The organism is Roseateles sp. (assembly GCF_019237615.1).
Taxonomy (GTDB): Bacteria; Pseudomonadota; Gammaproteobacteria; order Burkholderiales; family Burkholderiaceae_C; genus Pelomonas.
Window position 1 is genome coordinate 1 of sequence record NZ_JAFAGT010000067.1, and the last position, 55204, is coordinate 55204.

Sequence of the window (55204 nt, forward strand, 5' to 3'; positions counted from 1 at the left end):
GTCGCCGGCCTGGCCCTGGTCGAGCAGCTTTCTGAACATCTCCACGCCGGTGCAGGTGGTCTTCTGGGTCGGCGTGATCCCGACGATCTCGATTTCCTCGCCGACCTTGATGACGCCGCGCTCGACCCGGCCCGTCACCACCGTGCCGCGCCCCGAGATCGAGAAGACGTCTTCGACCGGCATCAGGAACGTGCCGTCGATCGCCCGCTCGGGCGTCGGGATGTAGCTGTCGAGCGCATCGGCCAGCTTCAGGATTGAGCCTTCGCCGAGCTCGCCCTTGTCGCCCTCGAGCGCCTGCTTGGCCGAGCCGTGCACGATCGGCGTCTTGTCGCCCGGGAACTCGTACTTGTCCAACAGCTCGCGCACTTCCATCTCGACGAGCTCCAGCAGCTCGGCGTCGTCCACCATGTCGCACTTGTTCAGGTAGACGATGATGTAGGGAACCCCCACCTGGCGCGCCAGCAGGATGTGCTCACGCGTCTGGGGCATCGGGCTGTCAGCGGCCGAGCACACCAGAATCGCGCCGTCCATCTGCGCAGCACCCGTGATCATGTTCTTCACGTAGTCGGCGTGGCCGGGGCAGTCCACGTGGGCGTAGTGACGGTTGGCCGTCTCGTACTCGACGTGGGCGGTGTTGATCGTGATGCCGCGGGCCTTCTCTTCCGGCGCTGCGTCGATCTGGTCGTAGGCCTTGGCCTCGCCACCGAACTTCTTCGACAGCACGGTTGCGATCGCAGCCGTCAGCGTCGTCTTGCCATGGTCCACGTGACCGATGGTGCCCACGTTCACGTGCGGCTTGGTACGTTCAAACTTGCCTTTTGCCATCTTGCGCTCCTGGTGGGCGTCGCGAGCCCGAAGAAAGAGGGAGAAAAGAAAAAAGAGGTGGTGCCCATGACGCGGATCGAACGCGTGACCTCTCCCTTACCAAGGGAGTGCTCTACCACTGAGCCACATGGGCATCGGCACGGGTTTGACGCCAGAAACTGGCCGGCAAACCGGTGTCGACGTCTGCCGACCAAGCCGCTCGATGGAGCGGGAAACGGGAATCGAACCCGTGTCATTAGCTTGGAAGGCTAAGGTTCTACCATTGAACTACTCCCGCCCTGGGAGCCAAAACGCCTTGCACTCGACTAGCAAGTCTTGGTGGAGGAGGCTGGATTCGAACCAGCGTACGCTATGCGGGCAGATTTACAGTCTGCTGCCTTTAACCACTCGGCCACCCCTCCTGAGGCAAGCCCGCAACTATAGCACAGAGCAAAGAGGGCGCAACAGAGGTCTCGACAAGAAGAACAAAAGAGATTGGTCGACGCGCCGCCGAGGCGTCCGCGCGGAGCACCCAAAGGCCGATTGCCACGTCCGACGCCAGGCGCCAGAACACCGGCCTGAGCACCCCAACAAAGCGACCGACTTCGGATCGCACCCGAGCCGCACCGGCCACCAAGCAGGCCCAGCCACAGCCCGGCGCAAGCCGCGCGTCGCCGACGCGCAACAACCCATCTCTCTCAATCAATACCAAAACAATACCAATAAAAGACCTGCGACAGCATCGCTCCCAGAGGAAAGCCCCAGAGAGACCCGGGAAACGCGGCCAACACTCGGGAAACTCCCCATCAGAAATTGGTAGCAAAGTGGCTTTATCAATCGCTACATTGGCATGGCACTGGTTGCCAACCATCTCGAGACAAGGCGGCAACCGGACCGGAGGTGGTATGCAGACGATGTGAAGCAGCCGCCGCCGCCCCGATTCATTGGCCACAACGAGGAACAGTAGATGAAGGTCAAGCAGACCCCTATCGCGACCGCCGTGTCGCTGACATTGCTGGGCATGTCGCTCGCCGCCCAGGCACAACAGGTCGAGGCGCCTGCCGCAGCGGCTCCGGCCCAGCAGTTGGACCAGGTTGTCGTCACGGGCATCCGCGCCTCGCTGCAGACCGCCGCGGTGATCAAGAAGAACGCCAGCGCCGTCGTCGACGCCGTCTCGGCCGAGGATGTGGGCAAGCTGCCCGACTCCGACGTCGGTCAGGCGCTGGGCCGCATTCCGGGCGTATCCGTCGGCCGCGCATTCGGCCAGGGCTCGACCGTGTCCATCCGCGGCTCCGACCCGCAGATGACCTACACCACGCTGAACGGGCAGACCGTCGCGTCCACCGGCTGGTATGACCAGATGGACATCGACCGCTCGTTCAACTACTCGCTGCTGCCCGCCGAGATGATCGGCGGCATGGAGGTTTACAAGTCCTCGCAGGCCAACCTGACCGAAGGCGGCATTGGCGGCACCGTGATCGTCAAGACCCGCAAGCCGCTGGACCTGGATCCCAACACCGTCTTCCTGAGCACGCATTACAGCCACAGCACCTTCAGCGATCCCGAAAAGGAAGTGGCCGGCCTCTACAGCTGGCGTACCGCCGATCGCCGCTTCGGCGCGCTGGTGGCCGCCGGCCTGTCCAAGGGCAACTACATCCGCAACGGCGTCGAGGCCGACAGCCGCTGGAACAGCGATGTGGCGCCCACCGCCTTCGTGCAGGAGCGCAAGCGCACCTCCGTCAACGTCGCACTGCAGGCACGTCCGGTCGAAGGGCTGGAACTCGGCCTGAACGTGTTGAAGATGAAGCTGGACGCCAACAGCTCCAACTCCAGCGACTACCTGATGCACGACCCGAACTGCGACAAGCGCAACACCGCCGTCGTGTCGATCTTCAACCCCAACGGCATGTGCCTGCACAGCACGACGACGGCGGCCAATCCGCTGGAGAACCGGTTCTTCCAGGTCTGGGCCCGTGGCGCCAGCATGGACTCGAACAGCGTCGTGGCAGACGCCCACTACAAGCTCGACAACGCCAAGTTCGACTTCGTGCTCGGCAGCACCAAGGCCAAGGGCGGCACGTCGATCACGACCAACTACCAGACCAACTCCTGGGCCGGCGTCTTCAACCGCCCGAACTGGCAAGGCACCATCGATGCCACCGGCCACGAAATCCAGATCAACCCGACGTCCAACCAGTCCTGGGGCCTGAGCGCGCTGCCGACGCAGATGGCGGCTCAATCCTGGGCCACTTCGGCCGGCCCCAACAAGGACAAGGAGAAGTTCGGCCAGTTCGACGCGACCTTCAACCTGGACTGGGGTGTCATCAGCGCCTTCAAGACCGGCGTCCGCCTGGCCGACCACACCTTCGAGAAGCGCCAGTTCCGCCCGATCTGGAGCGTCGGCTTCGACGACGGCGGCCCCATCCACGCCCTGACCAACACCAACACGCTGTTCAGCGGCACGGTGAACGTGGCCAGTTGGTCGATTCCGCGCCCCGACATCAACGCCATGCTGAACAACACCTCCAAGAGCATCGGCTCCTGGGTGGAAGACCGCTCGGGCTACGGCGAGCTGAACGAAAAGAACCGCTCGGCCTACGGCATGTTCGAGTTCGACACCGAAGGCGTGCGCGGCAACTTCGGCCTGCGCTACATCTCGACCAAGGTCACCAGCACCGGCTACAAGTTCGACGGCACGACGCCGGCTGACGCCTGGAGCGGCAACCAGAATTGGGCCAAGACGACGGCGTCCACCGACGCGAGCTACAACGACGTGCTGCCCAGCATCAACATCGCCTTCGACGTGCGCAAGGATCTGGTGCTGCGCGCCACGGCGTCCCAGGCCATCACCCGCCCGAACTTCGCCAACATGTTCGGCGTGACGGTATCCGGCTACAACGACGACCGGCCGAACAACGAGACCTGGACCGTCGGCAACGTCGGCCTCAAGCCCATGAAGTCCAGCCAAGCCGATCTCGGCCTGGAGTACTACTACGGCAAGGGCAATCTGTTGTCCGCCACCTACTTTGTGAAGGACATCTCCAACTTCGTCGTCGCCAACGTCCTGCAGAACCAGAAGGTCGGCCTGGTCGATCCGCTGACCAAGGTGGACAACTGGACGGTGCAGACCTTCCAGAACGCCGGTGGCGGCACCATTCGCGGCGTCGAGCTGCAGATCAACCACGCTTTCGACAACGGCTTCGGCGTCAGTGGCAACTACACCTTCACCGAAGGCAAGGCCCCCGGCAACAGCTATCTGGACGGGCTGGACCTGTTCACCCAGGCCTCCAAGCACAACGTCAACCTGGTCGGCTACTACGAGAACGCAAGCTACTTCGGCCGGCTGGCCTACAACTGGCGCTCGAAGTACATGATTCGCGAAGGCGCGTTCTGGTACGGCAACCGCATGCACGGCAACTTCGGCACGCTGGATGCGTCCTTCGGCTGGAACATCAACAAGTGGCTGAAGCTGAGCCTGGACGCCGTCAACCTGACCAAGCAGGACGACATCCAGTACGGCGCCGCCGCCGCGAGCAACACGGCCATCAAGGATCCGCTGCGCGCGGGCTTCCCGGCCTGGTCCTTCAAGGGCGAAACGACCTACAAGCTGGGTCTGACCGTCAAGTTCTGATCGACGGACCATCCCGTCCCCGCGAAAGCCCGGCAGCCGCCGGGCTTTCTTCTTTCTGAGCGGGCGCCAAGCAGTACGCCCGGCCCGCGTAGTCCCGCGCCATCACACCGGGGGGCCGGTCGTATCAGAAGTCGTAGAAGGTGTTGACCGTCAGCCGGCCCCGGCCCGGGTCGCTGCTCAGGCCCTGCTGCGGGTTGACGATGGCCGAATGCAGCAGGCTGCCGCGATAGGCCACCAGCCTGTTGAAACGCGCCGGCATCATGCCCAGAAACTCGAAATGCTCGTCGGAATCACCAAAGTAGCGCGGTGGCGCCGGGCGGCGCTCGATCTCGTCGTAGACCATGGCGCCATAGCGCTCGCGGTTGTCGGCCGTGATCTGCTGCAACCCGCTGGCCCGGTGGCGGTAGAAGGCCGTGCCGCCGTGCTGCTCGTCGCAAAGGTAGAGCAGCACTGCCATGTAGTGCGGCGTGCTGGCGTCGAAATGCGGCACGCGCTGAAGCGGCCCCAGCGCCCGCGGCGCCACGGTGGTGAGCGAGAAGGCGCAGGGCGTCTTCTTCACTGCCAGGTGTTCCGGCACGCCGAAGTTGAGCTTGATCAGCGGGTCCAGCAGCGCCGTCAGACTCTCGGAATAGGCCGGCGGCGCCGGCGCGCGTATCCCCGGGTAGCCCCTGCGCTCGTCCGCACCGGGGCAGGGTTCGAAACGGGCCTGACGAGCCGCCTCGACCAGGGCCCGGGGATCCTGCAGGAAGTCGTCGATGAAGACGAGCTGGTGTTCGCCGACCCGCACCGAGCGGATGTCAGGCGGCATGCGGATGGCGAACGCGTCGTCACTCATGGCTCATATTTTCCAGTACCACCCGCGTCGGTCCAGCGCCCAAACGATGGCAGCCCAGACCGCGACAAAGGCGAGCGCGAACGCCAGTGACTGGCCCGACGGCCCGACCAGCGGCTGCAACGGCCCGAACACCGTGCGGTAGAGCGGCTGCATCCAGCCGAAGCCCTCCAGGAAGACCGTGCACATCCAGGCTCCGGCATAGGCGCCGATTGCATTGAGGCCAAAGGCGCGACCGATGGAGAAGGGAAAGTGCCGGTGGCCGCGGCGGTCCATCCATTCGTGCGCGGCGGCCAGCGCGAGGGCCGCGAGGCCGCCGGTCCACAGCACGAAGCTGGGCGTCCACAGCTGCTTGTTCCAGGGCAGCCAGATCGACCAGAGCACCCCGGCCAGCGCCGCCGCGCCACCCACCATCAGCAGCCGCGACGCTCGCCCCTGCCGCAACAGGCCGCCGCAGGCCAGGCCGAACACCGTCGTCGCGAGCGCCCCCAGCGTGGAAAGCAGGCCCTCGGGGTCGAATCCGATGCCGCGGGCCGTGTCCCACTCATAAGCCCAGCGGCCCAGCACCGCCGTATCGAGGCGCTGGTTCAGGCTGCCCGCTTTGTCCAGCGTAGGCCCGAGCTGCAGCAGTGCGGCATAGCCCGCCAGCAGTCCGGCCAGCACCCACCATGACCGCTGCGGGCGCGCCCACAGGGCCACCGCACCCACAGCGATGAAGCACAGGCCGATGCGCTGCAACACGCCCAGCAGACGGAACTCGGGCTTGTGCATCAGCCACCAGGCCAGCAGGTTCAGCACCAGGCCCAGGCCGACGATGCGCAGGCCGCGCTTCAGCACCATCGCCTGCAACGGCCCCGGCGCCGCGCCGGCGTCGACGCGCGGCCCCAGCGCAAGCGCAGCGGACACGCCGACGATAAAGAGAAAGAACGGGAAGATCAGGTCCGTCGGCGTGCAGCCATGCCAGGCCGAATGCTCCAGCGGCCCATACACATGGCCCCAGTCGCCGGGGTTGTTGACCAGCAGCATGGCCGCCACGGCCAGGCCGCGCAGGGCGTCCACCGAAGCGATGCGCCGGTCCGGCCTCACCGCGCCTCGTTCATCGCGTCCAGGATCTCGCCGTTGTCCTGACTCAGCTCCCAGGCGAACACCCCGGCCAATCCCTGGCGCCTGGCGAACTTCGCCTTGGCGCGCACAGCGCGCGGGTCGTCATAGCCGACGAACTTGCCGTCACCCACCATGGCCCAGGACTGCGTGCGCTTGTCGAACACCGGCTTCATGCCTTGCGCCTGCAGCGCCGCGATGTCCTTGAAGGCCACCGAGCCGTCTTCGTTGGGCCATGGCCTGGCATAGCCGCCGTCGGCGCGAACGCCGTCGAAGCCGCGGCCGTACATGGCCACACCGGCCACCAGCTTGGACACCGGCACGCCTTCGCGCTTCAGGTTGGCGACCGAGGCGGTCAGACTGTCGTCGTCGGTCGGCTTCGCGCTGCGCAGCGCCGTGTGGTGGGCTGCCTTCGCCGTCCACGGGCCGGCGAAGTCGTAGGTCATCATGAAGACGAGGTCCAGCGACCGCGCGGCGCGGCCCATGGGCATGCGCGCCAACTGCTCCCGGCTCGTCGCGATCGCGGAGGTCAGCGCGTAGCGCCTGCCCGTCTCGCGGCCCAGCGCGTCCAGGCCCGCGCGCAGCTCCTGCAGCAGCGCGACGTAGCGCTCGCCATCGGCTGGGTCGCCCAGCGCAACGCCGTTGACCGCACCATTGGAGCCGGGGTGCTCCCAGTCGATATCCAGGCCATCGAAGCCCGGGTGGGCACGCAGCCAGACCATTGCCTGCTTCACGAAGGCCGCCCGCCCTTCGGCGCTGGCGGCCAGATGGAAGAACGGATCCGAGCCGCCCCAGCCACCCACCGAGGCCAGCACCTGCACCCGGGGGTCGCGCGCCTTCAGGCGCTCAAAGGCGGCGGAGAAGGTCTGCTGGTCCGCATGCGGAGCGATGCCGAAGGCGGGCTGGCCGGCGCAGGCAGCGGCCTCCTGCGGGCGCTGCCCTTCGCCGCAGATCAGCAGGAAGGCATAGAGCAGGTGCGTGACGCGGCCAGGCTGCAGCTGCTCGACGACGTCCACCCCGCGCTCGGCCAGGATGTAGCTGCCGACGACCGGCGGCGTCCTGGCCTGCGCGACGGAGGCCGCCAGCGCCAGAGCGGCGATCAGGATCTTGCTCATAGGTTGCACTCGCTCGTCAGGCCGGAATCGGGCACGGTGTCGCGCCTGGCCACGCCCTGCTTGCGCAGCGCGGCGACGCGGGCCTGCATCGCGGCGGGGCTCAGGGTCTTGCCGGCCTCGTGCAGCACCCAGTCCACCTCGAACTCGTACTCGCGCGGCGCGCCGGCCGTGGCGCCGTCGGACAGCCAGTGGCTGAAGCTGATCGCCATGGCCTGCACCGGCACGTTGCGCGCCGCGGCCTCATTGAACAGCCGGCCGTTAACGTAGTGGCGCACGCGGCCGGCCTCGACCTGGGCCGTCAACAACTGCCAGCCATCGTGCGAGCCCATGGCCTGGCCGGCGCTGTTGAAGGACAGCCAGGGCTCGATGCGCACCGTCTGCCAGGCGACGCCATACAGCCTCGTCTCGGGCGCGCCCCAGCCGCCATGCGGCAGATATTCGAAGTCGACCTCGCTGAACTCGGGGTCGAAGTCGTGCTTGAGCGGGCTGGCCTGGTAGAAGGCCTGCACGATGGGGTCCCGCGAGCCGGCCGTGTCGCGCAGACGCACCCGCGCCGTCGTCGTCCCGAACAGGAACTTGCGCGCGTTGCAGAGCTGGGGCTGCAGCGTGTTGGCAGGCGTGCCGTCGGTCGAAAGCCTGAGCCTGAGCAGGCCGGCTCCCACGGAGATCTGCCCGGCCGCGAAGCGCGCGCCTGGCAGGCCCGGATGGCCCGTGCCCTCACGCAGCACCCAGCCGCCGGCGCGCAGCGCGTCGAGATCGGTCTGCGAGAAGTCGTCGAAGAACTCGCCGGCGGACGGTGCCGCGAGCGCGGGTGCGGCCAGCAGGGCCAACAGAAGCGCCTTCATGCCGGGACCCCTTGCGCAGGCGCGCTGGCGCGCGGCATGGGCACCCACAGCAGCAGCAGCAGCGCCGGCAGGCCGCAGACGATGGTCCAGGCGAAGAAGTCCTGGTAGCCCAGCGCCAGCTGGATCTTGCCGCTGATGAACTTGCTGAGGATGAAACCCAACTGCATGACACCCGAGCCCAGCGCGTAATGCGCCGTCTGGAAGCGGCCCGGGGCCACGGCTTGCATGATGTAGAGGATCATGCCGACGAAGCCGAAGCCGTAGCCCAGCATCTCCAGCCCCACCGCTGCGCCGATATGGAACATGTCCTGCGGCAGCGTGGCGGCGAGGTAGTAGAAGGTCACGTTGGGCACGCACATCGCGAGCAGCAGCAGCGGCATGGCGCGCCTGAGACCGAGCCGGCTGGTGACCCAGCCCCCCAGCACCGACCCCACGAGGAAGGCCCCCGTGCCCACCCAGCCATACACGTCGGCGACCTGGCCGGTACTCAGACCCAGGCCGTCCTTGTCGCGCGCCTCGAGCAGGAACAGCGGGCCTATGGTCTGCACCTGGCCCTCGGCCAGGCGGAACATGACGATGAACAGCACGGCGCGCCAGATGCCCGGCTTGCGGAAGAAGTCGATGACGACGTCCTTCAGCATCGTGGCCACGCCTGACGCCGTCAGCTCGCTGTGCGCGGTGCTCAGCGTGCCGGGCAGGAAGCGCGCGTTGTAGGTGGCCAGCACGGCCACCAGGCCCGCCAGCATCAGGAAGACCGCGGACCATGCATTGGATGCACCCATCTCCCCTTCCAGGTAGCCCGCCAGCTTCAGCACCACGCCGGTGATGAAGAAGCGCGCCCCGTTGAAGAAGGCGCCCTGCCAGCCCGCGTAGGCAGCCTGGCGCTTCTGGTCCAGCGACGACATGTAGAGGCCGTCGCAGGCGATGTCGTGGGTGGCCGACGCGTAGGCGATCAGGAACAGCACGATGATGGCGGCGCCGAACCAGTGCGGCAGCTGCAGGGCCAGCGCCATCAGGCCCAGGCCCGCCGCGCCCACGTACTGCGCCGCGACGACGATGAGCTTCTTGCTGCGCGCCAGCTCCAGGAAGGGGCTCCACAGCGGCTTGATGGCCCAGGCCAGGCCCAGCACCGCCGTCCATTCCGCGATCGTGTCGTTGGCCACGCCCAGGTTCTTGAACATCAGGCCCGCGATGAGCATGACGACGAAGAACTGCATGCCCTGCACGAAGTACAGGGTGGGCACCCACCGCATCGGCGTCTTGACCTGGTCCATCACTGCAGTCCCTGCGGCGCGCGGCCGCTGGCCTGGGCGCGGCCTTCCAGCCAGGCCTTGACGCCCGCCAACGCGCCGGGCGCAAAACCCCAGCTCAGCAGCGTCGGGCCGGCCACGTCCAGCGCCTGGTAGGGGTTCCACAGCGACAGGTGCAGGTCGGGCCGCCACTCGGCAGCGGCCAGGCCGTAGCGGGCGCGGCGCGTTGACACCAGCACATTGACGCGCCCGTCGCGCGGGACCGTCGCCCAGTCCAGTTTGGCGATGTCGTCCACCACCTGCACCTGCGCGTCGGTGAAGGCGTCGAACAGCGCCACGGCCTGGCGACCGGTGGGGCCGGCTTCGGAGACCATGTCGGTCGGCACGTCGCCCTGCACGATGACACGGATGGGCGCGTCCAGCGCCGGCGGCGCGGCGCCGCGCAGCGCGGTCAGGCCGGCGGCCCAGGCCTGGGCCATCAGCGCATGGTCGGCGGCGCGGGCGGCCGCGTCGTCCACCGCGCGAGCCGGATAGGCAGCGGCCAGCCGGTCCAGGCGGGCATTGGCCGTCTCACCCTGCTGGCGGGTCAGGCGGCCGTCCGCGAAGGCCTCGCGCAGCGCGTTGATGGCCACGAGCTGCTCTTCCTGTGATCCCTGGGCCAGCACCATGTCGGCGCCGGCAGCGATGGCCATGACTGCCGACTTCGCGTAGCCGAAGCGCTCCGCCACCGCCTTCATCATCAGCGCATCGGTGATGACGACGCCGTCGTAGCCCAGATCCCGGCGCAGGATGCCGTCCAGCAGCGCGGGGCTCAGCGTGGCTGGACGCTCGCCGTCCAGCTGCGGATAGACGATGTGGGCCGTCATCATGGCGGGGGCCTCGCCCGCCAGCGCCTTGAAGGGGCGCAGCTCCAGCGCATCCAGCTCGGCGCGCGACTTGTCGACGGTGGGCAGCGCGTGGTGCGAGTCCACATGCGTGTCGCCATGGCCGGGGAAATGCTTCACGCAGCAGGCCACGCCCTCGCGCAGCGAGCCCTGCATCCAGGCCCGCGCCAGGCGCGTGACTTCGTCAGCGTCGCTGGAGAAGCTGCGCTCGCCGATGACGGGGTTGGCAGGGTTGTTGTTGACGTCCAGCACCGGCGCGAAATTCCAGTTGATGCCCAGCGACCTCAGCCCGCGCGCCACCGCCGCGCCCACGGCCTCGGCGCGCGCCGCGTCGCCGCCCGCGCCCAGTGCCATCGCCGACGGCGGCTGCGGCAGGAAGGTGGCCCGCACGACGGCGCCGCCCTCCTGGTCGATGCCGATCAGCGCCTCGGGGCCCAGCACCTGGATGAGGTCGCGCATCAGCGCCCCGACCTCGTCCTCGCTGCCGAGGTTCTTGCGAAACAGGCAGACCGAGCGGATCCTCTGCTCGCGCAGGAAGGCCGCGGTCTCGGCGTCGAGGGCAGTGCCGGGGATGTCGACCATCACCAGACGGCCGGGATCGAAGGTGCTCATGATCAGTGCGTTTTCGTGACTTTGGCGAGGTTGGGCGGAACGTCAGGATTGAAGCCGCGCGCACGCGCCAGCGCTTCGACCATGGGATAGAAGCTCTGCACCAGCGCGATGGGGTCGAGGTCTTCGCTGCCGGTCGTCGCCAGCGGCAACAGCTCGATGCCTGGCGCGCAGCGCGTGCCAAGGGGCGCGGCCAGCAGCACACGGCCGCCACGGCTGCTCATCTCCTCGGCGATGGCCAGCAGGCCCGCCTGGGCCGGGCCGCGCGGCGCGAAGACCAGCAGCGGATAGCCGTCGCGCACCAGCGCCATGGGGCCATGCTTGACCTCGGCGCCGGAGAAAGCCTCGGCCTGGATGCCGCAGGTCTCCTTGAGCTTGAGTGCCGCCTCCATGGCCACAGCCAGGCCAGTGCCACGGCCCAGCACGAACAGGCGATCCTCGTCCTTCAGCACCGGCAGCGCGGCGCTCCAATCCAGCTTGGCAGCCTGCTCCAGCGCGATGGGCAGCACGTTCAACGCGGCGCGCAGCGCATCGTCCTGCTGCCATGCAGCCACGACGCGGGCGCCGGCGACGAGCTGGGCGATGTAGCTCTTGGTCGCGGCCACGCTCTTCTCCGGGCCCGCGTGCAGCTCGAACACATGCTCGGCGGCGGCGGCCAGCGGCGAGCCGCCGGCGTTGACAAAGGCCACCGTACGCGCGCCGCCTTCGCGGAAGAATTTCGTCGGCGCGATCAGGTCGGGACTCTGGCCCGACTGCGAGAAGGCCAGCGACAGCAGGCCCTCGCAGTGGATGCGGCTCTGGTACAGCGTGATCAGCGACATAGGCAGCGACGTGACCAGCCGGCCCAGCCGCGCCATGACCAGATAGGCCAGGTAATGGGCCGCGTGGTCGGAGCTACCGCGCGCGATGGTCAGCACGCTGGTCGGCGGCTGCTCCTGCAGCGCCTGGCCCAGGCGGGCGTAGCTCATGGGATCGGCCGCCAGCTGGCGCGCCACCACGTCCGGCGCGCTCAGCGCCTCTTCAAGCATCAACGACGACATCGATCTCTTCACCTTCCACAAACACGCGCCGCAGCTCCAGCCCGGCATTCATCACGACCACATCGGCCCACGCGCCGGCGGCCAGGCGCCCCCGATCCGCGAGGCCCAGATACTCCGCCGCGGCCGTGGACGTGCGCCACGACGCCTCCACGAGCGGCAACTCCAGGCGCTGCACGAGGTTGCGCAGGGCTTGATCCATCGTCAGCGCGCTACCGGCCAGCGTGCCGTCGGGCAGACGCACGCCGCCCAGGCACTTGTGCACCATGTGCTCGCCCAGCCGGTAGTGACCATCGGGCATGCCGGCGGCGGCGGTCGAATCGGTCACGCAGAACAGACCCGGGATGCAGCGCAGCGCGGCACGGATGGCGCCGGGGTGCACGTGCAGCAAGTCGGGGATCAGCTCCGCATGCTCGGCATGGGCCATCGCCGCGCCCACCATGCCGGGCTGGCGGTGGTGCAGGCCCGTCATGGCGTTGAACAGATGGGTGAAGCCGGCCGCGCCGGCCCGCAACGCGGCGACGCCGTCTTCGTAACTGCCGTTGCTGTGGCCGATCTGCACGCGGATGCCGGCATCGCGCAGCGGGCCTATCAGCGCGAGATGGCCGGGCATCTCGGGCGCGATCGTCAGTACCTTGATGGGCGCAAGTCCGTTCAGCCGCATCACCTCGTCCAGCGTCGCGGGAATCGCGTGCGCTGGTTGCGCGCCGAGGCGGCCGGGGCTGATGTAGGGGCCTTCGAGATGCACGCCCAGCACGCGGGCCGACTGCGCGCCGCGCGTGCGGCAGACCGGCCCCAGCGCACGCAGCGCGGCCTCGATGTCGCTGACAGGCGCCGTCATCGTCGTCGCCAGCAGACTGGTGGTGCCGTGGCCGGCGTGGCGGCGCGCGATCGCCGCGATGGCGTCGCCGCCCTCCATGGTGTCGCGGCCACCGCCGCCATGGACATGGGTGTCGATGAAGCCGGGCAGCAGGATGGACCGGCCGCCCTCGCCGGCGCGCGCCGCGTCGACGGGCCGGCCTTCGACGGCCGCGATGCGGCCATCGGTGATGTCCAGGTGGCCGCTGATCACGCCTCGCGGCGTGACGATGTCGCCCTCAAGCCGCATCAGTCCCGCCTCATTTCGGCGACGAAGTCGTAGTAATCGCTGCGGCAGTAGGAATGTGTCAGCTCCACGGCCTGGCCCGAGGCCAGGTAGCCCACCCGCGTGATGAAGAGCACCGCGGCACCCAGCGGGATCTCCAGCAGGCCGGCGAGCTTGGCGTCGGCGTTCAGCGCGCGGATGTGCTGCAGCGCGCGCACCGGCGCACGCTCGCCGAGATGGGCGTAGAGCGAAGCCTCGACCTTCTGCGGGTCGGGCAACACCGACTGCGGCAACACCGACACCTCGTAGGCCATGACGACCAAGTCCGCCAGCCGCAGCCGCTCCAGGCGCGCGACGCGCTCGCCGCTCTTCAGTTCAAGCGACAGCTGCTCGTCCGGCGCCGCTGGCGTGAAGCCGCGCAGCAGCCAGCGCGAGCCGGGCACGAAGCCGCGCTGGTGCAGCTCCTCGGAGAAGCTGGTCAACCGCGTCAGCGGCTGCTCCAGCTTGGGAGCGATGTAGTTGCCCGAGCCGCGCTTGCGGATGATCAGCCCTTGCTCGACAAGGCGGTCAATGGCCTTGCGCGCCGTGACGCGCGACAGCTCCAACTGCTCAGCCAGCACGCGCTCGCTGGGCAAGGCCTCGTCGGCATGGAAGACACCCTCGCGGATGGCCGTCGCCAGGCTCTGCGCCAGCTGCATGTACAGAGGCGACGCAGCGTTGGGGTCGGGCTTGAAATCAAAAACGGCGCTCATGCGTGTGTCGTGACTTGCTGTTGGATCAACCAGAGCGCGCCGCTGGCGGCATCGCCCCGGGGCTCGACGCGGCGGGCCTGAAGGGCCGGGCTGAGGCGGTTGCCAAGACGCAGCGCGATGCTGCCGGCCAGGGCCAGCGGCAGCGTGGGGTGGACGGCCGCGGCCAGCGCGTCCAGCGCCCGCGCGGCTTCGGCCAACAGCGCTGCCGCGGCGGGGTCGCCGGCCTCGTGCTCGAACACCAGCGGCGCGAGGCCGGCATAGCCGCCCTGCCCCGCCCGGGCGCAGAACGCCAGCAACTCCTCGCGCGTGCCGCCGGCCTGGCGGCGCACGGCCTGCACCAGTTCACCGGCCGCGGCGCGGCCGTCGTGAGCGGCTTGGGCCAGCTTCATGGCCTGCTGGCCCAGCCAGGCGCCACTGCCCTCGTCGCCGATCTGCCAGCCCCAACCACCGACCATGCGCCGGCTGCCGTCCGGCAGCAAGGCCTCGGCGACCGAGCCCGTGCCCGAGATCAGCAGCGCGCCGGGCTCGCCACCATGGGCGCCGAGCAGGGCCGCCAGGCCGTCGGTGACGAGGGTGAAGCGCGCCACGCCGGGATCGGCCGCGATGAAGGCCTGCAACTGCGCCGGCACGCCGGTGCCGGACAGCCCCAGGCCTAGGCCGCAATGGCTCAGCTCCAGCCCCGGCACTCCGGCTGCGGCAATCGCTTCGGCGATATGTCGCCAGGCCTGCTCGGCGCCCTGACCCAGTGCCGACGCACCCGCCTCGCCGCGGCCCAGGATGCGCCCCTGGGCGTCCGCCACGAGGGCCCGGGTGCTGGTGCCCCCGCCGTCGATGCCGACCCAGTGCCGCACGGGGCGGCTGGACGTTCGGGAAGTGAGGAGGGAGGAGGCGAGGACGAGCGGCATGGTCGACGGGAATCAGTCGATACCACTCTAATACCAACGACTGGGGTCGTCAATTGGTTTTAAACTGGTCTACGGCCGCACGAATGGGCTCGGGATCCGCTCCATCCCGGGGGCGGCGGGCGCTCGGAATCGACAAGAATACCAGTGAGAAACCAACCCGCTACATCCGGACCTGCCGCCGTGTTCACTCTCCTACCCGCCGCCAGCGGGGCCCTGGCCGAGACGCTGGGCCGCATTGCCCGCGTCGCCCAGCGCCACCCGGCGGCGGCCGACAGCCTGCTGCAGGCGCTGTGCGCGCATGCCGCCGCGGTCGGCGACGTGGCGGCCGGCGTGGACGCCCTCTACGCCCGCTTCGGCCTGCTGGAGCCCCGCGGCCACGCGCTGGAGCTGTTGCCGGCGCTGGAGCAGGCCGGCGCGCGGGCGGCCGCGGGCCATTTCCCGGTGCAGGCAGCGCGCGTCTGCGAGGCGCTGGGGCGCATCGCCTACCAGCAAGGCGAATACCAGCTCGCCAGCGAGCAATGGTCCCGCGCGCTGGACCTCGCGGAGGTCAGCGGCCATCTGCAGACCGGCGTGGCCGCGCGCATCGGCCTGGGCCAGATCCACTACGCGCAGGCCGACTGGGCCCGCGGGCTGCGCCAGATGCGAGATGCCGGCGAGCACCTTGCCGGTGCCGACGACAGCTACCTGGCCGCCAAGCTGGCCCTGAACATCGGCGTCGGCAGCTTCGAGACCGGCGACCTGCCGGCCGCCGAGCGCCACTTCAGCCATGGCTTGGCCGCGGCGCGGCGTGGCGGCCACCGCGTGTTCGAGGCCGAGGCGCACTGGCACCTGGCGCGCGCGGCCCTGGCCCGCCAGCGCATGGACTGGGCCGTGGCCGACTGCCGCCTCGCGCTCGACATCGCCACACGCCATGGCTATCCCTGGCTGGAGGCGGCCGCCAGCCGCACCTGGACGGAGATCGCGCTGGCCCGCGGCGACAACGCCGCCGCCGTGCGCTCCACGCGCCACGGCCTCTCGCTGGCCCAACGCATCCAGGCCCGTGCCCAGGCGCGCCAGGCCCATCTGCAGTTGGCCCAGTTGCTGCAGGCCGAGGGCGACGCACCCGGCGCGCTGGAGCATCTCTGGCAGCACCTGGCCCTGCAGTCCGAGATCGAGCGCCTGAGCCTGCCGGCCCGAGCCGCGCTGGCCGCGCCGCCGCCCGGGGACGGCGGTGCACCGGTCACGCCGGAGGAGCGGCTGCTGCAGTTGTGCGGCCGGCGCCAGCGCTTGGCCACGCTGCCGCCGCCGGAGGCACTGGCCGAGTTGAAGGCCACCTGCACGCGCATCCTGGGCCTGACCGGCGTAATCCGCTGGCAGCTCGGCGACGGCGGCCTGAGCGCCGTGCAGCAGCCGCGCTATCTGGACCTGCTGACCCGCCACGGCGCGCCGCTGGCGCTGCCCGATGCGGCCCTGCACCCCTGCCACGCCGAGCTCGCCGGCCTGGCGGGCGCGGCCGAGGCACGCATCGAGGTGCCGCTGTACGACGGCAGTCAACTCGCCGGTGCGCTGTGGCTGGTGGACGCGCGCGCCACGCGAGCCTGGACGCGGCAGGAGCTTCTGATCGCCAGCCAGTTGGCGCTGCTGTTCGAGGCCATCGGGCGCTGAGCGCCTCGGCCGATTCACGGCCTTTTCACGCCCGCGTGACAAGCTTGCGACGGAGATGTCCTCCGTCCTGCCCGGCCCCTGCCCCCTGCACCGCCCCGCCCTGCCACAGGGCTTCGCCCTCGTCATCGGTGCGCAGTTCGCCTCGGCCCTGGCCGACAACGCACTGCTCATCGTCGCCATCGCGCTGCTGTCGCAGCAAGGCTTCGCCCCCTGGTGGGCCCCACTGCTGAAGTTCGGCTTCATGGCGGCCTATGTCGTGCTGGCGCCCTGGGTGGGGCCGCTGGCAGACGCCTTCGCCAAGGGCCGCGTGATGGCCGCGATGAACGTCGTGAAGATGGGGGGTCTCGCGCTGCTGGCCTGCGGCCTGCACCCGGTCGCGGCCCTGGCCGTCGTCGGGCTGGGTGCAGCGGCCTATGCACCAGCCAAGTACGGCCTCATCACCGAGATGGCCGAACCCGAGGCGCTGGTGAAGGCCAACGGCTGGATAGAGATCAGCGTCGTGTCCGCGGCGCTTCTGGGCGCGGTGCTGGGAGGCGCCCTGGTCAGCCCGCAATGGCTGGGCTCGGAGCTGGCGGACTGGTGCGACCACCTGGACCTGCCGGCCGAGAAGCTGACCGGCTCGCTGGCCGCACTGCTGCTGATCTATGCGGTGAGCAGCGGGCTCAACGCCGGCATCCGCGACAGCGGGCTGCGCCAGCGCAGCGAGGCGCACGACCCGCTGACGCTGCTGCGCGAGTTCCGCGCGGCCAACCGCAGACTGTGGCGCGACCGCGAGGGCGGGCTGTCGCTCGCCGCGACGACGCTGTTCTGGGGCGTCGGCGCGACGCTGCAGTTCGCCGTGCTGCGCTGGGCGGGCGTGGCGCTGGAACTGCCCCTGAGCCAGGCGGCCTATCTGCAGGCGGCGGTGGCCGTGGGCGTCATCATCGGTGCAGCGGCGGCGGGGCGCTGGCTGGCCTTGCACCAGGCGCGGCGTGGGCTGTGGGCGGGCGTCGCGCTGGGCTTGCTGATGCCGGTCGTCGCCCAGGTCAGCGACGTCGCGCTGGCTGCCGTCGTGCTCGCCCTGGTCGGCGCCGTCGGCGGCGCCATGGTGGTGCCGCTGAACGCGCTGCTGCAGCACCGCGGCGCCTTGCTGCTGAGCGCGGGACGGTCGATTGCGGTGCAGGGCTTCAACGAGAACCTGAGCGTGCTGGCGATGCTGGCGGCCTATGCGGGGTGCGAAGCGGCGGGCGCGCCCATTGCGGTGACGCTGAGTGGGTTGGGGATGCTTGTGGCGGGGGCGATCACCACGCTGATCTGGACCGACGCGAGGCGGCGAAAAAGTTCCCCGCCGCCGTCGTAGGGCAAGCCCGGTTCAGGCCGATTGCCCTGCCCGGCGCTGACGAGTTCTCTGCAGATCAGGGCGAACTGACCAAGACGCCGGCCATGCGGGCCGCGCTGGCGCTACAGATCCCGCAGGCTGTCCTGGACTTGCATGCGCACTGGCTGCCCTACCGGCGCGAGAGTGCAGCGGACCGCACGCTGCAGACCTGCCGCGGGCTAGGCGCCCTCGCCTGTGGGCGCAGCGCTGGTACGCGCTTCAGCGCCTCTTCCTTGGTGACTGTCTTCTGGCAGGTCAGAAGACAGCCACCCGCCTTCGCGGGGCGGATTCCCGCGGCAGTGTGCCGAGCCGCAAAGGCTGTCGGCAAAGACTGACCGACCTCACGCCACCGGCTGCAACCCCTGCACCGCGAACCCCGGCTCGACCCGCCCAATCGCCCCTTCCAGGACGGACTCGAAGCGCGCAGTGATGTCGCCCCAGTCCAGCCGCCGCGCGGTCGCCCGGGCCGCGTCGGCGACGGCGTGGCGCAGTGCCGCATCCGAGGCCGCCACACGCGTCGCGGCGACGAAGTCGGCCTCCCGGCCCGCCCCCGCCAGCCAGCCATTCACGCCGCTGCGGATCAGCTCGCCGGCCGCCGCGCTCTCGAAGGCCACGACAGCGCAACCACTGGCCATGGCCTCTGTCGTCACATTTCCGAAGGTCTCGGTGAGGCTAGCGAACAGGAACAGGTCCAGCCCGGCGTAGTGCGCCGCCAGGTCGTCGCCGCTGCGTTGCCCGGCGAACACCGCGTCGGGCACCCGCGCAGCCAGCTCGGCGCGCATCGGCCCGTCACCGACGAGCACCAGCCGCGCGCGCGGCTGCACCGCCTTCACGGCCTCATACGCGGCCAGCACGACGCCGAGGTTCTTCTCCGGTGCAAGCCGGCCGACATAGCCCATCACGAGGTCGTCGGGTCCCGCGCCCCAACTCTCGCGCATCGCGGCGCTGCGTCGCGCCGGATCGAAGCGTTGCGCATCGACACCACGTCCCACCACCGTCAGCCGCTCGAAGCCGCGCTCGGCCAGCAGCACGCGCATCGCCTCGGTGGGCACCATGGTGGCGTCGCAGCGGTTATGAAACTTGCGTAGATAGCCCATGATGGGCTTGGACAGCAGGCCCAGGCGGTAATGCTTGCCGTAGGCGTGGAAGTTGGTGCGGTAGTCCGACGTGACGGGCAGCGAAAGGTGTTGCGCGGCCTGCAGGGCCGACCAGCCCAGCGGCCCTTCGGTGGCGATGTGAACCACGTCGGGGCGGCGCAGCGACCACAGCTTCACCAGCGCACGCTTGCTGGGCACGCCCATTCGCAGGTTGGGGTACAGCGGCACGGGCAGACCCTTGGTCAGCACCTCATCGACCTCGGGCCGGAGCGCGCCGGCCTGCACCGCCATCCGGGCCGGCTGGCGCGGGCGGATCAGCTGCACGTCGTGGTTGCGACGGTTCAGACCGTCGACGACGCGGGCCATGGACATCGCGACGCCGTTGACCTCGGGCGGATAGGTTTCCGTCACCACGGCAAGCCGGCGCGAGTGGCGCGGCGCGAGCAGGTCGTCGACCAGGATGTCGTCGGTGTCAGTTGCGGTGTTCATGCAGAGATGGTCACGACTGCGTGCAACAGAACGATGACAGCGGAGCCGTCACGCCGATTTCACGCAAGCACCCCACCATCCGCCCCGCTTGCCACCCAAACACAAGGACGGGACGTGAACGAGTTCTTCCAAACCCTGAAGATCCAGCGCTGGGACGACCACCGCTACTACCACCACAGCCGCATCAACCAGAGCCTGCACCTGATCAGCGCCTTGAGTTTCCTGGTGGCCTACGGCATGGTGTTCGTGAACCCTGCCTGGGCCGCGCTGCTGGCCTGGTGCGTGTCGATGACGACGCGCCAGGCCGGTCATTTCTTCTTCGAGCCGCGCGGCTACGACGAGGTCAACCAGGCCACCGACGAGCACAAGGAAGAGATCAAGGTGGGCTACAACATCCGCCGCAAGATCGTGCTGCTGGCGGTATGGGTCGCCCTGCCGGCCGTGCTGTGGCTGGCACCGTCGCTGGGCGGCCTGATCGAGCCGGCCGTGGGCCTGCAGGCCTATCTGGAGGACGTGGGCATGGCCTGGTTCTGCCTCGGTGTCGTGGGCCTGTTCTTCCGCGTCGGCCAGCTGTGGGCGACCCAGGGCGCGATGCAGGCCTTCGCCTGGATGACCAAGATCCTGACCGACCCGATCCACGACGTCTACCTGTACCACAAGGCACCGCTGTATCTGCTGCGCGGCGAGCTGATCGACCCCATGCACCACATCGGCGGCGAAGCCCGCTGAAGCTGTCGCCACCGCAGCGAGAAAGGGCCCGCGTCGCGGGCCCTTTCTGCGTGGCGCACGCGCATGGCGGGGCGAGCGCCGGACCGCTCCGGGGGCCGGATCACGGCGACGTGCTCGCCGCCCCCTGAGGACCGACCAGCCTTGCCCGCTTGCGGCAGGGCCGGGCTGGACGAGGACTCAAAACTTTCTGGCCAACATCTCGCGGAAGACGCCGCGGCGTATGGCCTTGGCGGTCAGCTCCGGCGCCGTCCACCACCAGCCGTCGGCGCGCATCTCATCGCAGGCGGCGACGAAGCGGTCCATGACCTCGGCAAACTCGGCGTCGCCGTAGTTGAGGCTGAAGATCAGCCGCCCCGTACCCACCCAGCTCAGCGCCAGGCCCTGCTTGCGCAGGTAGAACTGCAGCATCCAGTGGTAGCGGCCGGGCTGGTCGTACATCACCGTCCAGATCGTCGACAGGCTGGCCATGCGCACCGGCGCACCTGCCGCCTTGAGGCGGGCATTGAACTGCGCGCAGCGGGCATTCCAGCGCTCGTCCAGGCCGTCGTAGAGCGCCTGCACCTCGGGGCGCTCCATCCGCTTCAGGAAGGACGCCATCGCGGCGACGACGTAAGGATGGGCGTTGAACGTGCCACGGGCGAAGCAGATGTCGGCCGGGCGGTCCTCGCGGTAGCGAGTCATCAGCGCGCGGCTGCCGCACACCACACCCACCGGCAGGCCGCCACCCAGCGTCTTGCCGTAGGTAACGAGGTCGGCCTTGACTCCGAAGTATTCCTGCGCACCGCCGGGCGCGAGGCGGAAGCCGACGAAGACCTCGTCGAAGATCAGCACGATGCCGCGCGCGCTGCAGACCTCGCGCAGCTTCTGCAGCCATGCTGCGTAGGCCTCGCGGTCGTAGCCGGCGCGACGGCTGCCGTCGATCAGCGCGGAGTCACCAGGCGCGTTCGCGTTGGGGTGCAGGGCCTGCAGTGGGTTGACCAGCACGCAGGCAATGTCTCGGCGCGTGGCCAGCACCTTCAGCGAGCGCTCGGCCATGTCCTGCAGCGTGAAGGTGTCGCGCGGCGGCAGCGGGTTGCCGGGGCCGGGCTGCACGTCCTCCCACCAGCCGTGATAGGCGCCAGCGAAGCGCACCAGGCGCTTCTTCCTGGTGTGATAGCGCGCCAGCCGCACGGCCTGCATGACGGCCTCGGTGCCGGACATGTGGAAGCTGACCTCTTCCTGGCCGGAGATGGCCTTCAGCCGCGCGAGCACGTCCAGCACGCAGGGGTGGTATGCGCCCAGCACCGGACCCAGATCGCGCGTCGTCGCGACGGCCTCGTCGATGCAGGCCTTGTAGGCGTCATAGCCCAGCAGGTTGACACCGTACGAGCCTGTCAGGTCGTAGAAGCGGTTGCCGTCCAGATCCTCGACCTGTACGCCCTCGCTGTGCCGCAGGAAGGCGCCCACCTTCAGGTGCTCGCGCAGCACCGGGCTGAACTGGAAGGGCACGCGGTAGCGGCCAGTGAAGCGCAGGTCGGAGATCGTTTCGCGCGCCGCCTCTGTGGCGGCCAGCGTCTTGGCGAAGCGGGCGTCGAACTCAGCCCCCAGGCGCACCAGCGCGGCGCGGCGCTCGCTGGCGACGTCGGCCGGCGCACCGTCGGCGGCGAAGAACTGCGCATCGTCATAGGCATAGCCCGGCACCCAGCGCGCCAGCCGCTTGGCCATGCGCGAATGGCCGGCCAGTGAGCGGTGCTTGGCGCGCGACAGCTGCAGCCTCTGCCTGGCCGCGGGCAGGAGGGCCAGCACGCCGAGGGCCAGGGCCGAAAGGGTCAGGGATTCGTCCATCGGTTCTTCCGGAAATTCACGAAGGTTTCAGATGTAGCTGCGACGCTTGACAGCGGAATGAATGACAAAACCATGACCACCGCCCGGGGCCGCATCCAGCGCCTCTTCGCCCAGGAAGACTTGAACTTCCTGCTGACCAACCGCGTACCGCGCATTGCGCTGACGAAGGCGATGGGGCGCTTCTCGCGCATCGAAAGCCCGTGGCTGACGAGGCTGTCCATCGCCGTCTGGCGGCTGTTCACACCGCTGGATCTCAGCGAGGCCAGGCACCAGTCCTTCCGCTCGCTGAAGGACTGCTTCACGCGCGAGCTCAAGCCCGGCGCTCGGGTATTCGACGCCCGGCCCGACGTGGTGTGCAGCCCCAGTGACGGCATCGTCGGCGCCTGCGGCTCCGTGCAGCAGGGCCAGGTCTACCAGGCCAAGGGCTTCCCGTACTCGACGGCGGAACTGTTCGGCCCGACGCAGGACGCCAGCGCCTTCGAGGGCGGCCGATTCGTCACGCTGCGCCTCACGTCGGCGATGTACCACCGCTTCCACGCCCCGGCGGACGGTACGGTGGAGCACGTGACCTACCTCAGCGGCGACACCTGGAATGTGAATCCGGTGGCGCTGAAGCGCGTGGAGCGGCTGTTCTGCCGCAACGAGCGCGCCGTGGTGCGCATGACGCTGGCCAGCGGCCATGCGATCGCGCTGGTGCCGGTGGCGGCCATCCTGGTGGCCAGCATCCGCCTGCATTTCCTCGACGTGCTGCTGCACCTGGGCCGCCGCGGCGCCCATGAGATGCCATGCTCCGCGCCTCATCTCAAGGGCCAGGAGATGGGCTGGTTCGAGCATGGCTCCACCATCATCGTCTTCGTGCCACAGGGCTTCGAGCTGGCCGAGGGCATTGCGCCCGGCGCGCAGCTCCGCGCCGGCCAGGCGCTGCTCAGGCGGGTCGACTGACCCGGTCCGGCGCGGCGACCTTCGCGACGGCCGGCACCGGCAGGCCCACCGGCGCCGGTTTCGACTTGGGCGCCGGCAGCATGCCGGGCAGCGCAGCCTGGTCGCCACGGTCGATGATCTCCAGCCGGCCGTCGAAATGCTCAACCAGGGCCGTCAGGCTCTCCACCCAGTCGCCGTCGTTGCAGTACAGCACGCCGTCGATCTCGCGGATCTCGGCATGGTGGATATGGCCGCAGACGACGCCCTGCGCACCGCGCTTCTTCGCCTCGCGCGCGACGGCATTCTCGAATTCGTTGATGTAGCTGACCGCGCGCTTGACCTTGTGCTTCAAGTAGCGCGACAGGCTCCAGTACGGCAGGCCACATTTGGCGCGGATGCGGTTGAACCAGCGGTTGACCTTGAGCGTGAACTCGTAGGCCAGGTCGCCCGCAATAGCCAGCCAGCGCGCGCACTGGATGACGCCGTCGTACAGGTCGCCATGCGTGACCCACAGCCGCTTGCCGTCGGCTGTCACGTGGATGGCCTCTTCCATCACGTCCACGCCGCCGAAGTTGTGCATCAGGTATTTGCGCGCGAACTCGTCGTGGTTGCCGGGGATGAAGATGACGCGCGTGCCCTTGCGCGCCTTGCGCAGCAGCTTCTGCACCACGTCGTTGTGCGCCTGCGGCCAGTACCAGGAGCGCCGCAGCTGCCAGCCGTCGATGATGTCGCCGACGAGGTAGAGGGTCTCGCATTCCACGTCGCGCAGAAAGTCGAGCAGAGCCCGCGCCTGGCAACCGGGCGTGCCCAGGTGCAGGTCGGAGATCCAGACGGTGCGCACCGACAGCATGGGTGCGTCGGCGGCAGGGTCAACGGCAGCGGCGTTGGGGTCTTGCTTCGTCGGCATGGCGGGCATGCTGCCCGCCCGTCGTGACGCGGCCGTGAACGTCCGATCTGGCTAGCGCCGATAGGGGTCCGAGAAGCCAAGGCCTGCGAGGATCTCGGTCTCGCGAGCCTCCATGCACTCGGCCTCGTCGTCCACCTCGTGGTCGTAGCCCTGCGCGTGCAGCGTGCCGTGCACCAGCATGTGGGCGTAGTGGTCCAGCAACGGGATACCCATTTCGGCGGCCTCGCGCTCGACGACCTCGGCGCAGATGACCAGATCGGCGCCCACCACGGGCTCGTGGCTGTAGTCGAAGGTCAGCACATTGGTGGCGTAGTCCTTGCCGCGGTATTCGCTGTTCAGCGCGCGGCCCTCCTCGGCGCCGACGATGCGCACGGCGATCTCGCCGGGCAGTTCCAGCGCGGCGCGGATGAAGCGCGCCACCTTGTGACGCGGCAGCAGCGCGCGGTGGCGCGGGTCGGCGAATTGCAACGACAGGCTCAGTTCGGGTCGGGTGCTCATGCTTCGCGTCCTTCGCGCTTGGCGCGCGCCTCGTAGGCCTCGACGATGCGGGCCACCAGCGGATGGCGCACGACGTCCGCGCTGGTGAAGCGCGTCATCGCGATGCCCTTGACCTTGGCCAGCACGCGCTCGGCGTCGACAAGGCCTGACTGCACGCCACGCGGCAGGTCGATCTGGCTGGTGTCGCCGGTGACGACGCAGCGGCTGCCGAAACCGATGCGAGTCAGGAACATCTTCATCTGTTCTGGCGTCGTGTTCTGCGCCTCGTCGAGGATGACAAAGGCATGGTTGAGCGTGCGGCCGCGCATGAAGGCCAGCGGCGCGACCTCCAGTTGGCCCTTCTCGAAGGCCTTGGTGACGCGGTCGAAGCCGAGCAGGTCGTAGAGCGCGTCATAGAGCGGACGCAGATAGGGGTCGACCTTCTGCGTCAGGTCACCGGGCAGAAAACCCAGGCGCTCGCCGGCCTCGACGGCGGGACGGGTCAGGATGATGCGCTGCACGGTGGAGCGCTCCAGCGCGTCGACGGCGCAGGCGACGGCCAGGAAGGTCTTGCCGGTGCCCGCCGGCCCCAGGCCGAAGGTGATGTCGTGCGAGAGGATCTGCCGCAGGTACTGGTGCTGGCGTGGCGTGCGGGCCGACAGGTCGGCGCGCCGGGTGCGCAGCACCAGCGGGCCTTCCTCACCGGCCGGGGCTGCGGCGCCGCCCTCCCCCCGGGCCTCGACGAGGGCCAACTGCAGCGTTTCTGCCGGCAGCGGCCGGCGGGCGCGTTCGTAGAGGGCCTCGAGCAGGCTCCTGGCCCGCTCGGCCGCGGCCTTGGGGCCGTCAACGCGGAACTCGGCGTCGCGCCGGCTCAGCTTGACGCCGAGCGCGGCCTCGACCTCGCGCAGGTGAACGTCCAGGCTGCCGCAGACGCGGGCCAGGCGGGTGTTGTCGGCGGGTTCCAGGGCGAAGCGCAGGATCACGATGAGGCTAAAAAAGAGTGGACGCGGATTGTCGCCGCCTCCCGATCGCTGGTGCATTCCCCGGCCCGCAGGCGGCGGGCGCTCCCGCACAATGCCGCCCCATGACATCTTCGATCGCGCCGAGGGCCGCAATGGCTCGGCGCCCGCCCCCTTCTTTCCTGCTCGCCCTGGCCCTGCTCTGCCCCGTCGCGGCCCAGGCCCAGGCGCCGACCACGGGCCTGTACTGGGCGGCCACGCTGCACGCCTGGGTGGCCGCCATGCTGGCGCTGATGGCCACCGTCGTAGGCCTGGTCTCGGGCCTGCATCCCCGCGAGCGCCCGGCCAGCTTCCTCGTCGGCATGATGCTGAGCTGGGTCGTGTTGCGCGCCGCCGCCGCGCCGAGCGCGGCCGGCCTGAGGCCGTTGCTGATGACGCTGCTGGTGCTGTGCGGCGTGCAATACCTGCTGCGACAGATGAACTGGAAGCGTGGCTGGATAGACCATGCGCTGCTGATCCAATGCCTGGTCGTCCCCGCCAGCCTGCTGTGGACGGGCGGCCAGGTCGGCATCCTCGGTACGGTCTGGCATGCGGTACTGAGCCTGGAGCTGGTCGCCGCGATGGGCTGGGCGCTGTGGCTGCGCCGCCCGCAGGTCGGCGCCGACGAGGCCCAGCCGCGCGACTTCGGCCTGATGGCCGTGCTGCTGCTGCCGACCATGGCGGCCCTGGTCGCCGAGATGCTGCTGGCTGCCACCAGCGAATCGCTGTGGTGGACGGCCTCGCCGTGGCTGGGCCTGATGCTGCCCCTGCTGATGCTGGCCCTTGGCCTGCAACTCGTTAGCAGCGTCGCGCATGCCCGGGTCGACGCCGAGAAGCGGATCGCGGCCATCGAGCAGCGCACGGCGGAACGCATCGCCGAAGTCGAGCGCAGCCACGGCCAGCTCGCCGAGCAGAAGCTGGAGCAGGTCACCGAGCGCGAGCGCAAGCGCATCGCCGCCGACCTGCACGACGACCTGGGCGCCAAGCTGCTGACCATCGTGCACACCAGTGAGTCCGACCGCATCTCCACGCTGGCGCGCGAAGCGCTGGAGGAGATGCGGCTTTCGGTGCGCGGCCTGACCGGCAAGCCGGTGCACCTGATCGACGCGCTGGGCGACTGGCGCGCGGAGGTCGTGTCGCGACTGGGCCAGGCCAACATCCTGGCCGAATGGAAATCGCCCGCCGAGGACGTCGAGCACACGCTGCAGGCCCGCTCCTACGTGCAGACGACGCGCATCCTGCGCGAGTCGGTGAGCAACATCATCAAGCACAGCGGCGCGACGCATGCGACCATTTCCAGCGCCGTGCAGCAGGGCGATTTCATCCTGACCATCCAGGACAACGGCCAGGGCATCCCGTCCGAACTGGACGGCAGGCTGGACAGAGGCCATGGCATGGCGAGCATGAAATCACGCGCCAAGCAAATGCATGGCCAGTGCCTGGTTGAATCCGGCCCTGGCTGGGGTACTGTGATCCGTCTGACGATTCCGCTTTGACCGAGGCTCCCATGAACCACATCCTGCTGCTCGAAGACATCCCCGAGATCCGCGCCTGGCTGAAGGCACTGATCAAGCAGGTGTTCGCCAACGCCCAGATCACCGAATGCTCGCGGGTGCAGGACGCGTTGTCCCTCGTGAACGGACAACGCTTCACGCTGGCGCTGCTGGACCTGGGCCTGCCGGACGGCTCGGGTGTCGAGGTCATCGCTGCGCTGCGCGAGAAGCAGCCCGAAGTGCAGTCGGTCATCGTCACCATCCACGACGACGATGAGCACCTGTTCCCCGCGCTGCAGGCCGGCGCATTCGGCTATCTGCTCAAGGAGCAGTCGCGCGAGCTGCTCGTCGAGCAGTTGCAGCGCATGAGCCAGGGCGAGCCGCCGCTGTCGCCGTCCATCGCGCGCAAGGTCATCGCCTACTTCGCGGCCCAGGCCAAGCCCAGCTCGCAAGCCCTGCTGCACGAGGTGTCGCTGACCGACCGCGAAACCGAGGTGCTGCTGCGCGTGGCCAAGGGCTTCACGTTGCCGGAGATCGGCGTGCAGCTGGGCCTGTCGCGACACACCATCGCAGACTACGTGAAGCAGATCTACCGCAAGCTCAACGTGAGCTCGCGCGCGGAAGCCGCCCTGGAGGCGCAGCGCCTGGGTTTGTTCGGTCGCAACTGAGGCGGGGCCGGCCCGGATAATCCGGGAATGATTGGAAGACTCAGCGGCGTCATCGCCGAAAAGACACCGCCCCAGGTGCTGATCGACGTGGCCGGCGTCGGCTACGAGGTGGACGTGCCCATGAGCACGTTCTTCAACCTGGGCCCGCTCGGCGAACGCGCCGTGCTGCTGACCCACCTGACCGTGCGCGAGGACGCGCACCAGCTGTTCGGCTTCCTTACCCACGAGGAACGCGCCACCTTCCGCCAGCTCATCAAGATCAGCGGCGTCGGCCCCAGGATGGCGCTGGGTCTGCTGTCCGGCCTGTCCGTGTCCGAACTGGCCCAGGCCGTGTCGCGGCAGGAGGCCGGCCGGCTGACCAAGGTGCCGGGCATCGGCAAGAAGACGGCCGAGCGGCTGCTGCTGGAATTAAAGGGCAAGCTCGGCCCCGATCTCGCGCTGCCCGCCGCCGTCGCGAACGACGCCCAAGCCGACATCCTGCAGGCCCTGGTCGCGCTGGGCTACAGCGAGAAGGACGCCGCCGCCGCGCTGAAGGCGCTGCCCCCTGACGTGGGTGTCAGTGAAGGCATCAAGCTGGCGCTGAAGAAGTTGTCATGAGCATACAGACTGACGACTTCGCCCCTGCACCGCGCCTGGTCGGCGCCGCGCCTGAGTCGAGCCGCGAGGAGGCACTGGAGCGCGCGCTGCGGCCCAAGCTGCTGGACGACTACGTGGGCCAGGCCAAGGCCCGCGAGCAGTTGGAGATCTTCATCGGCGCCGCCCGCAAGCGCCGCGAGGCACTGGACCATGTACTGCTGTTCGGCCCGCCGGGCCTGGGCAAGACGACGCTGTCCCACATCATCGCAGCCGAGCTGGGCGTGAACCTGCGCCAGACCTCCGGCCCGGTGCTGGAGAAGCCCAAGGACCTCGCCGCCATCCTGACCGGCCTCGAGAAGAACGACGTCCTCTTCATCGACGAGATCCACCGCCTGAGCCCGGTCGTCGAGGAAATCCTCTACCCGGCGCTGGAGGACTACCAGATCGACATCATGATCGGCGAGGGCCCGGCGGCACGCTCGATCAAGCTGGACCTGCAACCCTTCACGCTTGTGGGTGCGACGACGCGCGCCGGCATGCTGACCAACCCGCTTCGCGATCGTTTCGGCATCGTCGCGCGGCTGGAGTTCTACACGCCGGCCGAGCTGCAACGCATCGTGGTGCGCTCCGCCGGCCTGCTGGGCGCCCCCATAGACGCCGACGGCGCGCTGGAGATCGCCCGGCGCTCGCGCGGCACGCCGCGCATCGCCAACCGGCTGCTGCGCCGCGTGCGCGACTATGCCGAGGTCAAGGGCGACGGCCACATCGTCGCCGGCATCGCCGACAAGGCGCTGGCGATGCTGGATGTCGACCCGCAGGGCTTCGACCTGATGGACCGCAAGTTTCTGGAAGCCGTCGTGCACCGCTTCGATGGCGGGCCGGTCGGGCTGGAAAACGTCGCGGCGGCCATCGGCGAGGAGGCCGGAACCATCGAGGACGTCATCGAGCCCTATCTGATCCAGCAGGGCTTCCTGCAGCGCACGCCGCGGGGGCGGGTCGCGACGCTGGCAGCCTACCGGCACCTGGGCCTCGCGCCGCCCGGCGCCAAGGGCGCGCCCGACCTGTTCGGGGAATGAAGCCGGCGCCCAGAGGCGCGGGCCCATCGGGATAGGGGGAGCCATTGTCGGTTCCGCCCCTTCCACACCACCGGGCATGCGGGTCCGCACCGGGCGGTTCGAGAGCTTGAGGTCATGAGAGCCGGGCGGGCCCAACCGGTCGAAGTAGCCAATGGTCAGCACCGTCTTGAGCAGACCGTCACTGTTTCGCCACCAACTCCGGCTGTTGCCCGCCATCCGCTTCGCTACGGTTCGCGCGGCGCCGCGGGCTTTGCGTTCCCGGTAGATCGTGCTTGCCCCCCATTGCCTGAGTTGGATGGCCCGCAGGCGATGGCGCAGCCATGCGTGCAGCCTTCGCCAGACTCCTGGGGTTTGCGCCATGCCGAAGTACGCCTTCCAGCCCAGTAGGTAGGGCCGCAGCCCCTGCACAACCTGCCCCATACTGCGTCCGCCTGAGCGCCTTGTGAGCTGCCGGAGGCTGACTTCCCGCTCCGACAGCGTCGTCACCCTTTCAGGCACAAGGCGGGATCTCCTCAGGTAGGAGCGCAACCCTTCATCGCACAGCCGCCGCATTCCCGCCGCTTCGCCTTGATCACGAGAGCTTCGCGGTCACGTGCCCGCTCGCCCTGCTCGACAGCGCCTTCCATGCGGTTCTTGTTCATCGGCTCGCGATTTACGCCCCACGCTTCCTCCCCACGCTCGGTCACCCTCACGCAGTTGCGTTTCGCTTCGTTCGTCGCGATCAAAAAAAAAGCGCCCCAACGGGGCGCTCTTCGTTTCCGATCCTGGGATCAGAAGTTGTGGCGGATGCCGGCGGCAAGCGACGAGAAGTCCGGAGCGCCGGTCTTCGTGTTGTCGTTGTAGTCGGTCCGGGTGTAGAAGCCGTAGACCTTGGTGCGCTTGCTCAGGTTGTAGTTGTAGCCCAGCGTGAACTGCTTGGCGCCACCCTTGCGGAACTCGGCATCGCTGCCGGCCTTGGTGCCGCCGACGTTGACGTGGAACTCCGACTGGCCCACCACGTACATCGCCGACACGCGGCCGATATCACGGGCGCGGAAACCGTCCACTTCCTCGCGCTGGTAGTAGCCGGTCACCAGGAAGGGGCCGAAGCCGTAGTCGGCTTCCAGGCCGTAGGCCTTGCGCTTGTTAGAAGCGGCGAACTTGTCGTTCTGCGCGTAGGTACCAGCGACGTGCAGGCCGGCGACTTCGTAGTTGACCGACAGGTCGTAGCCGCGCGGGCCAGTGCCCTCGCCAGCGCGGACGGAGCCGATGAAGTTGAAGCCGTTCATCGTCGGCGAGAAGTAGCCGAGCTTGTTGGTGCGGGCGCCGAAGCCGAAGCTCGAGAACAGGTTGTCCGACGACGTGCCGGTGTCGTGGTTGTGGTTGCTGGTGCGGTCAACGCTGGAGAAGTAGGAATCCGGGAACCAGCTGCCCAGGCGGATCGTACCGAAGCTGCCGCTCAGCTCGACGCTGGACTGACGATTCCAGAACGTGGTGCCACCCGTTGCGGCGCCGGTGTCCGACTCCAGGCCGTGCTCCAGATTGAAGCCAGCCTTCAGGCCGCCGCCGAGGTCCTCGGTGCCCTTGAAGCCAAGGCGCGAACCATTGTTCTGCATCACCGTCTTGCGGTCGGCCTGACCGATCTTCTGGTTTTCGACCGTGGTGTTCAGACGGCCCCACAGCGTGACGCTTTGGGCGAAAGCCGGAGCGGCGGAGATGGCGGCCAGAGCAGCGACAAGTGCAATCTTTTTCATTGTGTGCCTTTGCAGGTGTGGTTGCGGCGGGGTTGACAGCCCTGCCATGAAGGACAAGTGACAGGCAGTATAGGAGCGGCACTTGCCGCACCCCACGCAAGCGACGCGCGGATGCAACAGTCGCCCTAGGGGGCCTTGCCAGGCCTGAGTCCGCCTCAGGCCGCGATGTCGCTGACGCTCAGCCCGGCCAGATGGCGGTCGTCGTTCCAGCCGATCAGCGTGAAGCCACCCGGTGTCGCCAGCAGGCGGTTGATGGTGGCGTTACCGAGTTGCCAGCTGCGCGGCGCATCCAGCGCGATCCGGGTCGCGGCACGGTAGAGGCAGTCCAGCACGCCTCCATGGGCCACCAGCGCGATGCTGCAGCCCGGGTGGGCGGCAACGGCGCGGCGCGTGGCGTCCAGGCAGCGGGCACTGAAGGCGTTCAGGCTCTCGCCGCCGCCGACCGGGAAGTCGGGTTCGCGGCGCCGCCAGCGCGCCGCATCCTCGGGGTGACCCTGATCAATCTCCTGCCAGCTCAGGCCTTCGAAACGGCCGAACGAGCGCTCGCGCAGCGCGGTGTCCAGGTGGACGGGCAGGCCCTGTGCGTTGGCCAGGGCCTCGGCGGTCTGTCGGGCGCGACTGAGGTCGCTGGAATAGACGGCCGCCAGCGGCTCGTCGGCCAAGGCTTGGGCCAGGCGCTCGGCCTGGGCCAGGCCCAGCGCGCTGAGCGGGATGTCGGTATGGCCCTGAATGCGCGTGGCGCGGTTCCACGCGGTCTCGCCATGGCGGACCAGGATGAGTCGGGTCGCCTCTTCCAGCACTAGACACCCCAGACGACGTCGGTGTTCTCCTTGGCGCTGCGCTGCATCAGCTCGTGCAGCGGCCAGGCGCGCTGGCGCAGTGACACACCCTGGCGACGCGGCGGCGGCTCGCCGGCGGCCCTGGCGGCATCGACCGCGCGCTGGAACTGCGCCTCGTCGGCGGCGACGCCGGCCTCCAGCGCCTGCATCAGCGCCGGCAGGGTCGCGGCTTCGAGGATGCCCTGCTTTGCAGGCGAACGCCCCATCAGGCGCAGCACGGCATCGGCTGAGTCGGCCATCATGATGACGTCGGCGCCGGCCTTGGATTTGAAGCGGTAGAGCATGGCACGCATTGTGCGCGCCACGCGGCTCACCCGTTGACCAGCCCCAGCCAGCCGGACGCCGGCGCGTCCACGACATGGCGGCGCGGACGCACCCGCTGCTCGAACTCGTCAGGCCGCAGCGGCTTGGCAAACAGGAAGCCCTGGAACTCATGGCAGCCGGCCTGGGCCAGAAAGTCGCGTTGAGCCTCGGTCTCGACGCCTTCCGCGATGACCTGAAGGCCCAGTGCCCGGCCCATCTGCACGATGGCGTTGGCGATGCCGACGTCGCTGGCGTCGCCCGGCAGGCCTTGCACGAAGCTGCGGTCGATCTTGAGGCGCTGGATGGGGAAGCGCTTCAGATAGGCCAGCGAGGAATAGCCGGTGCCGAAGTCGTCGATAGACAGCGTGACGCCCAGCGATGCCAGCGCGCGCATGCGGCGCAGCCCCTCCTCGGCGTCGCCCAGCAGCACACCCTCGGTCAGCTCCAGCTCCAGCATGCTGGCCGGCAGCATGGCCTCCTGCAGCGCCTCGGCGACGGTCTCGACGAAGCCGGCCTGCTGGAACTGCAGGGCCGACACGTTGACGGCCACCGGCATGCGCAGGCCGCGGCTCAGCCAGTGGGCGGCCTGGGCCACCGCCTCGCGCAGCACCCAGTCGCCGATGGCGACGACGAAGCCGCTTTCCTCGGCCAGCGGGATGAACTCGGCCGGCGAGATGTCGCCGCGCTGCGGGTCGCGCCAGCGGATCAGCGCCTCGGCGCCGATGACGCGGTCGCTGCCCAGCTCGACCTGGGGCTGGTAGTGCAGCCGGAACCGCCCCTCGGCAAGCGCCTGGCGCATGTCGTGGTCCAGGCGCATGCGCGACAGCAGGTCGACTTCCTTGCGCGGCACGTGGAAGCGGAAGCCCGCGCGGCCACTTTCCTTGACCCAGTGCATGGCGCGTTCGGCGCTGGCCATCAGCTCGTCGGGCGTACCGCCGTCGCCGGGGTAGAGGGCGATGCCGCAGCTCGCGGTGACGGTAAAGCTCAGCGTGTCGAAGCTGAAGGGCTGGGCCAGCAGCTGCTGCACACGGCGGGCCGTGGCCTCGGCCTCGAACATCTGGGCGTTGTCTATGAGCAGCGCGAACTCGTCGCCGCCCAGCCGGGCCAGCGTGTCGTTCTCGCCGACGGCGCCGCGCAGCCGCTCGACGACATCGCGCAGCACGCGGTCGCCATAGCTGTGGCCCAACGTGTCGTTGATCTGCTTGAAGCGGTCCAGGTCCAGGTGCAGCAGCGCGAAGACGGGCGACGGCTCGCCGGTAGCGACGGCCGCGATCTGCTGCACGATGCGGTCGGCCAGCGCGCGGCGGTTGGGCGCACCAGTCAGCACGTCGGAACGGCCCAACTCCTCGATGCGCTGGTGGGCCGCCAGCTTCTCGCTGAGGTCGCGGAACGAGAACACGCGCCCCATGGGCTCGCCGCGGCTCATCTGAGGCAGCGACACCTGTTCCAGCACGCGGCCGTCGGCCAGGCGCAGCATGTCGCTGGAGCGCATCAGCGGCGCGTCCAGCAATGCCTCGATACGCAGCCGGTACTGCTCGCCGTCGCGCATCACGCGCTGCAGGCTCAGCCAGAGGCCGGCATCACCGGGCTCGTGCAACAAGCCGCCAGGCAGGCCCCAGAGCTTGGCGAAGCGGCGATTGAAGCTGCGCACGCGCCCGGCCAGGTCGACGACCAGGATGCCGTCGGCGGTGGATTCAAGCGTCGCGCGCAGCTCGGCCAGCAGCGTCTCGCGCTCGGCCTCGGCACGACGACGGCGCGTCTGGTCGTGCAGCAGCACCAGCCAGTAGCGGTCGCCGGCCGGCGTGTGGATGGGACTGATGCTGCGGCTGACCCAGCGCGGCTGGCCGTCGCTGTGCGTCAGGATGGTGTCGGAGCGGATGCGCGCGAAGGGGTCGCGCGCGGCACCCTGCCAGAAGGCCTCGTCCTCGAGCGAGCCGCACAGCGCCGCCGGCGGCTGGCCGAGGGCGCGCTCGGGCTTGAGGCCCAGCAGGCGCAGCGCCGCACGGTTGACGACGCTGACCGTCAGGCTCTCGCCGTCCACCAGCCAGGCCGGTTCGGGCAGGCCTTCCAGCACGGCGCCGATCACGGACGGCGTCTCGAAGACGCGATGCAAGGCAGCACTCGCCTCGCGGCCGGCGTTCACGCGGCCAACTCCCCTGGCCCGGTCATCGCGGCGTCGAAGAAGTAGGCGATGCGCGCCCGGGGGCTGAGGTAGTCCAGCGAGTGGCGCGGCAGGAACTGGGGCTTGAGGCTGCGCCGGATGCCGAGGTCGGGCATCTCTTCCAGGTTGAGGATGAGGGCCTCCTCCTTGGGCACCTTGACGTCATGGACCATGACGCGGGGCTTCAGCGGCCGCGCCGAGTTGACCGAAACGACCAGCGCGTAGCGATCGTCGGTCAATTGCACGGTGGAGCCCGGCGGGTAGACGCCCATCATGCGGATGAAGGCGTTCAGCATGGTCGCGTCGAAGCGGTTGCGGCCCTGGGCGAACATCAGCGACAGCGCCTCGTGCGGCGTCATCGCTTTGGAGCTGATCAGCGGATTGCACAGGCCGTCGAAGCGGTTCACCAGCGCAACGATGCGGGCGCCGGTGCTCATGCGGTCCATGTTGATGCGCTGCGGGAAGCCGCTGCCGTCGGCATGCTCGTGGTGCTGGGCAATGATGAGCAGCGGGCCGGGCGCCAGGCCCATGGCCTGGGCGATGGCCACGCCCTTGACGACATGCTGCTGATAGGCCTGGGTCTCCGCGGCCGTGAAGCTCTCGTCGCGGTGGCGCAGGCGGGCGGCGATCTCCAACTTGCCGACATCGTGCAGCAGGGAGCCGACACCGAGGTCCATCATCTCGTCACGCCCCAGGCCGAAGGCTCGGCCCAGCAGCAGCGCGATGATGCAGACGTTGAGCGCATGCGCGGTGGAGCGGTCTCCGGCCGTCTCGTTCAGCAGGCGCATGTTGAGATCACCCTCGACCAGCATCTTGTCGAGCAGGGCGGCGGTCAGGTTCTCTGCCTCGGCACGCGCCTGGTGGGGATCGGACACGACGTTGTCCATGACGCCGCGGAAACCATCGGCGGCTTCGCCGTACTGCGCTTCGCACAGGCGCAAGGCCTCGCGCTGCGACGCCAATGCGCGGCGATGGGCTTCGCGGGCCAGTTCCTCGGGCGTGGGCTGTGCCACCACGGCGGACTCGTCAGCGGTTTCGGCGGGCCCTGGAACGGCCTCGACGTCGGCTGCGGCCGCGTCGGTGGTGTTGCCCTGCAGCGCAAGGTCGCTCTTGGCCGGACTCCAGCGCACCTGCGTCAGGCCGAGGCGGCGCAGGATCAGCAGTTGATCGGTGGAGGCGATCTTGAAGCTCGACAGCGGGAAAGGGTGCGACATCCAGCCCAGGTCCAGATGAATGAACATCCCGACGGTCAACTGGCTGACATCGATGAGCGGATCGCTTGTTCTATCCTGCATTCGTTCAACACCCGTGTGCCCGGGCACCCCTCGACTCGACCCCGGCTTCGGCACCATGCCGAAATCCATGAGCCGGCCTCCTGCTATACGTCAAATCGGCCTGTTGCACCCGCGGCGGGCCGGGAAAAATCCCTGCTGCGGCGCAAGTGGGAGCTTAGCGCCTGATCGTGACCAAATTCTCGTGGCTTTGTCGGGGCAAACGCGAAGGAATGCATGACCTGACGCTCGCGCAGCGGGGTTGTACGCTCAAAAGCGACACCAGCCGGGCCGGCCGGCACCGCCGCCCCCCCGCCGAAAGGGGGTGTCAGCGCCGCGTGCGATGCCGGGCGACGAGGTCGCCATACCAGTGCGCGCTGTCCTTGAGCAGGCGCTGCTGCGTTGCGTAATCGACGTGGACGAGGCCGAAACGCTTGTCGTAGCCAGAGTTCCACTCGAAGTTGTCGAGCAGGCTCCAGTAGAAGTAGCCGCGCACGTCGGCACCCAGGCTCATGGCCGCAGCCAGGGCCTGCAGGTGGCTGGACAGATAGGCGATGCGCTCCGCGTCCGGCACCCGGCCATCGACGATGCGATCGGCATTGGCCATGCCGTTCTCGGTGATGAACATCGGCGGCGGGTTGTACTCGCGGGCCAGGCGCACCAAGTGCTGGGCGAAGACCTCGGGCACGATCTCCCAACCCATGTCGGTGAAGCCGCGCTTGCCCGGCCCCTTGACGGCCTTGCCGTCGGCGTCGAAGAGGCTGCGCGTGTAGAAGTTGATGCCAAGGAAGTCCAGCGGCTGGCGGATGCGCTCGAAGTCACCGACCTCGACCTGGGGCGCGTCGGCGCCGACGAACTCCAGCGCGTCGGCGGGATAGGCGCCACGGAAGATGGGATCCATGTACCAGCGCACATTCAGCCCGTCGTCGATACGAGCGGCGCGGCGCTCGGCCTCGGCCGGCGTGGCCGGGAAGGACGGCGTATGGTTGAGTACGATGCCCAGCCTGGCCTTGGTCACGGCACGCATCGCCGCGACAGCCTCGCCGTGAGACAGCATCAGGTGGTGGGCCACCTGCAGGCTCTCGGCGCGACTGGTGCGGCCGGGCGCGAACTGGCCGGTCTCATAGCCCAGCGTCGCCGTGCACCAGGGCTCGTTGTGCGTCGCGATGCTGGCCAGGCGGTCGCCGAAACGGCGCGCGATCTCGGCGGCGTAGTCGGCGAAGTGGCCCACGATGTCGCGCGACATCCAGCCACCGATGCTGTCGTCCAGGGCCTGCGGCAGGTCCCAGTGGTACAGCGTCGCATGCGGCTGCAGGCCGGCCTTGAGCAGCGTGTCGACAAGTCGATCGTAGAAGGCGAAGCCGGCCTCGTTCCAGGCGCCCTGGCCCAGTGGCTGCACGCGCGGCCAGGCAAAGCTGAAGCGGTAGCAGTCCAGGCCCAGCCCCCGCATCAGCTCCACGTCCTCGCGGAAGCGGTGGTAGTGATCGCAGGCGACGTCGATGTTGGAGCCGTCGTTGATGCGGCCCGGCTGGCGGCAGAAATGGTCCCAGATCGAGGCGCCCTTGCCGTCCTCGAAGGCGGCACCCTCGATCTGAGCCGCACTGGTGGCCACGCCCCAGAGGAAGTCGGCCGGAAAGGACTGGGCGAGCGTGGCGGGATCGATGCGTGCGGTATCGAGCAGATTCATGGCGTGCAGCTGAGCCGCGCAGCGCGGCAGCGGGTAACGGAGGGGAGCGGCGCAGACCGGGGTGGACCACCGCCCGACCTGCTTCGGGACTTCATGGTTGGTGAGATCGGCCCTCATCGGAGCCGACGGCCCGAAAATGCCGATCCAGGCTGCCCATCTTGCCCGACAATTGACAACGCTGTCAATATGCGCCGGCAACGGACGCAACTTCAAAGGGAGGCCGCGCGGGCCGCTAGCGCGCCCGTGTGGAGTCGCGCACCACGAGTTCGTGCGGCAGCACCTTGTGCAGCTCGACCTCATCGGCCGGACTGGCCATGTCGGGCCGCTGGACTGAGACCAGCATCTCGACGGCCGCCCGCGCCATCTCGGCGACGGGCTGGCGCACGGTGGTCAGCGGCGGCCAGACCAGGGCCGCAGTGGGCGAATCGTCGAAGCCGGCGACCGACAACTCGTTCGGCACGGCCAAGCCCAGGCGCTGTGCTGCGGCGAGCACGCCCAGGGCCATGTCGTCGTTGCTCGCGAACACAGCGGTCGGGCGCTGGCGGCGGCTCAGCAGCTGGTGCGCGGCGTCGCGGCCGCTCTCGAACGTGAAGGCACCGGGCCGGATCAGCTCGGGGTCGGGCTGCAGGCCATGGGCGCGCAGCGCATTGACGAAGCCCTGGTAGCGCAGCCCGCTGGCCGACTGGTCCGGCGGCCCCTTGATGAAGGCGACGCGCTGGTGGCCCAGGCTGAGCAGCAGGTTGGTGATCTCCTCGGCCGCATGCACGTCGTCCATGCGCACCGAGGGCACGCCGCGCAGGTCGCGCTCGGGCGACATCAGCACGCAGGGCGTGCCGCTCTCGCGCAGCGCCGCCAGCACCTCGGGGTTGTCGCACAGCGGCGGCGTCAGGATCATGCCGTCCGGCCGCAGCGCCAGCACCATGCGGTCAATCTGCTGGCGCAGGTCGGGCGCGTCGTTGTGCAGCGACTCGACGACGAGGTGATAGCCCAGCTCGCGGCATCGCAGCGTGGCGCCCTGCTGGACGCTGCCGACGAAGACCGCGCTGGGGTCGTAATAGAGCAGGCCGATCAGGAAGGATCGTCCGCCTGCGAGGCTGCGCGCCGACTGCTTGGGCCGGTAGCGCAGCGCCTCCACCACCTTGAGGACCTGATCCCGCGTGCTTTCATGCACACCGGGCTCATGGTTGAGCACGCGCGACACCGTCTTGATCGACACGCCCGCCTCGCGGGCGACGTCGACGATGGTGGGGCTGGCGCCGCGCGGGCTCATCACCACGAAGAATTACTTCTTCTTGGCCTTGGCGGCCGGCTTGGCGGCGGGCTTGGCAGCAGCCTTCTTGGCGGCGGCCTTGGGGTCCACGGCGGCCTTGAAGCCGGCGCCCGGGGCGAACTTGGGCAGCTTGGCGGCGGCGATCTTGATCTTCGCGCCGGTGCTGGGGTTCACGCCGTTGCGGGCAGCACGTGCGTGCTGCTTGAAGGAGCCGAAGCCCGGGATCGACACCGCACCACCCTTTTTGACGGTGGTGACGATGGCGTCCAGCAGGGTCTCGAGGACACGGCCGGCTTCGGCCTTGCTCAGCTCGTGCTTGGCGGCCAGGTGTTCGATCAGATCGGTCTTGTTCATGCGGGGGGTCTCGTCCAAAAACGCGCCCGAACGGCTCGGGCGGGCGCGATTGTGGCGCATACAGTCGCGGCAGAGTTCCGTAGCCATCGCCAATGCCCTCCCCTGTGCACTTTGCCGCGCTCCTCGATGCCTTGCCCCAGCAGGCCTGGCAAGCCGACGACCAGGGGCGCCTGCTGTGGATCAATGCGCGGCTGGCCGAGGCGCTGCACCACCCCGCGCTGCCGTCGCCGCTGGCCCGGTGGCTGCATGCCGACGACCGCGCGGCCTTCGATGCGCGCTGGGCCGAGGCCCAGCATGGCGGCCGCTTCGAGATGGAATACCGCCTGGGCGAGTGCTGGATGCTGGCCCAGGCCCAGCGCCTGCCGGGCTCGCCGCTGTGGCTGGGCACGCACACCGACATTGGCGCCCGCCGCGCGGCCGAGGCGCGGCTGCGCGATGCGGACGAGGTCTGGAAGCTGGCACTGGAATGCAGCGGCGACGGCGTCTGGGACTGGCATGTGCAGGCCGGCGTGGAGCATTTCTCCGAGCGCTATCTGCGCTTGCACGGCTTCGAGCCGGGCGACGTCGACGCGACACCGGAGGCCTTCGACGCACGCACCCACCCGGACGACCTCGCGCAGATGGAGCGCGACCGCGAGGCGCATTTCTCCGGCCGCGTGCCGCTGTACCGCAACGAGCACCGCGTGCTGGCCAAGGACGGCACGTGGAAATGGGTCCTCAGCCGCGGCATGGTCATCGCGCGCGACGCCGAGGGCCGGCCGCTGCGCATGGTGGGCACGCATACCGACATCACCGACCGCAAGCGCCAGGAGGCCCAGGTCTGGCAGCAAGCCCGCGTCGACGCCTTGACCGGCCTGCCCAACCGCCGCTCGCTGCGCGAGCGCATCGAGCGCGGCCTGGCCCTGCGGGCGATGCGCGGCGAGGAACTGGCCGTCATGTTCGTGGACCTCGACCATTTCAAGGAGGTCAACGACACGCTGGGGCACGACGTCGGAGACGCCCTGCTCGTGCAGGTGGCCGCTCGGCTGCAGGACTGCATGCCGCCCGGCGGCATAGTCGCGCGCATGGGCGGCGACGAGTTCACCGTGCTGCTGGCCGCGCGGGACGCGGCCGCGGCGGCCGAGCGCATCGGCCACGAACTGCTGGAGTCACTGTCAGCCGGCTTCGACATCGGCGGCGAACGCGTCTATGTCTCGGCCAGCATAGGCGTGAGCCTCTCTCCACGCGACGGGCTGGAGATCGAGGCCTTGTTCAAGCATGCCGATCAGGCGCTGTACGAGGCCAAGGGCGCCGGCCGCAATCGCATGAGCCTGTTCACGCCGGCCCTGCAGGCCGCCGCGCAGCGGCGCGCGCGCCTGGCGGCCGAACTCCGCAAGGCCTTGCCGCTGGGGCAGTTCAGCCTGGTCTACCAGCCCATCCTGTCACTGCGCACGCCCGCGGCGCCGCCACGCAAGGCCGAGGCCCTGCTGCGCTGGAGGCACCCGCATCTGGGCGACGTCAGCCCGGCGCAGTTCATCCCGGTGGCGGAGGCCAGCGGACTCATCGTCGACATCGGCGACTGGGTGTTTCGCGCGGCCGCGGCACAGGCGCAGGCTTGGCGCACGGCGGGGCATGGCGACTTTCAGATCAGCATCAACAAGTCGCCGGTGCAGTTCCTCAGCGAACGCAGCCACCGCGCCCAGCCGGACTGGATCACCCACCTGCGCGGCCTGGGGCTGCCGGGCGACGCGCTGGCGGTCGAGATCACCGAGGGCCTGCTGCTGGAGCGCGACGAAACGGTGGCCGCGCGGCTGAGGGCACTGCGGGCGGCAGGGCTGGCGATCTCGCTCGACGACTTCGGGACCGGGTACTCGTCGCTGAGCTACCTGCAGCATCACGAGATCGATGTGGTGAAGATAGACCGCAGCTTCGTGGCCGGGCTGCAAGACGGCGGCAAGGCACTGGCGCTGTGCCGGGCCATCGTGACGATGGCGCATGAGCTGGGGATGGAGGTCGTCGCGGAAGGAGTGGAGACCGAGGCGCAGATGCTGGCGCTGACGGCAATGGGCTGCGACTGGGGACAGGGGTGGTGGTTTGGGAAAGGTGTGCCTGCCGCCGAGTTTGAAGAGAGGTGGCTTGGCGCCACCTCTTGCTAAAGAGCCCATCGAAGGCCATTCAACGGGGACCCGGCCACACCCCGCGCCCCCCCGGCTCGCAGCACAGCTGCGAACCTGTCGAATCTTCTTCCGGGCAACAAAGCAAAAAGGCCAGCGCTTTCGCGCTGGCCTTTTTGCTTTGTTTGGTGCCCAGGAGAGGACTCGAACCTCCACGGAGTTACCCGCTAGTACCTGAAACTAGTGCGTCTACCAATTCCGCCACCTGGGCTTTCAGGGAGGCCGGACTATAGCCCAGTTTTTGACCTCCTCGAAGAAATTCGACTCAAACGTCGAATTTCACGCCCTGGGCCAAAGGCAGCTCGCTCGAATAGTTCACCGTGTTGGTGCTGCGACGCATGTAGGCCTTCCACGCATCCGACCCGCTCTCCCGGCCGCCGCCGGTCTCCTTCTCACCGCCGAAGGCGCCGCCGATCTCCGCACCGGATGTGCCGATGTTGACGTTGGCGATGCCGCAGTCACTGCCGACCGCGCTCATGAAGCGCTCGGCCTCGCGCAGGTCGGTTGTGAAGATCGCGCTGGACAAGCCTTGCGGCACGCCGTTCTGCAGCTCGATGGCCTCCTCCAGCGTCTTGTACTTCAGCGTGTAGAGGATGGGCGCGAAGGTCTCATGGCACACCACCTCGGTCTGGGCCGGCATGCGCACCAGCGCCGGCACGGCGTAGTAGGCCTCGGGGAAGCGCTCCTCGAGCGCGCGCTCGCCGCCGCTGACCTGACCGCCCTGCTGACGCGCCGCGTTGAGCGCGGACTGCATTGCATCGAAGGCCTGTGCGTCGATCAGCGGGCCGATCAGCGTGCCGGCCTCGACGGGCGAGCCTATGGGCAACTGCGCACGGGCGCGGTCCAGGCGCTCGACGAGGGCGTCATGGATGCTCTCGTGGGCAATGACGCGGCGCGTCGTCGTGCAGCGCTGGCCGGCCGTGCCGTAGGCGCCGAACAGGATGCCGCGCACGGCCAGGTCCAGGTCCGCGCTGGGTGTCACGATGATGGCGTTGTTGCCGCCCAGTTCCAAGAGGACTCGGCCGAAACGCGACGCCACGCGCGGGCCGACAGCGCGGCCCATGCGGGTGGAACCGGTGGCGGAGACCAGCGCCACACGCTTGTCATCCACCAGGGCCTCGCCCGCGTCGGCGCGGCCGATGACCAGCTCGGACAGGCCGTCCGGCGCGGCGTGGCCCGCGGCGCGGTAGGCAGCCAGCGCGCGCTCGAATAGCGCCTGCGTCGCCAGCGCCGTCAGCGGCGTCTTCTCGGACGGCTTCCAGACGCAGGCGTCGCCGCAGACCAGTGCCAGCGCCGAGTTCCAGGCCCACACGGCCACCGGGAAGTTGAAGGCCGAGATGATGCCGACGACGCCCAATGGCAACCACTGCTCCATCATGCGATGGCCGGGCCGCTCGCTGGCGATGGTCAGGCCATGCAGCTGGCGCGACAGGCCAACGGCGAACTCGCAGATGTCGATCATCTCCTGCACTTCGCCCAGGCCTTCGCTCGTGACCTTGCCGGCCTCGATGGAGACCAGCTCGGCGAGCTGGTCCTTGTGCGCGCGCAGCTCTTCACCAAACAGGCGTACCAGCTCGCCGCGCTTGGGTGCGGGAACCACCCGCCAGGCCTTGAAGGCCTCGTGCGCACGGCCCACAGCGGCCTTCATGTCTGCGCCACTGGCGCTGTGGAGTTGGGCGAGCACGCCGCCGTCTATGGGCGAGCGCACGATCAGGTCGCCGGCGGCCGGCAGGCTGACGCCCAGGGCGTCGAGAACGGAAAGGGACTGTTGCTTCATGGCCGGCATTCTTTACGAGATGGACTCCACCTGGCGGCTTTGTTGATACGCCGAGCCGAAACGGTTGGCAAGGAAGTCCGGCAGCTTGACCTCCTCCTGGCGGATGAAGCCCTGCTGCGGCAGCTTGCCCTCGCGGAACAGGTCCACCGCGGCGCAGATGCCGGCGGCCGTCGTGATCTGGATGGCGCTCAAGGGCTGGGCGCCATCGCGCGTCGCGAAGATCTTGCGCGCGAACACCTCCTGCAGCAGCACGCCGCTCTTCATGCCGGACACGGTCACGAACACCAGCACCACGTCCTGCATGGTGGCGGGCATGCTCCTGCGCATGATGCCCTTCAGGTTCTCCTGGTCGCGCTTCAGGCCCAGGTCGCCCAACAGGAACTGCATCAGATCGCGGTGGCCGGGGTAGCGGACCGTCTTGTAGTCCAGGTTGCGCACCTTGCCCGCCCAGGTCTCGCACAGTGTGCCCAAGCCGCCGGAGGTGTTGAAGGCTTCGTACTCGGTGCCGTCCAGGCTGAAATGCTCTAGGCCTTCCAGCGGCAGCGCGGCGATGGTCTCGCCCTCGTGGATGGCCTCGCAGGGGTGGCAGTACTCGTTGATGAGCCCGTCCACCGACCAGGTCAGGTTGTACTTCAACGCATTGGTCGGGAAGGCTGGCAGCGCGCCCACGCGCATCTGCACGTCGCGCACCGTGTCGAAGCCACTGGCCAGGTGGTGGGCCACGATACCGATGAAGCCCGGCGCCAGGCCACACTGCGGCATGAAGGCGGTCTTGGCGCCCTTGGCCATGGCCTTGATGGCCTTGGTGGCGGCCACGTCCTCGGTCAGGTCGAAGTAGTGGCAGCCGCATTCCAGCGCCAGCTCGGCGGCGGTGATGGCCAGGTGGTAGGGCAGCGCATTGACGACGGCGTCCTTGCCGCGCAGCTGGGCTGCCAGCGCGGCGCGGTTGTCGCTGTCGACCTCGGCCGTCGCGATGCCCTCGGCGGCCAGCGTCTTCAGATAGCCGGCGTTCTTGTCCAGCACGGTGACCTGGTAGTCGCCAGTGGCGTGCAGCAGGCGGGCGATGGTCTGGCCGATATGGCCAGCGCCGAGCAAGGCGATCTTCATGGGGGCTCCGTGGCCAAGGGTTGAACTGCGCCTCACTCTAGGCAGGGTCGGCGGCGAAATAAAGCACCGATCCGACGAAATCAATTGATTGATGGACGATTCGTCGCGATGATTCGCCGCTATGAATTATTCACGGGTAAACCCGAGCGCGGCGCCGGACGACCTCGACCGCCGCCTGATCCTGCTGCTACAGGCCAATGCACGCGAGAGCACGGCCCTGCTGGCGCGCAAGCTGGGCGTGGCGCGCACCACCGTCGTCGCGCGGCTGGCACGGCTGGAGGCCAGCGGCCGCATCGTGGGCTACACGGCGCGGCTGGGCGGCGACGAGGCCGGACGCAGCGTGCAGGCCTTCGTCGGCATCACCGTCAGCCCCAAGGCCGGGCGCGAGGTCGTCAAGCGCCTAGCAGAACTGCCGGAGCTGCGCCAGCTCGCCTCCGTCAGTGGTGAGTTCGATTACATGGCACTCCTGCGCGCCGACACTACGGCCCGGCTCGATGCGCTGCTCGACGAGATCGGCGACATCGACGGCGTGCTGCGCACCAACAGTTCGGTCGTGCTCGCACTGCGCGTCGACCGCCAGACCTGAACCCCACGGAGACCCACGATGACCTGGCTTGCTCTCGGCCTCGCCCTCTTCCTCGGCATCCACCTGACCCGCGCGCTGGCGCCGCAATGGCGCGAAGCGCAACTGGCCCGCCTGGGCGACAAGGGCTGGAAGGGGGTCTACACCCTCGTGTCCCTCATCGGCTTCGGGCTGATCCTGTGGGGCTTCTCGCGGGCACGACTGGAGCCCGTCGTGCTGTGGGCGCCCATCCGCGGCATGAACCACGCGACGGCAGCGCTGATGCTGGTCGCCATGGTCCTGCTGGCCGCGGCCTATATGCCGCGCAACCACCTCAAGGCCAAGCTGCAGCACCCGCTGACGCTGGCGGTCAAGACCTGGGCTTTCGCCCACCTGATCGCCAACAACACGCTGGCCGACCTGATGTTGTTCGGCAGCTTCCTGGTTTGGTCCATCCTGGTATTCCGCGCGGCGCGGCGCCGGCCCGCACCGGCGCTGGCGGCCCCCACGGTTGCAGGCACGGCCGCCACGGTCGTCGTCGGCATCGCGCTGTGGGCGGTCTTCGCGTTCTGGGCGCACGCGGCCTGGCTGGGCGTCGCGCCGCTGGGGCGGTGATGCGCCCCATCACGGCGGCGGATGAAGCCGCCTTCATCGCCGCCGCGCGGGTCAGCAGACAACTGCACCGGCCTTGGGTACAGCCCCCCTGCGACACCGAGGGCTTTGCCCGCCACCTCGCCCGCTTCGATGGCGAAGCCCATCACGGCTTCGTCCTGGAGGTGAAGGGTGAACTCGCCGGGGCGATCAACCTGACGAACATCGTCATGGGCGCCTTCCGCAGCGGCTACCTGGGTTACTACGCCTTCGCCGGCTTCGCGGGCCGCGGGCTGATGACGGCGGGCTTGAACGCCGTCGTGCAACATGCTTTCCAAGGCCTCGGACTGCACCGCGTCGAGGCCAACATCCAGCCGGGCAACGCAGCCTCCATCGCGCTGGTCCGGCGATGCGGCTTCCAGCTGGAGGGCTACTCGCCGCGCTACCTGAAGATCGGTGGCCGCTGGCGCGACCACGAGCGGTGGGCGCGGCTCAAACGCTGAAGCCCGTCGACCTTCAAGCTGGGAATCGGCCCCGCCCGCACGCTCGACGTCCACACGCTGGCCCCTGGAGGCCGACCTGAAGGCCTGCTGCCCACCTATCTGTAGGCCGACCACATCCTCAACCAGGGCAACGAGAGCGCCTGCACCGGCTTCGGGCCGGCCTGCATGACCACGACCTCTACTGCCTGCACCATCTCACCACGCCGCGCAGCCGCGCGCTGCCATGGATGGTCGGCCCGCGCATGTTCCACGCGCTGGCCAAGCTCTGCGACGAATGGCCCGGCCAGGACCACGAGGGCTCGTCCTGCCGTGACGCGATCCAGGGCTGACGCAAGCGTGGCTGTGCGCTTGCGCGCCCTGACCCTACCCCTCGACAGGAAAGGCAATGGCGTCTTCGCCCGCGCCGTCAGGGGCTGGGACGACAACGCTGGCGCTGGGCGTCCGCTACCGCGTCGACAAGCGCAGCGTGACCGATGGAGTCGCCGGACTATTGACGACTGCGCCATACTGCGCCGCCATGCACTCGCCCGTCTCGCCCACCTGGTGGTACGCCGGCATCGCCGCAGCGCTGATGCTCTCCGCGGCAGCCATCGCCACGCGCGGCGCGCAGCCGCGGGACGCGGTACCGGCGCCTCTGGCCCAGCCCGACCCGGCGATGCGCGAGCGCATCGGCGCCTTCGAGAGAGGCAGCACGCGAGAGCCCACCTCGATGATGGCGTTCAAACGACCGGACGGCCAAGTGTTCTATCTGGTCAACGCGCCCTGCTGCGACCATTTCAACTACCTCTACGACGCCGACGGCCGGCGCATCTGCGCGCCGACCGGAGGCTTTGGTGGCTCAGGCGACGGCCGCTGTCCCGCCTGGGTCGGCCCACTGCGGCAAGGCCTGCAGCGGAGCGCACACGCCTCGGGCAGGCCGATGACGGCACAGGGCTATTGAACCCGCGCCGACAATCCCGGCCATGAAATACCTGCACACCATGGTCCGCGTCCACGACCTGGACGCCTCGATGCGCTTCTACCGCGATGCCCTGGGCCTGACAGAGGTCAAGCGCTCCGAGCATGAGGCCGGCCGCTTCACGCTGGTCTACCTGGCCGCCCCCGGCGACGAGGACGCCCAGGTCGAGCTGACCTACAACTGGCCGGACGCCGACGGCAAGGTCGAGGTCTACACCGGTGGCCGCAATTTCGGCCACCTGGCCTATGCGGTGCCGGACATCTACGCCGCCTGCCGCAAGCTGATGGACCAGGGCGTGACCATCAACCGTCCGCCACGCGACGGCCGCATGGCCTTCGTGCGCTCGCCGGACGGCATCTCGATCGAGCTGCTGCAGGCCGGACCCGCGCTGGCACCGGCTGAGCCTTGGGTCTCCATGCCCAACACCGGGGCCTGGTGACCTACAGGGCCAGCGTGTCGGCCCAGATGTTCTCGGCCCAGCCGCGGGCATAGGCCGCCTCCTGGGCGCTCGCCGCGGGCGACACGCCGCCCGCGCCGGGCACCGCCTTCATCGTCTTCTCAACCGCGTCGTACTGGTGTACCGAAGCCACGTGCATGGCCTCGTCCGGCGCGACGAAGCTGTAGCAGGTGTTCATTACCAGCGGCGCCGGGTTCACGGCCTCGCCCTTCAGCAGTTGCAGCACGGCCGCCGCCGCGAGCTTGGCCTGCTGGTTGGCGAGGTGGGCGGACTTGGGCATGGCCGAGGCCGACAGGATGGCGTCACCCACCACATGCACGCCCGGTACGGCATGGGCCTGCATGGTCAGCCAATCGATGCCCACCCAGCGGCGGTTCACGTTGGCGAACTCGCGCACCAGATCGCCGGCACGCTGCGGCGGGATCAGGTTGAGCACGTCGGCCTTCACGTCCTCGAACTCGAAGCGCGCCGTGCCGTCGGCCAGCACCTGCTGCAGCTCGGCGTTCGGCCGGTACTCCAGCACGCCCGCATGCTGCTGCGCGAAGGCGCGCTCGAACAGCGCCTTCTTGCTCTGGATCTCGGGGTTGGCATCCAGGAGCAGCAGCTTGGCGCGCGGCCTGGCGCGACGCAGCCAGGCCGCGATCAGGCAGGCCCGTTCGTATGGTCCCGGCGGGCAGCGGTAGGGTGCCTTGGGGATGCTGATCAGCACCACGCCACCGTCGGGCAGGGCTTGGAGCTGGCGGCGCATCGACAGCGTCTGCGCGCCGGCCTTCCAGGCATGCACGGCACGACCGGTATCCAGCGCGGCGCTCAGGCCCGGCAGCTCGTCGAACATGAAATCGATGCCTGGCGCGACGACGAGCCGGTCCCAGCCCAGCGTGCTGCGGTCGGCCAGGCGGACGGTCTTCGCGACGGGGTCGATGGCGACGACCTCGCCGCGCACGCGCTTCACGCCCTGGGCCTGCAGGCCACCATAGCCTTGGCTGATGCTGGCCAGATCGCGCACGCCGGCGATGACGAGGTTGGACATCGGACAGGAGACGAAGCCCTCGTCGCGCTCCACCAACGTCACGTCGACCGCCGCGCCGCCCCAGAGCTTCAGATAGCGCGCCGCCGTCGCGCCGCCAAAGCCTCCGCCCACGACGATCACGCGGCCCGCGCAGGCACCTGTGGTGGCGCAGCCGGCCAACGCGAGGCCGCCCGCCGCGATCAGTTGGCGCCGCGCGATCATGGCCGGGCCTGCGCGACAGGGAGTGAACCGAAATAGGACGCGACGAGACGCAGTTGCTCCTCGCTGTAGCCCTTGACGATCTGCGGCATCACGGTGCCGGGCCGGGCGCCGCTGCGGTAGGCGGCCAGCAGCGCCAGCAGGCGCTCTGCCTGCATGCCGGCCAGCGGCGCCATCGTGCCGCCACGCGGACGGCCGTCCGTGCCATGGCAGTTCGCGCAGCTGGCCGCGAGGCTACGGCCGGCGTTCGGGTCCTGTGCCAGCGCCGGGGCGCACAGCAGCAGCAAGAACCAGGCTTTCATCACAACCCCTTTCAGAGCTTGTGCGAGCGGTCTCCGCGTTCAAAGCCCAGCGCGTCGAAGGGCATGCTCTGCGGCGCGAAGGCGATCACCTTGAACAGCTCGCCCATCTCGTGCTCGGCCAGCAGACGGTGCGCCATCGCGCGTTCGTTCAGCGACGCGCCGGCCAGCAGATCGGCGATGCCGCAGTTGAGCAGGAAATTTGCCTGGCTGGTATAGCCCAGCACGACCAGGCCGGCATCCTGGCCGGCCAGCGCGGTGCCGGTGAAGTTGACATGGGCCGTGATGTCCTTGTCGCCCACGGCGACCAGCGGGTCGGCATCGGCCTGGTGGGCCTGATGGCACATCAGCGTGCCACCACGGCGCTGCGGGTGGTAGTACTCGGCCTCTGGGAAACCATAGTCGATGAAGAAGGCCGCGCCGCGCCTGAGGGTGCGGGCCAACGTCGCGATGAAGGCGTCGCCTTGGCGGTGGATCTCGGTGACGGTGCCGGGCACGAAGCCAGTCTCCAGCGGCGGCCGCAACGGACTGTCGCGGTCCTCGAAGGCAAAGCCCTCACCCTGGGCCGACACGACGCCGCGCTCGCGCCAGGTCCGGCCGTCGAAGGCGATGAGTTGCACCGGCATCGCGTCCAGCACCTCGTTGCCGATGACGACGGCCTCCAGCGCGGATGGCAGCGCGTCCAGCCAGTCGATGCGGTCGCCCCAGTGGGCCAGCCGCTCGCGCTGGCGCTCGCGCAGGTCGGCGGACAGCTCGACGATGCGGTAGCGCGCCAGACCCGCATCCAACGCGTCCAGCTCGGCGATCAGCTGGGCCGCCAGTGCGCCCGAGCCGGCGCCGAACTCGATGACGTCGCGGCAACCGCTGGCGTCCATGGCCTGGGCCAGCTGGCGCGCAAGCGCGCGACCGAACAGCGGCGACATCTCCGGCGCCGTGACGAAGTCCGAGCCCCCTGCGGGCATCTGGCCGAACTTGCGCCGGCCGCCGGCGTAGTAGCCCAAGCCCGGCTCGTACAGCGCCAGGCTCATGAAGCGGTCGAACGGCAGCCAGCCGCCGGCCGCGGCGATCTCGGCGTGAATCTTCTGCATCAATGTCATCGCGCCTTCACCCAGGCCTCGAACTCGGCCGCCGGCATGGGCGCACCGACCAGCTCGCCCTGGAACTGCTGGCAGCCCCAGCCAGCCAGCAACTGCCACTGCGCAGCGCTGCGCACGCCCTCGGCCGTGACGGTGAGCCCCAGGCCCACGGCCATCTGCACGATGGCCCGCGTGATGGCCTGGGCGCCGACGTCGTCTGGCAGGCGGGCGACGAAGCTCTGGTCGATCTTGAGCTTGTCCAGCGGCAGCTCTGTCAGATGGGCCAGCGAGGTGTAGCCGGTGCCGAAGTCGTCCACCGATACGGTGAGGCCCAGCGCGCGCAGTTGCGTCAGCGTAGCCGGCGCATGCTCGATGTCGTCGATCAGCATGCGCTCCGTCAGCTCCAGCTCCAGCCACTGGCCACGGGCGCCGGTCTCCGCGAGCAGGCGCTCCACCGTGTCGGCAAAGCCCTCGAGGTGGAACTGCATGCGCGACAGGTTGACGGCGATGCGCATGGGCCCATGGCCGCTGGCCAGGCCCTTCTCGCGCCAGCGCCGCGCCGTCGTGGCCGCCTCGCGCAGCACCCATTCGCCCAACGACAGCATCAGCCGGTGGCGCTCGGCCACAAAGATGAAGCTGTCGGGCGACAGCAGGCCACGCTGCGGATGGCGCCAGCGCAACAGCGCCTCGGCACCGGAGAGCTGGCCCGTCGTCGCGTCGACCTGGGGCTGGAAGAACAGCTCGAACTCGTTGCGCGTCAGCCCCTGCGCCAGCTCGGCCTCCAGCACAAGGTCGGCATAGGCCGTCTCGGCCAGCGCTGGCTCGAAGAACTGGTAGGTCGCGCGTCCTCGTGCCTTCGCACGGTACATGGCCGTGTCGGCGTGCTGGATGAGCTCGTCGGCCTGGCGGCCGTCGTCGGGGTAGACGGCCACGCCGATGGACGGCGTGACGGACAGCGCGCGGCCGTCAGCCTTGACCGGGACCTCGACGACGGACAGCAGCGCCTCCAGCACGACGACGATGTCGGCGCGGCTGGCCAGGTCGGTCAGCAGCACGACGAACTCGTCCCCGCCGAAGCGGCCAACCAGGTCGCTGCCGCGCAGCGCACCGACCAGTCGCTCGGACACCGTCGTCAGCACCTGGTCGCCCTCGAGATGACCCAAGGAATCGTTGACGCGCTTGAAGTTGTCCAGGTCGACGAAGAGCAGCGCCAGCATCTCGCCCCGGCGCTCGGCGCGGCGCATCAGCAGCGTCATGCGGTCCATGAAGGCAGCTCGATTGAGCAGGCCGGTCAGCCCGTCGTGGTGCGCCAGGTGCTGGATCCGCGCTTCGTTGGCGAGGCGGTCGCGGATGTCGCGCACTACCGCCATGCGGAGCTTCTCGCCGTCCAGCTCCACGGTGCGCATGATCAGCTCTACGGGGATGCGCGAGCCGTCGCGGTGCTTGATGACCGTCTCATAGCGCAGCTCCTGGTTCTGCTGCATGACCTCGCGCACCTTGGGCAGCTCGTCGTCGGTCACGAAGGCCAGCACATGCTGGCCGATCAGCTCCTCGGCGGACCACCCCGTCAGCGCGCACAGCGGCGGGTTCACGTCCGTCATGCGGCCGTCGCGGTGGAACAGGATGCCCTCCACCGTCGCCTGCATGAACTTGTCGAGCCGGGCCTCGGACTCGCGCAGCAGTCGCTCGGAGCGGCGGTGGCGAGTGATGTCGTAGACCAGCACCCAGCTGCCCAGCAGCACGCCAGCATCGTCGAACTGCGGGATCAGGTGAATCTCGTGGAAGGAGACCCCGCCGTCGGGCCGCCGCAGCTCGCGCTCGTAGACCACCGTCTTGTGGTCGCGCACCAGCGCGTCGACCGACAGCCGCACCTGCTCGTAGGCGGCGCTGCCGACGATCTCGCTGAAATGCTTGCCGACGATGGAGTCCTGCGTGAGGCCGAAGGCCTCGGCATAGCCTCGATTGGCGAACAGGCAGCGGTGGTCCGTGGCGCCATACAGCGCGATCCACGCGGGCACATGGTCCGCAAGCATGCGAAAGCGCGCCGCGTCCAGCGCCTGGCGTTCGAATTCGAGGGCGGTGAGCGCGTTCACGAGGCTTGCATCGTCCGGCGGGCCAGACACAGATCGTCCCAGGCGCCGGCTTTGTCGGCTGGCGAACGCAAAAGATACGCCGGATGGAAGCTGACCACCACGGGCAGGTCGCGCCAGCGATGCACCCGGCCGCGCAGCCGGCCCAGCGGCTCGGCCAGGCCGGTCAGCCGGCGCGCCGCCTGCAGGCCCAGGGCCAGCACGAGGCGGGGCCGCAGCAGCTCGACCTGGGCGGCCAGCGCGGCCTCGCAGGCGTCAAGTTCGGGCGGCAGCGGCGCGCGGCCGCGCGGCGGGCGGCACTTGACGATGGGGGTCACGAAGGCGCTCGCCGCATCGCCCGTGCGGGGCTGGCCGGCGGCCAGCAGCATGCGGTCCAGCAGACGTCCGCTGTCACTCAAGGGATTGCCTCCCATGGCCTCGCCGCCGGCGTCATCGGCCTCGTCCGGCGGGTCCGTCACGACCAGCCATTGCACTTGTTCCAGCGCGCCCTGGCCGAAGACGGCATTGCGCCGCTGCTCGCACAGACCGCAGGCGCGGCAGCCGGACACGGCCTCGCGCAGCGCCGGCAGGTCCAGGCCCGAGAAGCCGGCCGCAGCGGCGGGCGCCGCCACGCGCACGATGGCCGGTGGCGGTGCGGCGACGGCGACGGCGATGCGTTCGGGTTCGGGTTCGGTCTGAGCAAGCTCGACGGCCTCCACCGCGACCGGCGCGGCGGCGGGCAGGCGAAAACCCATCTCGGCCAGCATGGCCCGCTGGCGCGCGTCCCAGCTCATACCGCCACCGCCAGACTCATCAGGATCGCGTCCTCGCGTGCCCCCTGCGGCACCGGGTAGTAGGCGCGCCGCCGGCCCACCTCGGCGAAGCCGTAGCGCAGGTAGACCTCGCGCGCGCGCGCATTGCCGACACGCACTTCCAGCCACAACTGCGGCAGGCCGCGATGGCGGCATTCGGCCACCAGGCGGTCCAGCATGACGACGGCCAGGCCGTGCCCCTGCCAGGCCGGCACGACAGTGATGTTGAGCAGGTGCATCTCGTCCACGCCCGGCATGGCGACCCAGTAGCCCAGCAGCTCGGCGCGCGGCCCGCGCAGCACCTCGGCCGGATAGTCGGCCACCAGCGAGTCGACGAAATTGCCATGCGTCCACGGCACGGGGTAGGCCTGGTACTCGACGGCGATGACCTCGGTCAGGTCGGGCACCCGCATCGCCGCGGCCTCGAAGGGCGGCGGGCTGCGCAGCGGCAGTGCGCTCATAACCGCCGCTCTCGCTCGGCCGTGGTCAGCGCGACCTTGTCGCGCACATAGACCGGCAAGGCCTCGGCCGCATCGCGCGCCTCACCCCGCTGCCAGGCGGCCAGGGCCAGGGCCCCCAGCGCCGCGGCGCGCGAGCGAGCCCGGGGCCAGGCGCGCGGCAGCGGACCCAGGGGCTCGGCGTACTCGGCCAGCGCCGAGCCGGCGGCGGCGGCCGGCACGCCCCAATGGGCGGCCAGCGCCTCTGGGCGGTAGAGGGCCGGCGGCTCGACGACCGTCCAGGCCTCGTCGACCCAGCGGTAGCGGGCCGCGTAGATCTCACCGATGCGCGCGTCCATGGCCACCCAGATATCGTCGCCGGCGCCCTGGGCTCGCGCGTCCTCGGCGACCAGCATCAGGCTGTCGATAGCCAACACCGGCTTGCCCAGGCCGAAGGCCAGTCCCTGGGCCACGGCACATGCGGTGCGCAGGCCCGTGAAGGCGCCGGGGCCCTGGCCGAAGGCGACGGCGTCCAGGTCCGCCAGGTCCAGGCCGGCGCCGGCCAGCAAGGCCTTGACCTCGGGCAGCATGCGCGCCGAGGCCTGGGCACCGCCCGCGGCCTCGAAAACCCGGGTCTGCCCCGGCGTCACGAGGGCCAGGGCCATCATGTCGGTAGAGCTGTCAAGAGCCAGGAGAGAGGGCATTGAGGCAGTGTAACTTTGGGGGTCGACGGCCCGCCGGATACGGAACCGCTGGCGACGGGGCCATTGCGCCGCGCGGACGGCCATTCATGCCCCCCGATCCGCCATCCGCCCGCACGCCGTGCCGCGGCGCGCGGAGCAGCGCAACATGCCGGCCATGGACATCCGGCGCAGCATCCGCAACCACCGCGGCTTCCTCCTGTTCCTGCTCAGCTTCGCGCTGTTCCGCACGGCGGTGGCCGACTGGAACCCCATCCCGTCAGGCTCCATGCGGCCTACCCTGCTGGAAGGCGACGTGGTCCTCGTCAACCGCCTGGCCTACGACCTCAAGCTGCCGCTGACCGACATCTTGCTGCTGCCATTGGGCGAGCCGCGGCGCGGCGACGTCGTCACGCTGAGTTCACCGGTCGACGGCACCCGCCTCATCAAGCGCATCGTGGGCCTACCGGGCGACCGCGTCGGCATCCGCGGCGACGTGCTGATGCTGAACGGCCGACCGCTGGCCTACGGCGACGGCCATACCCGGGGCGAGACCGTTACTCCAGGCTGGATCGTCGAAGCGTGGCGCGCCACCGAGGACCTCGGCGGCCGACCGCATGCCGTGCAGTTCCTGCCCGCGCTGCGGACCAGGCGCGACTTCGCCGAGATCACCGTGCCGGCGGGCCGATACTTCCTGCTGGGCGACAACCGCGACAACAGCGAGGACTCGCGCTTCATCGGCACCGTGCCGCGCGAGCGGCTGATCGGTCGCGCCCACCATGTGCTGGTATCGGCCGACTGGCTGGGTGAGGACGGCTGGCGCCTGGCGCCTCGCTTCGGACGCTGGGCCATGGCGATACGCTAAGGCTATATGGTGCCGTCGCGCTCTGACCAGCGGAAGCCGTAGACAGGCCGCACGACGTCGTTGACGATCTCCATCGCGGCGCGTGGCCCTGGGCGAATGCGGCGTTGGTCAGCGAGGTCGCGCCGCGTCCGAGTTAGCGATCGCGATGCGGCCCAAGCGCTGGCGCCCGACAACCCAGGACGCATCCTCGGCGTCGTACAACTCATTGGCGCCGCCGCATAGCCATGCGCCCAGCGGCAGACGTTGATGTCGGCGATGTCGCGCGCCGCATCGAAGCCGCTGCCGCCAAGCATGCGGTTGAGCTGGGCGCGGACGTCGCGCTCAAGCGTCTCGAAGGACAGGGCCTGCAGCGCCGCGCTGTCCAAGCCGCGCAGGCCCTGGCGCGCCGGCGGCGCGCTGGCATCGCCGGGCGACGGTTCGGCCGTGTGCGCACTGCCGGCCACCGACGGCGCCGCCGCCGCACCGGCCGCCTGGGCCATGCCGTCGAGGAGTCCCGGCGCGAGATCGGGCGGTCCATGCCCAAGGTGCGATCGTCGGCACTGCGGTGCTGGCTCATGCTCCCTTCCCGGTGATGGCGACTGCGCAGTCGTGCGCCAGGCTCTGCTCATTCCTCCCAGCGGAAACGCCAGATCGCGACCGCCGTGAACAGTGCACTAAAGCCCAGCAGGACGGCACTGGGCAGCAACGCCGCGGCGAAGGGCTGGCCGCGCCAGGTCATCGCGTCCAGTGCATCGACGGCCCAACGCGTGGGTACCGCCAGCGACAGCGTCTGCAACCATTCCGGGAAGATGAAGGCCGGCACCCAGGCACCTCCCAGCATGACCATCAGCAGCGTGGCCAGGATGGCCAGGCCGCGCGTGGCCTCAGGCGTGCGCCCCAGCGCGGCCACCAGCAGGCCGAAGCTGGC

The 55204-nt window shown here is 69.3% G+C and carries 52 protein-coding genes, 4 tRNA genes and 1 pseudogene (1 of these 57 cut by a window edge); 16 read left to right on the plus strand and 41 right to left on the minus strand.

Features of this window, described 5'->3' with window-relative positions:
* The 4 genes from JOY88_RS13435 to JOY88_RS13450 form a co-directional block, all read right to left on the minus strand.
* A partial coding sequence (locus JOY88_RS13435; protein WP_293503136.1) for an elongation factor Tu occupies positions 1-825 on the minus strand: 825 nt, incomplete at its 3' end.
* A gap of 58 nt (positions 826-883) precedes the next feature.
* Positions 884-958 (minus strand) — tRNA-Thr (locus tag JOY88_RS13440).
* A gap of 70 nt (positions 959-1028) precedes the next feature.
* Positions 1029-1102: transfer RNA gene (locus JOY88_RS13445), tRNA-Gly, on the minus strand.
* Positions 1103-1141: 39 nt separating this feature from the next.
* Positions 1142-1226, minus strand: a tRNA-Tyr gene (locus tag JOY88_RS13450).
* A gap of 545 nt (positions 1227-1771) precedes the next feature.
* Between JOY88_RS13450 and JOY88_RS13455 the strand changes: the two genes are divergently transcribed.
* Entirely contained in the window at positions 1772-4435 is a 2664-nt protein-coding gene (locus JOY88_RS13455) for a TonB-dependent receptor (protein WP_293503137.1), read from the plus strand.
* 124 nt (positions 4436-4559) lie between these two features.
* On the opposite strand, the gene JOY88_RS13460 is transcribed toward JOY88_RS13455, so the two are convergent.
* From JOY88_RS13460 to JOY88_RS13505, 10 genes are read right to left on the minus strand one after another with little or no spacing between them, the layout of a single operon-like run.
* Positions 4560-5270 carry a DUF6445 family protein gene (locus JOY88_RS13460; protein WP_293503138.1) on the minus strand — a complete coding sequence of 237 codons (711 nt, stop codon included), beginning with the start codon at positions 5268-5270 and terminating at the stop codon, positions 4560-4562.
* A gap of 3 nt (positions 5271-5273) precedes the next feature.
* A complete protein-coding gene (locus JOY88_RS13465; RefSeq protein WP_293503139.1) occupies positions 5274-6353 on the minus strand; it encodes an acyltransferase family protein in 1080 nt (359 codons plus the stop codon).
* Positions 6350-7483, minus strand: coding sequence for a glycoside hydrolase family 18 protein (locus tag JOY88_RS13470; RefSeq protein WP_293503140.1), 1134 nt, complete (start codon positions 7481-7483; stop codon positions 6350-6352). Before JOY88_RS13470 ends, JOY88_RS13465 begins: the two co-directional genes overlap by 4 nt.
* The gene (locus tag JOY88_RS13475; protein ID WP_293503141.1) at positions 7480-8328 is read right to left on the minus strand and encodes a glycoside hydrolase family 16 protein; all 849 of its coding nucleotides are present in this window, start codon (positions 8326-8328) and stop codon (positions 7480-7482) included. Before JOY88_RS13475 ends, JOY88_RS13470 begins: the two co-directional genes overlap by 4 nt.
* Positions 8325-9602 carry an MFS transporter gene (locus JOY88_RS13480; RefSeq protein ID WP_293503142.1) on the minus strand — a complete coding sequence of 426 codons (1278 nt, stop codon included), beginning with the start codon at positions 9600-9602 and terminating at the stop codon, positions 8325-8327. The genes JOY88_RS13475 and JOY88_RS13480 overlap by 4 nt, the downstream gene beginning before the upstream one ends.
* Positions 9602-11074: a beta-N-acetylhexosaminidase gene (gene nagZ / locus JOY88_RS13485; RefSeq protein ID WP_293503143.1), complete on the minus strand. Its 1473-nt coding sequence runs from the start codon at positions 11072-11074 to the stop codon at positions 9602-9604. The genes JOY88_RS13480 and nagZ overlap by 1 nt, the downstream gene beginning before the upstream one ends.
* Positions 11075-11076: 2 nt before the next feature.
* Positions 11077-12111 carry an SIS domain-containing protein gene (locus JOY88_RS13490; RefSeq protein WP_293503144.1) on the minus strand — a complete coding sequence of 345 codons (1035 nt, stop codon included), beginning with the start codon at positions 12109-12111 and terminating at the stop codon, positions 11077-11079.
* Positions 12092-13216 (minus strand): N-acetylglucosamine-6-phosphate deacetylase, encoded by a 1125-nt coding sequence (nagA, locus tag JOY88_RS13495; protein WP_293503145.1) that lies wholly within the window; start codon positions 13214-13216, stop codon positions 12092-12094. Before nagA ends, JOY88_RS13490 begins: the two co-directional genes overlap by 20 nt.
* Entirely contained in the window at positions 13216-13944 is a 729-nt protein-coding gene (locus tag JOY88_RS13500) for a GntR family transcriptional regulator (RefSeq protein ID WP_293503146.1), read from the minus strand. The genes nagA and JOY88_RS13500 overlap by 1 nt, the downstream gene beginning before the upstream one ends.
* Complete coding sequence (locus JOY88_RS13505; RefSeq protein ID WP_293503147.1) at positions 13941-14849, minus strand: glucosamine kinase nucleotide-binding domain-containing protein; 909 nt, start codon at positions 14847-14849, stop codon at positions 13941-13943. Before JOY88_RS13505 ends, JOY88_RS13500 begins: the two co-directional genes overlap by 4 nt.
* Positions 14850-15029: 180 nt before the next feature.
* On the opposite strand from JOY88_RS13505, the gene JOY88_RS13510 reads away from it, so the two are divergent.
* Both JOY88_RS13510 and lplT read left to right on the plus strand, forming a co-directional pair.
* Positions 15030-16493 carry an ATP-binding protein gene (locus JOY88_RS13510; RefSeq protein WP_293503148.1) on the plus strand — a complete coding sequence of 488 codons (1464 nt, stop codon included), beginning with the start codon at positions 15030-15032 and terminating at the stop codon, positions 16491-16493.
* 55 nt (positions 16494-16548) lie between these two features.
* Complete coding sequence (lplT, locus tag JOY88_RS13515; RefSeq protein WP_293503149.1) at positions 16549-17832, plus strand: lysophospholipid transporter LplT; 1284 nt, start codon at positions 16549-16551, stop codon at positions 17830-17832.
* A 359-nt stretch (positions 17833-18191) separates the two neighbouring features.
* Here the strand turns inward: lplT and JOY88_RS13520 are convergent, their stop codons facing one another.
* Positions 18192-19436 (minus strand): glycosyltransferase family 4 protein, encoded by a 1245-nt coding sequence (locus JOY88_RS13520; RefSeq protein WP_293503150.1) that lies wholly within the window; start codon positions 19434-19436, stop codon positions 18192-18194.
* 114 nt (positions 19437-19550) lie between these two features.
* Here JOY88_RS13520 and JOY88_RS13525 point away from each other — a divergent pair, with 114 nt between their 5' ends.
* Positions 19551-20165 carry a hypothetical protein gene (locus JOY88_RS13525; protein WP_293503151.1) on the plus strand — a complete coding sequence of 205 codons (615 nt, stop codon included), beginning with the start codon at positions 19551-19553 and terminating at the stop codon, positions 20163-20165.
* 177 nt (positions 20166-20342) lie between these two features.
* Here the strand turns inward: JOY88_RS13525 and JOY88_RS13530 are convergent, their stop codons facing one another.
* Positions 20343-21989 carry an aminotransferase class III-fold pyridoxal phosphate-dependent enzyme gene (locus tag JOY88_RS13530; RefSeq protein WP_293503152.1) on the minus strand — a complete coding sequence of 549 codons (1647 nt, stop codon included), beginning with the start codon at positions 21987-21989 and terminating at the stop codon, positions 20343-20345.
* 72 nt (positions 21990-22061) lie between these two features.
* Here JOY88_RS13530 and asd point away from each other — a divergent pair, with 72 nt between their 5' ends.
* Positions 22062-22931 (plus strand): archaetidylserine decarboxylase, encoded by an 870-nt coding sequence (gene asd, locus JOY88_RS13535; RefSeq protein WP_293503153.1) that lies wholly within the window; start codon positions 22062-22064, stop codon positions 22929-22931.
* Here asd and JOY88_RS13540 read toward each other — a convergent pair.
* Genes JOY88_RS13540 through JOY88_RS13550 form a run of 3 tightly spaced genes read right to left on the minus strand, consistent with a single transcriptional unit; the run spans position 22915 to position 25277 of the window.
* Complete coding sequence (locus tag JOY88_RS13540; RefSeq protein ID WP_524539219.1) at positions 22915-23817, minus strand: UDP-2,3-diacylglucosamine diphosphatase; 903 nt, start codon at positions 23815-23817, stop codon at positions 22915-22917. The genes asd and JOY88_RS13540 overlap by 17 nt on opposite strands.
* 51 nt (positions 23818-23868) lie before the next feature.
* Positions 23869-24315: an rRNA maturation RNase YbeY gene (gene ybeY, locus JOY88_RS13545; protein WP_293503154.1), complete on the minus strand. Its 447-nt coding sequence runs from the start codon at positions 24313-24315 to the stop codon at positions 23869-23871.
* On the minus strand, positions 24312-25277 hold the full coding sequence (locus tag JOY88_RS13550; protein ID WP_293503155.1) for a PhoH family protein: 966 nt from the start codon (positions 25275-25277) through the stop codon (positions 24312-24314). Before JOY88_RS13550 ends, ybeY begins: the two co-directional genes overlap by 4 nt.
* 101 nt (positions 25278-25378) lie before the next feature.
* Here JOY88_RS13550 and JOY88_RS13555 point away from each other — a divergent pair, with 101 nt between their 5' ends.
* The 4 genes from JOY88_RS13555 to ruvB are packed head-to-tail and all read left to right on the plus strand — an operon-like array spanning position 25379 to position 29105.
* Positions 25379-26788: a sensor histidine kinase gene (locus JOY88_RS13555; protein ID WP_293503156.1), complete on the plus strand. Its 1410-nt coding sequence runs from the start codon at positions 25379-25381 to the stop codon at positions 26786-26788.
* Between the two features lie 11 nt (positions 26789-26799).
* The gene (locus JOY88_RS13560; RefSeq protein ID WP_293503157.1) at positions 26800-27453 is read left to right on the plus strand and encodes a response regulator; all 654 of its coding nucleotides are present in this window, start codon (positions 26800-26802) and stop codon (positions 27451-27453) included.
* A gap of 27 nt (positions 27454-27480) precedes the next feature.
* Entirely contained in the window at positions 27481-28050 is a 570-nt protein-coding gene (ruvA, locus tag JOY88_RS13565; protein WP_293503158.1) for a Holliday junction branch migration protein RuvA, read from the plus strand.
* Positions 28047-29105: a Holliday junction branch migration DNA helicase RuvB gene (ruvB, locus tag JOY88_RS13570; RefSeq protein ID WP_293503159.1), complete on the plus strand. Its 1059-nt coding sequence runs from the start codon at positions 28047-28049 to the stop codon at positions 29103-29105. Before ruvA ends, ruvB begins: the two co-directional genes overlap by 4 nt.
* 123 nt (positions 29106-29228) lie before the next feature.
* Here the strand turns inward: ruvB and JOY88_RS13575 are convergent.
* From JOY88_RS13575 to JOY88_RS13620, 10 genes and pseudogenes are all read right to left on the minus strand, one after another.
* Positions 29229-29561, minus strand: a pseudogene (locus tag JOY88_RS13575) (group II intron maturase-specific domain-containing protein); the annotation flags it as partial.
* Between the two features lie 56 nt (positions 29562-29617).
* The gene (locus tag JOY88_RS13580) at positions 29618-29746 is read right to left on the minus strand and encodes a hypothetical protein (RefSeq protein WP_293503160.1); all 129 of its coding nucleotides are present in this window, start codon (positions 29744-29746) and stop codon (positions 29618-29620) included.
* A gap of 129 nt (positions 29747-29875) precedes the next feature.
* Positions 29876-30838, minus strand: a complete 963-nt coding sequence (locus tag JOY88_RS13585) for a porin (protein ID WP_293503161.1) — start codon at positions 30836-30838, stop codon at positions 29876-29878.
* A 155-nt stretch (positions 30839-30993) separates the two neighbouring features.
* Positions 30994-31638 carry a histidine phosphatase family protein gene (locus JOY88_RS13590; protein ID WP_367269799.1) on the minus strand — a complete coding sequence of 215 codons (645 nt, stop codon included), beginning with the start codon at positions 31636-31638 and terminating at the stop codon, positions 30994-30996.
* Positions 31638-31961, minus strand: coding sequence for a DUF1840 domain-containing protein (locus tag JOY88_RS13595; RefSeq protein WP_293503162.1), 324 nt, complete (start codon positions 31959-31961; stop codon positions 31638-31640). The genes JOY88_RS13590 and JOY88_RS13595 overlap by 1 nt, the downstream gene beginning before the upstream one ends.
* Before the next feature lie 26 nt (positions 31962-31987).
* A complete protein-coding gene (locus JOY88_RS13600; protein ID WP_293503163.1) occupies positions 31988-34123 on the minus strand; it encodes a putative bifunctional diguanylate cyclase/phosphodiesterase in 2136 nt (711 codons plus the stop codon).
* Positions 34120-35493, minus strand: coding sequence for an HD-GYP domain-containing protein (locus JOY88_RS13605; protein WP_367269800.1), 1374 nt, complete (start codon positions 35491-35493; stop codon positions 34120-34122). Before JOY88_RS13605 ends, JOY88_RS13600 begins: the two co-directional genes overlap by 4 nt.
* A gap of 247 nt (positions 35494-35740) precedes the next feature.
* Complete coding sequence (locus JOY88_RS13610) at positions 35741-37099, minus strand: GH1 family beta-glucosidase (RefSeq protein WP_293503165.1); 1359 nt, start codon at positions 37097-37099, stop codon at positions 35741-35743.
* A gap of 232 nt (positions 37100-37331) precedes the next feature.
* Positions 37332-38369 carry a LacI family DNA-binding transcriptional regulator gene (locus JOY88_RS13615; protein WP_293503189.1) on the minus strand — a complete coding sequence of 346 codons (1038 nt, stop codon included), beginning with the start codon at positions 38367-38369 and terminating at the stop codon, positions 37332-37334.
* A gap of 12 nt (positions 38370-38381) precedes the next feature.
* Entirely contained in the window at positions 38382-38723 is a 342-nt protein-coding gene (locus tag JOY88_RS13620) for an HU family DNA-binding protein (RefSeq protein WP_293503166.1), read from the minus strand.
* A 92-nt stretch (positions 38724-38815) separates the two neighbouring features.
* Here JOY88_RS13620 and JOY88_RS13625 point away from each other — a divergent pair, with 92 nt between their 5' ends.
* Complete coding sequence (locus JOY88_RS13625) at positions 38816-40858, plus strand: putative bifunctional diguanylate cyclase/phosphodiesterase (RefSeq protein WP_293503167.1); 2043 nt, start codon at positions 38816-38818, stop codon at positions 40856-40858.
* 144 nt (positions 40859-41002) lie between these two features.
* Here the strand turns inward: JOY88_RS13625 and JOY88_RS13630 are convergent.
* The 3 genes from JOY88_RS13630 to JOY88_RS13640 all read right to left on the minus strand — a co-directional run bounded on the left by JOY88_RS13630 (position 41003) and on the right by JOY88_RS13640 (position 43760).
* Positions 41003-41087 (minus strand) — tRNA-Leu (locus tag JOY88_RS13630).
* A 54-nt stretch (positions 41088-41141) separates the two neighbouring features.
* Positions 41142-42653 (minus strand): L-piperidine-6-carboxylate dehydrogenase, encoded by a 1512-nt coding sequence (amaB, locus tag JOY88_RS13635; RefSeq protein ID WP_293503168.1) that lies wholly within the window; start codon positions 42651-42653, stop codon positions 41142-41144.
* A gap of 12 nt (positions 42654-42665) precedes the next feature.
* Positions 42666-43760, minus strand: coding sequence for a saccharopine dehydrogenase family protein (locus tag JOY88_RS13640; RefSeq protein WP_293503169.1), 1095 nt, complete (start codon positions 43758-43760; stop codon positions 42666-42668).
* A 121-nt stretch (positions 43761-43881) separates the two neighbouring features.
* Between JOY88_RS13640 and JOY88_RS13645 the strand changes: the two genes are divergently transcribed.
* The 5 genes from JOY88_RS13645 to JOY88_RS13665 all read left to right on the plus strand — a co-directional run bounded on the left by JOY88_RS13645 (position 43882) and on the right by JOY88_RS13665 (position 46813).
* The gene (locus JOY88_RS13645; RefSeq protein ID WP_293503170.1) at positions 43882-44346 is read left to right on the plus strand and encodes an Lrp/AsnC family transcriptional regulator; all 465 of its coding nucleotides are present in this window, start codon (positions 43882-43884) and stop codon (positions 44344-44346) included.
* 18 nt (positions 44347-44364) lie between these two features.
* Positions 44365-44937, plus strand: a complete 573-nt coding sequence (locus tag JOY88_RS13650) for an NnrU family protein (RefSeq protein ID WP_293503171.1) — start codon at positions 44365-44367, stop codon at positions 44935-44937.
* On the plus strand, positions 44937-45416 hold the full coding sequence (locus JOY88_RS13655; protein WP_293503172.1) for a GNAT family N-acetyltransferase: 480 nt from the start codon (positions 44937-44939) through the stop codon (positions 45414-45416). Before JOY88_RS13650 ends, JOY88_RS13655 begins: the two co-directional genes overlap by 1 nt.
* A 517-nt stretch (positions 45417-45933) precedes the next feature.
* On the plus strand, positions 45934-46356 hold the full coding sequence (locus tag JOY88_RS13660; protein WP_293503173.1) for a DUF6970 domain-containing protein: 423 nt from the start codon (positions 45934-45936) through the stop codon (positions 46354-46356).
* Positions 46357-46378: 22 nt separating this feature from the next.
* Positions 46379-46813: a VOC family protein gene (locus tag JOY88_RS13665; protein WP_293503174.1), complete on the plus strand. Its 435-nt coding sequence runs from the start codon at positions 46379-46381 to the stop codon at positions 46811-46813.
* Position 46814: 1 nt separating this feature from the next.
* Here the strand turns inward: JOY88_RS13665 and JOY88_RS13670 are convergent, their stop codons facing one another.
* From JOY88_RS13670 to tsaB, 7 genes are read right to left on the minus strand one after another with little or no spacing between them, the layout of a single operon-like run.
* Positions 46815-48062 (minus strand): NAD(P)/FAD-dependent oxidoreductase, encoded by a 1248-nt coding sequence (locus JOY88_RS13670; RefSeq protein ID WP_293503175.1) that lies wholly within the window; start codon positions 48060-48062, stop codon positions 46815-46817.
* Positions 48059-48361 carry a c-type cytochrome gene (locus JOY88_RS13675; protein ID WP_293503176.1) on the minus strand — a complete coding sequence of 101 codons (303 nt, stop codon included), beginning with the start codon at positions 48359-48361 and terminating at the stop codon, positions 48059-48061. Before JOY88_RS13675 ends, JOY88_RS13670 begins: the two co-directional genes overlap by 4 nt.
* An 11-nt stretch (positions 48362-48372) precedes the next feature.
* Entirely contained in the window at positions 48373-49455 is a 1083-nt protein-coding gene (locus JOY88_RS13680) for a class I SAM-dependent methyltransferase (protein WP_293503177.1), read from the minus strand.
* The gene (locus JOY88_RS13685) at positions 49452-51527 is read right to left on the minus strand and encodes a putative bifunctional diguanylate cyclase/phosphodiesterase (protein ID WP_293503178.1); all 2076 of its coding nucleotides are present in this window, start codon (positions 51525-51527) and stop codon (positions 49452-49454) included. The genes JOY88_RS13680 and JOY88_RS13685 overlap by 4 nt, the downstream gene beginning before the upstream one ends.
* Complete coding sequence (locus JOY88_RS13690; protein ID WP_293503179.1) at positions 51524-52297, minus strand: uracil-DNA glycosylase; 774 nt, start codon at positions 52295-52297, stop codon at positions 51524-51526. Before JOY88_RS13690 ends, JOY88_RS13685 begins: the two co-directional genes overlap by 4 nt.
* The gene (rimI, locus tag JOY88_RS13695) at positions 52294-52776 is read right to left on the minus strand and encodes a ribosomal protein S18-alanine N-acetyltransferase (protein WP_293503180.1); all 483 of its coding nucleotides are present in this window, start codon (positions 52774-52776) and stop codon (positions 52294-52296) included. Before rimI ends, JOY88_RS13690 begins: the two co-directional genes overlap by 4 nt.
* A complete protein-coding gene (gene tsaB, locus JOY88_RS13700; protein ID WP_293503181.1) occupies positions 52773-53456 on the minus strand; it encodes a tRNA (adenosine(37)-N6)-threonylcarbamoyltransferase complex dimerization subunit type 1 TsaB in 684 nt (227 codons plus the stop codon). The genes rimI and tsaB overlap by 4 nt, the downstream gene beginning before the upstream one ends.
* 154 nt (positions 53457-53610) lie before the next feature.
* On the opposite strand from tsaB, the gene lepB reads away from it, so the two are divergent.
* On the plus strand, positions 53611-54297 hold the full coding sequence (lepB, locus tag JOY88_RS13705; RefSeq protein ID WP_293503182.1) for a signal peptidase I: 687 nt from the start codon (positions 53611-53613) through the stop codon (positions 54295-54297).
* A gap of 2 nt (positions 54298-54299) precedes the next feature.
* Here the strand turns inward: lepB and JOY88_RS13710 are convergent, their stop codons facing one another.
* Together JOY88_RS13710 and JOY88_RS13715 are read right to left on the minus strand one after the other, a co-directional pair.
* Positions 54300-54776, minus strand: coding sequence for a hypothetical protein (locus JOY88_RS13710; protein ID WP_293503183.1), 477 nt, complete (start codon positions 54774-54776; stop codon positions 54300-54302).
* Positions 54777-54901: 125 nt separating this feature from the next.
* Positions 54902-55204: the 3' portion of an ABC transporter permease gene (locus JOY88_RS13715; RefSeq protein WP_293503184.1), read on the minus strand. The gene runs 975 nt beyond the window's last position; 303 of the gene's 1278 nt are visible here — the last part of the coding sequence; its start codon lies beyond the right edge, outside the window; the stop codon is at positions 54902-54904.

Coding starts and splice junctions, on each gene's coding strand:
- JOY88_RS13560 (WP_293503157.1), top strand. CDS start 26,800: ATGAACCACATCCTGCTGCTCGAAGACATCCCCGAGATCCGCGCCTGG.
- JOY88_RS13505 (WP_293503147.1), bottom strand. CDS start 14,849: ATGCCGCTCGTCCTCGCCTCCTCCCTCCTCACTTCCCGAACGTCCAGC.
- lepB (WP_293503182.1), top strand. CDS start 53,611: ATGGACATCCGGCGCAGCATCCGCAACCACCGCGGCTTCCTCCTGTTC.
- JOY88_RS13460 (WP_293503138.1), bottom strand. CDS start 5,270: ATGAGTGACGACGCGTTCGCCATCCGCATGCCGCCTGACATCCGCTCG.
- ybeY (WP_293503154.1), bottom strand. CDS start 24,315: ATGAGCACCCGACCCGAACTGAGCCTGTCGTTGCAATTCGCCGACCCG.
- JOY88_RS13640 (WP_293503169.1), bottom strand. CDS start 43,760: ATGAAGATCGCCTTGCTCGGCGCTGGCCATATCGGCCAGACCATCGCC.
- rimI (WP_293503180.1), bottom strand. CDS start 52,776: ATGAGCGCACTGCCGCTGCGCAGCCCGCCGCCCTTCGAGGCCGCGGCG.
- JOY88_RS13680 (WP_293503177.1), bottom strand. CDS start 49,455: ATGACATTGATGCAGAAGATTCACGCCGAGATCGCCGCGGCCGGCGGC.
- JOY88_RS13605 (WP_367269800.1), bottom strand. CDS start 35,493: ATGGTGCCGAAGCCGGGGTCGAGTCGAGGGGTGCCCGGGCACACGGGT.
- JOY88_RS13660 (WP_293503173.1), top strand. CDS start 45,934: ATGCACTCGCCCGTCTCGCCCACCTGGTGGTACGCCGGCATCGCCGCA.
- JOY88_RS13455 (WP_293503137.1), top strand. CDS start 1,772: ATGAAGGTCAAGCAGACCCCTATCGCGACCGCCGTGTCGCTGACATTG.
- JOY88_RS13595 (WP_293503162.1), bottom strand. CDS start 31,961: ATGCTCTACCGCTTCAAATCCAAGGCCGGCGCCGACGTCATCATGATG.
- JOY88_RS13710 (WP_293503183.1), bottom strand. CDS start 54,776: ATGGCCCAGGCGGCCGGTGCGGCGGCGGCGCCGTCGGTGGCCGGCAGT.
- JOY88_RS13580 (WP_293503160.1), bottom strand. CDS start 29,746: ATGAACAAGAACCGCATGGAAGGCGCTGTCGAGCAGGGCGAGCGGGCA.
- JOY88_RS13555 (WP_293503156.1), top strand. CDS start 25,379: ATGACATCTTCGATCGCGCCGAGGGCCGCAATGGCTCGGCGCCCGCCC.
- JOY88_RS13675 (WP_293503176.1), bottom strand. CDS start 48,361: ATGAAAGCCTGGTTCTTGCTGCTGCTGTGCGCCCCGGCGCTGGCACAG.
- JOY88_RS13490 (WP_293503144.1), bottom strand. CDS start 12,111: ATGTCGTCGTTGATGCTTGAAGAGGCGCTGAGCGCGCCGGACGTGGTG.
- JOY88_RS13625 (WP_293503167.1), top strand. CDS start 38,816: ATGCCCTCCCCTGTGCACTTTGCCGCGCTCCTCGATGCCTTGCCCCAG.
- JOY88_RS13500 (WP_293503146.1), bottom strand. CDS start 13,944: ATGAGCGCCGTTTTTGATTTCAAGCCCGACCCCAACGCTGCGTCGCCT.
- JOY88_RS13585 (WP_293503161.1), bottom strand. CDS start 30,838: ATGAAAAAGATTGCACTTGTCGCTGCTCTGGCCGCCATCTCCGCCGCT.
- nagA (WP_293503145.1), bottom strand. CDS start 13,216: ATGCGGCTTGAGGGCGACATCGTCACGCCGCGAGGCGTGATCAGCGGC.
- JOY88_RS13610 (WP_293503165.1), bottom strand. CDS start 37,099: ATGAATCTGCTCGATACCGCACGCATCGATCCCGCCACGCTCGCCCAG.
- ruvA (WP_293503158.1), top strand. CDS start 27,481: ATGATTGGAAGACTCAGCGGCGTCATCGCCGAAAAGACACCGCCCCAG.
- JOY88_RS13665 (WP_293503174.1), top strand. CDS start 46,379: ATGAAATACCTGCACACCATGGTCCGCGTCCACGACCTGGACGCCTCG.
- JOY88_RS13615 (WP_293503189.1), bottom strand. CDS start 38,369: ATGAGCCCGCGCGGCGCCAGCCCCACCATCGTCGACGTCGCCCGCGAG.
- ruvB (WP_293503159.1), top strand. CDS start 28,047: ATGAGCATACAGACTGACGACTTCGCCCCTGCACCGCGCCTGGTCGGC.
- JOY88_RS13620 (WP_293503166.1), bottom strand. CDS start 38,723: ATGAACAAGACCGATCTGATCGAACACCTGGCCGCCAAGCACGAGCTG.
- JOY88_RS13470 (WP_293503140.1), bottom strand. CDS start 7,483: ATGAGCAAGATCCTGATCGCCGCTCTGGCGCTGGCGGCCTCCGTCGCG.
- tsaB (WP_293503181.1), bottom strand. CDS start 53,456: ATGCCCTCTCTCCTGGCTCTTGACAGCTCTACCGACATGATGGCCCTG.
- JOY88_RS13690 (WP_293503179.1), bottom strand. CDS start 52,297: ATGAGCTGGGACGCGCGCCAGCGGGCCATGCTGGCCGAGATGGGTTTT.
- JOY88_RS13645 (WP_293503170.1), top strand. CDS start 43,882: ATGAATTATTCACGGGTAAACCCGAGCGCGGCGCCGGACGACCTCGAC.
- JOY88_RS13475 (WP_293503141.1), bottom strand. CDS start 8,328: ATGAAGGCGCTTCTGTTGGCCCTGCTGGCCGCACCCGCGCTCGCGGCA.
- JOY88_RS13480 (WP_293503142.1), bottom strand. CDS start 9,602: ATGGACCAGGTCAAGACGCCGATGCGGTGGGTGCCCACCCTGTACTTC.
- JOY88_RS13670 (WP_293503175.1), bottom strand. CDS start 48,062: ATGATCGCGCGGCGCCAACTGATCGCGGCGGGCGGCCTCGCGTTGGCC.
- asd (WP_293503153.1), top strand. CDS start 22,062: ATGACCACCGCCCGGGGCCGCATCCAGCGCCTCTTCGCCCAGGAAGAC.
- lplT (WP_293503149.1), top strand. CDS start 16,549: ATGTCCTCCGTCCTGCCCGGCCCCTGCCCCCTGCACCGCCCCGCCCTG.
- JOY88_RS13650 (WP_293503171.1), top strand. CDS start 44,365: ATGACCTGGCTTGCTCTCGGCCTCGCCCTCTTCCTCGGCATCCACCTG.
- JOY88_RS13530 (WP_293503152.1), bottom strand. CDS start 21,989: ATGGACGAATCCCTGACCCTTTCGGCCCTGGCCCTCGGCGTGCTGGCC.
- JOY88_RS13540 (WP_524539219.1), bottom strand. CDS start 23,817: ATGCCGACGAAGCAAGACCCCAACGCCGCTGCCGTTGACCCTGCCGCC.
- nagZ (WP_293503143.1), bottom strand. CDS start 11,074: ATGAGCACCTTCGATCCCGGCCGTCTGGTGATGGTCGACATCCCCGGC.
- JOY88_RS13520 (WP_293503150.1), bottom strand. CDS start 19,436: ATGAACACCGCAACTGACACCGACGACATCCTGGTCGACGACCTGCTC.
- JOY88_RS13655 (WP_293503172.1), top strand. CDS start 44,937: ATGCGCCCCATCACGGCGGCGGATGAAGCCGCCTTCATCGCCGCCGCG.
- amaB (WP_293503168.1), bottom strand. CDS start 42,653: ATGAAGCAACAGTCCCTTTCCGTTCTCGACGCCCTGGGCGTCAGCCTG.